Here is a 42,079-nt window from a genome sequence, read left to right on the forward strand (position 1 = left end):
GAGCCGACCAAGGTTCAGAACGACATCTACAAACTCCTGAAGGTTCACCCCGCAAAGGAATACCCCCGCGTTGGAAACTTTTAGGGGGCACGATGTGTGGTAAGAAAATTTACCCGGGAACTCAGGCTTATGGCTTGGAGAAACCGAATCCGGCCAGGATCTTCTGGCCTTCCTCGCTCAGCACGAAGTCGACAAATTTGGCACCGTCAGCGGCGTTCTTGCCGGTCTTGGCTACAGCGATGGGGTAGGAGACGGGCTCGTGGCCGCCCACGTTGGCGATGATCTTCACCTTTTCACCGGCCTTCAGGGCATCGGTGCGGTACACAAAGCCAGCGTCCACTTCGCCGCGGGACACGTAGTCAAGGGCCTGGCGCACGGAGGCGGAGTTGATGTACTTGGGAGCAAGCTTGTCCCAGAGCTTGGCATTGGTCAGGGCATCGCGGGTGTAGCGGCCTGCGGGCACGGAGTCGGGGTTGCCGATGGCAATGCGCTTCACCTTGGCGGAATCAAGGGACTTCACGTCCTTGATCTTGAGCTTGCTGTCGGAAGGAACGATGAGCACGAGGTCGTTGAGGGCAAAGTTCTTGCGGGTGGCAGGATCAATGAGGTTGTCCTTCTGGGCCTTGTCCATGGTCGCCTGGTCAGCGCTTGCGAACACGTCCACAGGAGCTCCTTCCTGCATCTGCTTGAGCAGCGGATTGGAGGCTGCGTAGTTGGTGAGGACATTGACGCCGGGATTCTTCTTCACGAAGGCGGCCTTGACAGCCTCGAAGGCGTTGGTAAGACTCGCTGCGCCGGACACGTAGAGATCGGCAGCATTGGCCGTTCCTGCGAAGCACAGGCCGGCTGCCAGGGTCAGACCAAGAAGGGATTTCTTGAGATTCATGACAAAACTCCTGTTGTGGGATGTTGTCGCCCGTGCCCACAAGACGCGGCACAGGCATCGGGTTGAACAATTTTGGCGCAAGGGCCGGGACTATACGAGGCAAAAAAGTTCCGGTATAGAGCACAGCGCCTCCAATAGCCCGGGACTTGGGGGACAGGGGCATTGATTTCACTTTCCAGGGATATTTTGGGATGAAGCAACTTACCAGCAAGGAACTGCATCAGCTCACAGAAGCATGGCTCTCATGGACCAGATCCGCTCCCAACGACTCGCAGCTGCGCAGCCGCGAGCGGCTTTTGCTCGTCTTCCTCCTCATCCGCCACGGCGCCCTGCGCCTTGGCGAGGCTCTGGAGATCAACGACCTCAAGGATTTCGACTATCCCACCTGCACCATACGCATAGGAGGAAGCCGAGGACGCGAGGTCCAGATTCCGGAAAAGGCCATGGAGGCCATACACGAACTGGTTGATTCCCCGCGCATGCTGCGCCTGCGCGGCAGCATCACCCATATGGACCAGGGCTATGTGAGAAAGCGCTTCTACGCCATAGCCCCCTTGTGCGGGCTCGATCCTGCCAGCGTCGGGCCACAGATCGTGCGTCAGTCCAGGGCATCGGAACTCTTGCAGGCAAATATCCCCCTCAATATAGTCCAGAAATTTCTCGGCCAGCGATCCCCTGTGCAGGCCGCAAGCTTCATCAGCTTCACGGACGATGACGCAAGGCGCATCGTCCACAACCACCTGCGCCAGGAGGCCCTGAAGCGCTCCTCGGCCCGCAATGCCTTCACGGGAACTGTCACGCGCCTTGTCGTGGACACTGTCACGGCCTTCGTGGAACTCACCACCCTGCAGGGCATTCGTGTCCATTCCCTCATCACTGTGGAGAGTGTGCAGCGTCTTGGCCTGCATGAGGGGCAGGTCCTGAACGCCACAGTCAAGGCTCCGTTCATCATGATTGCTCCCCAAAACGGGCAGGAAAAGGAAACCATGTCCGGCTGCAACCGCTTTGTCGGCACAATCAGCAGCATCAACAGGGGCGTTGTCGAGAGCAGCGTGGTTGTTGACGTGGCCGAGAAGACTACACTGTGCTCGGTACTGAGCACAGACGAGCTGGAAGAATACGGATTTGCGAAGGGAAGCCTGGCCTGTGTGTCCTTCAGCCCCTTCACGGTGGTGCTGGGGCTTCCCGAAGAATAGGGGCTAGGCACAGGCCCCCTGTCCTTCCTCCTGGTGAATGTCCTGCACAAGATTAAGCAGGGCCTTCTTGCTGGATTCGCCGCTGTCCTTGTATACGGACCAGTCCTCGCAGCGGCAGACGTGGCCTCCGGAAAAGACAACGAGCATGTCCGCGAAGGCCTCAACGTCGTCCGGATCGTGGGAAATGATGGTCACAGGAATCTGCCAGTCCTTGAGAAGAGTGCGAATTTCGCTGCGCATGCGCACACGCAAAAGAGGATCCAGAGCAGAGAAGGGCTCATCCAGCAAGAGGATGCGGGGCTCTGCTGCCAATGCCCTTGCCAGGGCCACGCGCTGGCGCTGGCCTCCTGACATTTCTCCGGGCAGCCTGTCCCAGAGCTTGTCCACCTCGAAACGCTCCAAAAGCTCGTGGGCGCGCTTTCTGGCTTTGGGTGTGAGCCTCCCAAGGGGGCCGGAAAGGGCAAAGCCCACGTTGTCCAGGGCGCTCAAATGGGGAAAGAGGGCATAGTCTTGCAAGAGGTAGCCCACATGGCGCGTCCTGGCCGGACGGTTGATGCGGGATCTGGAATCGAAGAGCACGTCCCCGTCCACCTCGATGTAGCCGCTGTCTGGGCGTATCAATCCTGCTATCATCTGCAGGGTAAGGGTTTTGCCGGAACCGGACGCGCCAAAGAAGACCATGTTCGAGGCTGTGGATTCCACGTCCGCCACAAGAGCAAAGTCTCCATGGTTTCCGTGCAGTTTTTTGCGCACATGCAGAGAAATCACTTGCTTGCCTCCGTCTGAGCTTTTTTCGCCTTGGAGCGTGACCTTTTTTCGCCTCCTATGCGTGCGGACAAAAAGGAGTCCGCAGCAACCAGGATGGACAGGCAGATAAAGGACGTGAGCAGCACAAGCGAGAGAGCCTTGGGATCGTCGCCTGCCTGGAAGGCGTCGTAGATGGCGAGTGCCAGGGTCTGGGTGCGGCCGGGAATGTTGCCGGCTATCATGAGGGTCGCACCGAATTCGCCCATGCCCCTGGCAAAGGCCAGCATGGAGCCGGCCAGAATGCCACGCCAGGCAAGCGGCAGGGTGACAAGGAAAAAGATCTTGGCTTCGCTCGCCCCCAACGTCCTTGCAGCGTCCTCGTAGCGTGGGTCAACGGACTCGAGAGCTGCGCGCGCGGACTTGTAGATAAGCGGAAAGACCACGACTGTGGCAGCGATCACAGCACCCTGCCAGGTGAAGATGACCTCGATGTTCATGTCGGCCAGCCATTCGCCGAGAATGCCCCTGCGGCCGACAACCAATATGAGGTAGTAGCCAAGAACAGTGGGGGGCAAAATCATGGGCAGGGTACACAACGCATCGAGAACCTTTGAAAAAAAGGATTTTCGACGCATCTGAAATCTTGCCACAGCCAGGCCCGAAATCAGGGCAACAAGTGTCGCAAGCCCTGCCACCTTCAGGGAAAGGTAGATGGGAAACCAGGGCGGCACGGGAAGATCCCAGAACATAGGCAATACTCTCTCATAAAAAGGCAAAGAAAATCGTGCCAAGTATAGCACGCGACATTCAACGCGCAAGACAAACACGCTTTTGCGCAAAATGAAGCCTCTTGTCTCTTCACAATCTCCCGGCCCTTGCTCTCCTGTCAGGGCCTTTTCTGGCCCCCCTTTCCCTGCAGCCTTTTCGGGACATCGCAAGTACAGTCTGAAAATACGGGAACTTGCCTTTCGGAAGAAGCAGTGGCCTTCTTTTTTGCAACTTCGTGACTTTTTTCCCAAGCTTGTGCCACTTTGGGGAAAGTTCACCCAAAAACCGTGTCATTTTTGCCTTTCTCTGCATCTCCTGCTTATGAAAGATCTGGATTCACTGCCCTCTCGCGCAAGACCATGGCCGCTGCTTTTCTGATGTCCGGAGGTATTGTGGGGTCTCTTTTTTCTGTCCCGCTCATCATCTTTCCTTCTGAGGCAATCTCTCTGCGGAGCTTTTTGAGGATGCTTCCTTCCACTTGCATGGGTCTTTCCTTGTCCGCAACGAGAGAAACAGGGATAACAGAACAGATGGACAGAAGGTTCTTCTTTCGCCCTTCCTTGGCTCCCTGACACGATTTTGTCAAAAAGAGAGGGACGGCCAGGGCATTGTGTTGCCTGCTGCCGTCCCTTGTATGTGACTTTCTTCCGTTTTTTCGGATGCCGAAATCATTTGCCTTCTTCGCTGCCCAAGACCTCGAAGCTGTCTCCCGGGCGCACCACACCGCCGCTCAAGATGCGGCAGAAGATGCCTTTCTTGGGCATGATGCAGGTACCCACCAGATTTCTGATTTCGCAGCCCTGGTGACAGGTCTTGCCAATCTGGGTGAGCTCCAGAAGAATGTCCTTTCCTATGCGGAAGCGTGTCCCTATGGGGTAGCTTGAAAGTTCCACGCCTTCGGTCGTGATGTTCTCGGCAAAGTCGCCTGGCTTCACGTCCGCGCCAAGCGTTCTCATGAAATCTATGTCTTCCTGGCCCAGCAGGCTTAGCTGCCTGTGTGTACCGTCCGCATGGGAGTCGCCCTCGATGCCGTGATTGGCTATGAGAGTGACCTCTGGACAGCTGTGCTTGCGCGTGCCCTTTTTCTCGCTGATATTGACTGCAACAACCCGCATGATGTGACCCCTTGGGTGGATTTGTTCGGATTTCGGGAAAGGGTCTTGCAACCACTCCCCCTGCTGTGTCCTTTCCTTCCAATAACACCTTTTTTCTTCCCGGAACAGGGGAAAACGGGAAAATTTTGTTCCAAAGCCCCTATCACCTTGCGCTCGCTCCCCTCGCTGTCTCAATTTTCCCGGCTCTTCACCGGCACCTTCTTCTGAGATATACTTGTCGAGGCAACAGGCAATACCGGGACTTTGGCTCCTTCGACCCGATACTCCCTATCCTCGTGGCTTCCCTGTCCAGAAATAGTCACGAAAAAGGATATGTTCATTTTTTCCGCCCCTCTGGCTTTGGGCGCACATTTTTTGAGGTAGTCATGGACAAGGAAGACAAGGCATTACTTGGCAAATACACCCCCGAAGAATATCTGGAAAAGGTACTGGCCTTTCACGGGCACGCTGCCCCTGGCGTCCTTCTGGGCGGCTTTCTGGTGAATGCGGCGAGAATGGGACTTCCCGAAGACTGCATCTTTGACGCACTGTGCGAATCCGCCCAGTGCCTGCCAGACGCGATCCAGATACTGACACCCTGCACTGTAGGAAACAGCTGGCTTAAAATACACGACGCTGGTGTTTTTGCCATTGTTTTGTACGACAAGTATACGGGAGAAGGTGTCAGAGCCTATCTTGATACGGACAAGCTTGCGGCCTTTCCTGCGACCCATGAATGGTTTTTCAAGCTCAAGCCCAAGAAGGAACAGGACAGCGAGGCATTGCGTGCCGAGATTCTGGCCCATGGAGCAGACATGATATCCACAAGACCTGTGCAGATGAAGCAGGAGATGCTTGTGCGCAAGAGCAAGGGCGCTATTGCCGTCTGCCCGGGATGCCACGAAGCCTATCCCGCAAGTCAAGGCACTGTCTGTCCCCTGTGCGCAGAAGGCAGAAGCTACGACTACAAATAGGGCGACAGGCTTCTGCCCCTTTTTTGCCGAAAGCCGGATTTTTCCGAACGTTTGAATTTCCCTTATCGGGGCTGCGAACTCCTTCGAAAACCACAGGGGAAAAACATGCTCTTTGTCAATCTGACTGCCTGCCCGGCAGGATCCACGCTGCCTCTTGCCACAGCCCGGCCCCAGGGTGTGAGCTGCCATACCCTTTCTGGCAAGGGCAGGGCCTGCGCTCCTGCAGACCTTCCCAAACTGCCCGTAGGCACAAGCCTTGCCGACGAGGCAGGGACAGCCCATCTTGTGGTTACAGGCCACGTGCTCCTGCCTTCCCCAGACGGGCCCCACGCGCTTTTCTGCCCCCTGCTCACGGCCCTCGTTGACTTTCCGGCAGGAGAAATCGCTCTTCTTCCGGAAAAACGAGGCACAAGCCTTGCCTGGATAACTCTCTCGGACTCCACCCACGCTGGCACGCGCGAGGACGCAAGCGGCCCTGTTTTGGCCAGCAAGGTGCGCGACTTTCTCGATATCGACTATGCGCAAGGCTATCTTCTGCCGGACAACGCCAGCGATCTGCGTGCCCTTCTCACCCACCTTGCCCTTGTGGAAGGCTACGATCTCATCCTGACCACAGGAGGTACGGGCGTTGCCCCCACAGACGTGACCCCGGAAGCCACGGCGCGTGTCCTAGACTACGAACTTCCGGGCTTTGCCCAGGCCATGACCATGGCAAGCCTTGCCAAGACCCCCATGGGCGCCATCAGCCGCGCAAGGGCAGGCGTGATAGGCCGAAGCCTTGTGGTCAACCTGCCTGGTTCTCCAAAGGCCGTACAGGAAAACCTGGAGGCTGTGCTGCCTTGCTTCAAGCACACCATTGAGAAGCTGCACGGGGACAGTACGCCCTGCGGATCCGGCTCGTAGGGCATAAGGAAAGCTCTTGCCAGTCCGTCGCGAAGAGGCCTTCCGGGCGGGTTTGCGCCGCAGATTTGCCCAAAAAAAACTTGACTCCGCTTGGCAGTCAAGCGAAAATGTCACTTTCATTGCAAGCGATCGCTGCATGTTCCGGCTTCCTGCCGCTTTCCCCCAAGAGCAGCCTCGCCTCTCGCACAGACATTTTCCAAAAGCAACGTATGGTGCGCCGGATTGTGCCGGCAGCCCTGTTGCCTTTTTTTGTGAGGCCCTCCCCCGGGGCTTTTCCCATACAGGCTGATTCTCATGACTCACATTCAGACACTGGCCATTCACGCTGGCTACAGCCCAAAGAATGGCGAACCGTCCGTGCTCCCCATAGCCCAGTCCACCACCTTCCGCTACACATCCACGGACGCTGTGGCCAGACTCTTTGACCTCCAGGAGGCAGGCTTCTTCTACACCCGCCTCGCCAATCCCACCACAGACGCAGTGGAGAAGAAGATTGCCGCTCTTGAGGGCGGCGTGGGCGCCATCGCCACCTCTTCCGGCCAGGCAGCGCTCTTCACAGCCGTGGTCACCATCTGTCAGGCCGGCGACCACATTGTGGCGAGTTCGACCATCTACGGGGGCAGCTTCAACCTGCTTGGCTCTTCTCTGAAACGTCTTGGCATAGACGTGACCTTTGTGGACCAGAGACAGAGCAACGAGGAGCTGGCAAAAGCCTTCCGACCCAACACAAAGCTTGTCCTTGGCGAGACCATTGCCAATCCTGCCCTGACCGTGCTCGACATCGAGCGCTTTGCCAGCCTTGCCCACAATCACAATGTGCCCCTTTTGGTGGACAACACCTTCGCGACCCCGTATCTGTGCCGTCCCTTCGACTTTGGCGCGGACATCGTGATCCATTCCACCACCAAATACATGGACGGCCACGCAGTCCAGCTTGGCGGCGTGCTCGTGGACAGCGGCAAATTCGACTGGGCCAGCGGCAAATTCCCCGAATTTACCGAACCAGATCCCACCTATCACGGTACTGTCTACACAAGGGATTTCGGAAACATGGCCTTTATCGTCAAGGCTCGCGTGCAGGTCATCCGCGACTTTGGCTGTGTGCAGACCCCCCAGGGCGCCTTCTACACGGACCTTGGCCTGCAGACCCTGCCCCAGCGTATGGACTGCCACTGCCGCAATGCCGAGAAGGTCGCGGCCTTCCTGGAAGGGCACGCCAAGGTGAGCCATGTAAACTACCCCGGCCTTGCCACAAGCCCGGATCACCATCTTGCGCAAAAGTATCTGCCCAAAGGCTGCGCTGGCGTCATTTCCTTTACCCTGGCAGGCGGACGCGAGGCAGGAGCCCGCTTCATAGACAGCCTGAAGCTCGGTACCCTGGAAGTGCATGTGGCAGACATCCGCACCTGTGTCCTGCATCCGGCCTCTTCCACCCATCGCCAGCTCAATGACGAACAGCTTGTCGAATGCGGCATCGACCCGGGCCTTGTGCGCCTTTCTGTTGGCCTCGAACACGTGGACGACATTCTGGAAGACCTCGCCCAGGCTCTGGACAAGGCCTGATCAAAAAATTCACCCAAAACCAACACCCATGCAAGAGAGCTCACTTGTCATCACCGGAATGGGAGCCGTGACTCCCATCGGCACAGGCACGGACGCCTACTGGAACAGCCTTGTTTCCGGGATCTGCGGCATCGACACTATCACCCGCTTCCCTGTGGACGATCTGCCTGTGCACATAGCTGCGGAAGTCAAGGACTTCGACGCTCAAAAGCTCATCCCCCACTCTCTCGAGCGCAACATGGCCCTCTTCGCAAAGTACGGCTATGTGGCTGCCAGGGAGGCTCTCAAGGACGCCTGTCTCGAGGAGGTGGACGATCCCGCCAGAGTGGGCATTGTCATGGGCACTGCCATGGACGGCATGAGCACTCTTGCCGCCACTCAGGCCCAGCTCTCCACAGGCTCCCTGCACAAGGTGGGGCCGCGCCTTGTGCCCATGGTCCTCGGCAACATGACCGCAGGCATTCTGGCCATAGACCGCGGCTTCCACGGCCCGAGCATCACCGTAAACACGGCCTGTTCCTCTGGCGGAGACGCCATCATGACAGCAGCGATGCTGCTCAATTTTGGCGAGGCGGACGCCATCTTGGTCGTGGGCGGAGAATCCATCCTCTCGCCTGTGCTCATCTCGAGTCTTGCAGCAGCCAAGGCGCTCTCAAGGCGCAACGACGATCCAAAGGCAGCTTCCAGACCCTTTGACAGGGACAGGGACGGCTTTGTCATCGGCGAAGGAGGGGGTGCCCTTGTGATCGAGACAGAGCGGCACGCGAAAGCGCGTGGCGTGACCTCCTACGCAACACTTGCGGGCTTTGCCAACACCCAGGACGGCTACCATATCACTGCCCCGGATCCCCATGGTGCTGGCGCTGCCAAATGCATGCACCTTGCCCTGGAACGGGCAGGCCTTGCTCCATCCGACATAGGCTACCTCAATGCCCATGGTACATCCACGCCCATGGGCGACAAGGTGGAGACACTGGCCATAGACGCTGTCTTTGGGAAAAGCCCGGACCACCTCATGGTCAGTTCCACCAAGGGAGCCACAGGGCACATGATGGGCGCAGGCGGCATCACGGAGATCATAGCCTGCATCAAGGCCCTGCAGACGGGAATACTTCCCCCAAACATCAACTACCACATACCCGATCCCGACTGTGCGCTGAACATTGTGGCGAACACGGCCTGCAGGGCAGACATCCACGCGGCAATGTCCAATTCGCTCGGCTTCGGCGGGCAAAATTCCAGCATCATCCTCACCCGGGAAAGTGGCAACAGGAGATAGCCCTTGCAGCATTCATACGACGTCGAGGCTTTCAGGCAAAACTTTGAACACCAGTACCTCTGGCTGAACGGCTTCATGCGCAATGTTTTGCGCAGGGCCGACAAGCCGGCGCTCTACTGTCCCCTGACCTCGCGCATGTGGACCTACAGGAGCCTGAACGAGGACGCGAACCGTCTGGCCCACGCCCTGCAAAAAGCCGGCGTTGGCCAGGGCGACGTGGTCATGTACGCCCTGCTCAACTCCGCGGAATTCGTCTTTACCTATGTCGCCTGCCACAAGGTGCGCGCTGTGGGCGCGCCCTTGAACTACAGACTCTCCCCAGGCGAGCTTGCCCTGCTCCTTGACGCTTCTGCCCCCAAGGTTTTTGTCTACGACCAGGACTTTGCGCCCCTCATAGCCGAGGCATTGAAGCTTGTGAAAAAAAGGCCCGCGACCGTGGTCATGGCGGATCTGGAAAACAGCGGGACCGCGCCCGAGGGCATCACAACCTTCAGGGATTTCGTGAAGGGCATGCCGGACACAAATCCGCCCCTGCCGGAAAGTGCGGACATCTACGACGAGACCACACGCCTTTTCACCTCTGGCACGACCAATCTGCCCAAGGCTGTGCCCATCAACGATCTCAACGAGACCCTGTCTGCACACGACATTCTCATGCATTTTCCCCTGAATGCCACGGATGTCACCATGAACCTCACCCCGTGGTTTCACCGCGGGGGACTGCACGCAGGCGGTCCGACCCCTGTTCTCTACTGCGGCGCTGCCATGGTCATATTGCGGGACTTTGCCCCGCGCCTTGCAGTGCAGTACATCAGCCGCTACGGTATCACCTATCTCATTGGCGTACCTACGGTCATCAATATGGTTGCCCGCCTGCAGGAAACGGCCCCCACGGACATGTCCTGCCTGCGCGGCATAGTGCTCATGGGATCGCCTTTGGACAGCGAGCCCTGCCAGCGTTACATGCGCCTTCTGACCCCCCACATCAACAACGGCTACGGCACCACGGAAACCCTGTGGAACACCTTCCTGCGCCCCTACGATCTGCCGGAACACGCGGGCTCTGCAGGAACGCCCTGCACGGACGACGACGTGCGCGTGCTCACCTTGAGCACCGAAGGGCAGACGGATCCCGAGGACATGGCTCCCATGGACGGCACGACTGTGGGCGAGGTGGCGATCTTAAGCCTTGCCAAATCCACCTGCTGCTACTTTGCGAACGAGGAGCTCACGAAGAAGAAGTTCAAAAACGGCTGGCTGTACACTGGCGATCTGGCTACCTGGGACGAGCACGGCTACATTACCATTGTGGGCCGCAAGGACGACATGATCGTCTCTGCAGGCGAAAACATCTACCCGACCCAGGTGGAAGCCATTTTGAACGAGCATCCCAAGGTTGCAGAAAGCCTTGTTCTGGGTATTCCGGACCCGAAGCGCGGCCAGATTGTGGTAGCGCTCATCAAGGCAAGCGATCCATCCCTGGACGAGAGGGAAATGAAGCAGTACTGCCTTGAGCACCCCATGCTCTCCCCCTACAAGCGTCCACGCATGTACAAGTTTGTGGATGAACTGCCCCACAACGCCACAGGCAAGCTCTTGCACAAGATGCCCGAGGGCATCACCTTCTAACACTGTCTCTTTTTTCGCCCTTTTTAGCCTTTCCGGAATCTTCAACTCCGCACAATCCAATTTTCGGGGCCGCCCGCCACGGGCTGGCCCCGCAGTTCCCCCTCTTGGGAGCCTTTCAAAGTCTCCTTCCCATCACCTCCCCTACTCTCTTTCGCAATGCCTTGCCCAGCAGGGCTTTTGACTGCCCTGCACGCCGTAGTCCGAAATTTCGGACATACGGATACTCCAGGGAGTCAGCCATGAGCACACAAGATTTTTCCAGGGAACGCTTCTCCTTCACCTCGGACGCCCTGTCCCGGGATCATGCTCTGCTGGTCCTGCGCTTTCATGGCACAGAGGGCCTAAGCTCGCTCTATTCCTTCAACATATCCCTGGCCACACAGCTGGACAGCCTTCCCCTTGAGGACATGCTGGCTTCAAGGGCCAGATTTGTCATCAAAAAGGGAGACTCTGGCAGGGACGCTGTTTTCAGCGGCTACATTGGCAGCATTGCACAGACCTCGCGCTACAACGACTGGACATTCTACGAGGTTACCCTGCATCCCGGGCTGTGGTACGCGACCAAAACCGTACAGAACAACTTCTTTATCGACAAAAATGTACGCGAAATCCTTGAACAGTGCCTGGGAAAGCTGGAACGCTGCTGCCCGAAGTACGAATTCCGTCTGGCCCAAGAGTATCTTAAGCAGGATTTTTCCATGCAGAACAACGAGACGCTCTACGACTACATGGCATGGAAAATGGAGCGGGACGGCCTCTACTACTTTTTCGAAGAAGCGAACGACGGCGAGCGTCTTGTCATCACGGATTCTAGGCTTACGCACGTGAATGTGGAGGGAGTAAATCCCCTGCGCTATTCTCCGGGATCGGGCCTTGAAAACGCGCACAGGGAAGAGGTCATTCCCTCGTTTTCCCTGGCCTGCACGCCGCTGCCCAAACGGGTCATCCTGCGCGAGTACGACTGGCTCAATCCCAACAGGCCCGTAGTCGGCAAAAGCATTGTGTCCGAAAACGGCATGGGCGACGTCTACTATTATGGCGAGGGTTTCACGAGCACAGAGGAAGGCAATCGTCTGGCAAACCTTCGGGCAGAGAGCCTGCGCTGCCAAAGCCGCGTCTTTCAGGGCACAAGTGCCAACCCGCACCTGCGCCCGGGATTCTGCTTCAACCTTGAAGGACACTACGACACATCATTCAACAGGGAATATCTTTTGACAGAGGTACGCCACGAAGGAAGCCAGGAGGCCTGGCTCTCCCAGGCCATTGGCGTTCCCATAGACAACGCGGATCGTCTCTACTACAGAAATTCCTTTTCCTGCGTAGCCTCCAACGTGCAGTTTCGTCCCCAGTGCAGGACCGAGCGCAAGAAGGTCGCGGGCATGCTCACGGCCTTTATCGATTCGTCCTCGGATTCGGCAGTGGCCGAGGTCAATGCAAGGGGCTGCTACAAGGTGGTCTTTCCGCAGGACATTTCCGAAAACGCTCCAGGCAAGTCCTCCTGCTGGGTCAGACGCATGCAGCCCCATGTGGGCAAGGGGCACGGCTTCTCCTTCCCGCTTACGCCAGGCGTCGAGGTACTCATAGCCTTTGTAGACGGAAATCCGGACAGGCCCGTCATAGCCGGTGCCATGAGCAATCCCGAGAGCGGTTTTATGGAAAACCCCTCTTCGGCGCAGGCTGCGGCCATACAAACACCCGGAGGAAACGGTCTTGCATTCAACGACATGGGGACAAAACAGGGCCTTGTTCTTGGCACAGGCGGCAGATCCGGGCTCATGATGTCCTCGGGAAGCACGGACGCCCTGTTGGAGTTCTCGGACAATGCCTTCGAGTCCTTCACCACCTCCTCCCTTATTGAAGCTGGCATATCCCACAATCTGGAAGCCGGTTTCCGCCAGGTGATCAAGGCGGACCACGGCGTCTTCAGCAACCTCAGATCCAATTGCCTGCGCGGATGCATGCAGGCTGCCAGTGGGCTCGAATGGGGCGAAAAGTATGTGGAACCAGAAGAGGAAGAAGGGAAGGAAGAGAAGGAAGAGCAAAAGACTTCAAATATTCTCGATGGCCTCTCCTATTCAGCCACTGTGCTCAAGACCCTGGCTCAGACCGTATTTACCTATGATATGGCCAAGGAAATTTCAGAATCCCAGTATTCGGCAGTGCTTTCTTCGGACGACGAGGCATCGGAACTTCAACTCAATACCAGAGTCAGCGGAACCGATGTAGCCAAGTACATGGGATTCTGGCTATTCCAGGTTTTCCCAAAGTTTGCCTTTGACTCTGCGTCCCTGGGCGTGGGCGTGGATGGAGAAGAAGATGTCAACAAGAAGCGTTCAATGGGACGCAGTTACACGGCAGCCACTGCCGAGGCGCTGGCAGCTGAAGTGACTGCCCTGATTCTTCTGCTCAAAGCCCTGAGAGGGGAGCGTCCCAAGGGCATGCTCATACAAAGCGAGAATGGGCCGATTGTCAGCGCGGCAAAGGAACAGGGCATCCATCTGGCAGGCAAGGGCATGACCTTTGCGGCATTTGACATGATACACAAAAAGGCGTCCGAGCCTGCGGCAATGCTTGCCAATATGGTCAAGGAGAACGAGATTTCCCTGAGAGCAAAGACAATTAATGAACTCTCCACAGAAAACACCAATATTTTGTCCATTAACAAAATAACTGCCAGTTCCCCCAAGATCGTGCTGTCGAGCACAGCCGAGCATGACAGTGTTACAGAGATTCAGCGGTTTATCGCAATATATCCAAATTTAGCCAAGAGTGTTGAAAACTACTTCCAGAACGCCGGTTCTGGAGCAAGCATTTCCATGGAGAGAACGCCCCAGGACAGCAAGCTTTCCATTGAAAACAAAAACGGCCCCATGACCCTGGACAACGAGGGTACATTGACCCTCAAGAACAAGGGCACGACACTCATGGAAAACGAGGCTGAGCAAAACAGTTCCCTCATTGTTCGCTACAAGGCATCAGCAGGTGGCAAACAGTTTTCCCTGTCCATGGATGACAAAGAATGCAAGCTTGGGGATGAACAAAGTCAGGGGCTCCTACTTGGCAAGGACGGAAGCCTGGAACTCAAAAACTCGCAACAGTCTTTGAGTATGCAAGCAGGCAAGCCCATGACGGCCAAGGCAAACGAAATCTCTCTCCATGGCAACTCCTCCGTGACCGTTCAGGGCACAAACATCAAGATTTCTGCCAATTCTGACGTCACCATCAGTGCCGGATCCGGAAAGGTCAAGTGTACTCCAGCATTGGTACAGGTTGGTTGATGCAAATGCTGACCAGAAACAGGGAGGATGGCACTTTCTGCACAAATACAGAAAGACTGCGCTAGGATTTGTTGATGAAGAACTACTATTTGGAAGAACTGTCCTACTTGCGTGAGCTTGGGGCAGAATACGCAAAAGAGCATCCTGCCATAGCTCCCCTGCTTGCCTCGCGCAGCACGGATCCAGACGTGGAACGCCTGCTCGAGGCCACGGCCTTTCTCTGCGGTCTTGTCAACGAGCGCCTGGACCAGAATTTTCCGGAAATCGTGCAGGGCCTGCTCGATATCACGGCCCCCCACATGCTCAAACCCGTTCCCTCGCAAACGCTCATTCAGTTCTTTCCCCAGGGTCAGGTCAGGGGAGTACAGCGCCTTCATCCAGGCAATCAGCTGGACAGCGTGGAAGTGGCGGGCACACGCTGCACCTACACCCCCTGCCATGCCCTGGACATCTACCCCGTCACGGGCACTTCCACACGGATCCTTGAGCAAAGGACAGGAGAAGCCATTGTAGAGACCACCATCCAGGCCTGCGCAGGCCTTGGAAACTGGTGGCCCGGGGAATTCACCATCCATGTGCACGACACGTTCGGCTCAGCCTGTCAGTGGCTCTACCTTCTGGCAACGCGCTGCACACGGATAGAGATTGAGGCAGAAAGCGAGAGGCTTGTGCTTGGCCCCTCCGCCCTTTCCTGCGAGCTGCCGGCCTGGACCCTGTTCTCCGAAGATTCGCCCCTGCCAAGCGCCACAAGGCTTCGCAACTACTTTGTCCTGCCGGAACAGTATCTTTTCCTGCGCCTTGCTGGCACAGCAACCCTCGCCAGGGCTGCGGCAGCCACACGCGTTATCGTACGCTTTTTTATGCGCGCAGGCGACATCCCCCGCCATATCTCGCCCAATCTCCTGCAGCTCAATGTGGTTTGCGCAACCAACCTTCTCCCCTGCTCAAGCGATCCCTTCATCCTGCGCCAGGACAGGCAGGAATACCGCCTCTCCCCCCAAAAGGACAGCGCACGGCAGCTTGAAATCCATACCATACGCAAGCTCACAGGCATACGGCGTGGCCAGGAGCACCATGTGTACGAGCCCTACACGAGCTTTAGGGAGGATGCATCGGCAGGAACTTATACGGTGCGCAGAAAAAGATCGCAGATAAACGGCCGCATGGAACACTATGTGTCCCTGCTCTACAATGGCGGCCAGGGTCCTGCAGATGGCGAAACCCTGGTGAGCGAGCTTTTGTGCTTCCACCACACACTCCCCCTGCAGCTCCACGAGGGCGACATCCGCGTTCCCACGGACACAAGTCCTGCCATGGTCACCTTCAAAAATATCCTGCCCCCCTCGCCAGCCATGCCGGCCCCGGACGACACAAGCCTCAAGTGGCGCCTGTTTTCCTGCCTGCACGCCAATATGCTCCCCCTTGCCAACACCAAGGCCCTGAAGGAATATCTCACCCTGTGGCTTCCGGCTGCAGACCCGGATCCCACCCGTCTGACCCTGAACAGGGAGCGCATAGAGGCCATACAGGACTTTTCCTGCGAAAACGAGGAATATCTGTCGCGCGGACGCCTTGTGCATGGGCAGCGCCTTTGCCTGAAACTTTCCGGAGAGTGCTTTGCCAGGGCAGGAGAGCGCTTTCTTTTCGGCCTTGTGCTGGACGAAGTTCTTGCCCAGTACGCGACCATCAATACCTACACGCGCCTTGAAGTAACGGATCTGACAAGCGGAGAGACACTCTCATGGAAGCCAAGACTGGGCAGCCGCCGGCTCATGTGATTGAAAACCTGCTCGCAAGGCCGAGGTCCTTCAGCTTTATCCAGGCCGTGCGCCTTTTATGCAACTACCACGCTGGAGAATGGAAGAGCGCCGAGGACTTTTTGCGCCACGGGCTGTCCATTTCTCCGGATCTGTCCCTGGCGCACCCAGGCACGGACATAGCATCGCTCAAGTGTATTGAGCCAGCACAAGAATCCGAAAAGACGGACGCCACTGGACCTGTGCGCTACGCCATGACCGTGACCTTCCTCTCCCTCTACGGTGCGTCGAGCCCCCTGCCCACCTTCTACACGGAAGAGCTCATCGAGGAAGCCAGGGAAGACCGCGACGAGAGCAGGCGCTTTCTCGACATCTTCAATCAGGCGCTCTATGTCCTCTACTACCGCGCCTTCAACGCCTACAAGCTTGGGCAGCGCACCCTGGAGGAAGGGGACAAGGACCTGGCTCTTTTGCAAAGAGCCCTGCTCGGCTTTGGTCTTTCCGGCCTTGAGAAGGAGGCAGGAGCAGGCTACGCGGATCTTTCCTGCATCCCGATCTTTCTTAGGCATACGCGCTCGGCCCACGGCCTTGCCCTCACTCTGAAAATACTGCTTGGGGCGGGCAGGTTTGACATCGAACAGTGCCTGCCAAGAACTGTGTCCATACCTGGCTGGCAACGCCCCCGCCTTGGCTTCATGCTCCTTGGCGAGGACGTCATTGGTACAAGCGTAGTCGATCTTGAAGGCGCATTTCGCGTCCATGTGCGTGATCTTGAGGAAGGAGACGTTGCGGACTTTCTTCCCGGAGGCAAAAAACTTGCCCAAATGGGAGCCATCATTCGCCGCTATCTGCACAGTACCCTGGCCTGGGATATTGTGCTGCACCTGAAGGCCGGCACCTACAAAACCGCAAGCCTTGGCGGCTGTCGCCTGGGAGCCACGGGCTTTTTGTGCGAACTGGAAGGCTCCCGCATGCGCAGCTTTCGCTTCACCCCTTCCCGGGGAAGGCCATGAGACCCAAAAAGCCCCTGGCTTTTGCCTTTTTTGTTGCATTTGCAATATGTTCGCCACTTTTTTTCCTCTGGCGTCCGGGATAAAAAAAGGCTACAAAAACGAGTGTTCCACATTCGGGAACAATCCCGCATGCCTTCCCTGCCGACCCCTTCCTGGCTTGCGCTTCCCCCTCCCATTGCTCATGTCAGTGGCCGGCCAGACTTTCATTCCCAGGCAATCATCCCAAATCGAGGAGATATATCATGTCCAAAGAAGGTTCCGTAGCCCCGAAGGAGCGCGTCAACATTGTCTACAGGCCTGCCACGGGCAATGTACAGGAAGACGTTGAGCTGCCATTGAAGCTCATGGTGGTTGGCGATTTCACGCAGAGAACGGACGATCGCCCCATAGAGGATCGCGCACCGGTTTCCGTAGACAAGGACAATTTCAACGACGTCATGAAGGCCCAGGGCCTGCATCTGTCCGTAAACGTTCCCAATCGCTTGAGCGAGGAAGAGGACGCGCGGATGGCGGTCAATCTCAAGTTCGAGAAGATGAGCGACTTTTCCCCGGACGCAGTGGCAGCACAGGTTCCGGAACTGGCCAAACTGCTCGAATTGCGCGAGGCCCTGAAGGCCCTCAAGGGACCCTTGGCGAACATTCCGGATTTCCGCCGCAAGCTGCAGGAGCTGGTCACGGACGACGAGGCCAGAAAGACCCTGCTTGAAGTACTCGAAATCAGCGACAAGGATGAGCAGTAATGAGCGAACAACTGAAGGAACAGACGGAAAAACTGGCCACAGCAGAGCAAAAAAGCCTTCTGGACGAGATAGTCGAAATCACGAGGCTGAAACCCGGAGACGAGGGCTTCAGCGCTACAAAGACAGGCCTCAAGGCCTTTTTGAAGGAGCTGGTTGGCACAGGATCCCAGCCCAAGGTCTCGCCCACCCTTGTGGACAATATGCTGGCGGACATTGACAGACAGCTCTCGCTCCAGGTCAACGCCATCATGCACTCCGCCCCCTTCCAGGAGATGGAGCGTTCCTGGCGCGGGCTCAAATACCTTGTGGACAACACGGACTTTCGCCAGAACATCAAGATAGAGTTTGTCAACGCCTCCAAGCAGGACCTTTTGGACGACTTCGAGGACGCACCGGAAATCACCCGCTCTGGCCTCTACAAGCATATCTACACAGCGGAGTACGGCCAGTTTGGCGGTCAGCCCGTAGGCGCTGTCATTGGCAACTACGACTTTGGCCCAGGCAACCAGGACATGACCCTTCTGCAGAACATGGCAAGTGTCTGCGCCATGTCCCATGCTCCCTTCATCAGCGCTGCAGGCAAGGACTTCTTCGGTATCGAGCGCTGGGAGGAGCTGCCCAATCTCAAGGATCTCAAATCCCTCTTCGAGATGCCGCAGTATACAAAGTGGCGCTCCTTCAGGGAAAGCGAAAATGCCCGCTACGTAGGACTGACGCTTCCCCGCTTCCTCCTTCGCGTGCCCTACGGTGCGGACACCATGCCGGCCAAGACCTTCAGCTTCGAGGAAGAGGCTGTCAACAGCGAGGACTTTTGCTGGGGCAATACGGCCTTTGCCCTTGCGGGAAGGCTCACGGACAGTTTTGCCAAATACCGCTGGTGCGCCAACATCATAGGTCCCCAGGGCGGCGGGGCTGTGGAAAACCTGCCTGTCTACAACTTCGAGGCCATGGGCCAGCTGCAGACCAAGATCCCCACGGAAGTGCTCATTTCCGAAAGGCGCGAGTTCGAGCTCTCAGAGGAAGGCTTCATAGCACTCACCATGCGCAAGGGTGCAGACAACGCGGCCTTCTTCTCCGCCAATTCCTGCCAGAAGCCAAAGGTTTTCCCCAACACTCCGGAAGGCAGGGAGGCAGAGCTCAACTACAGGCTCTCAACCCAGCTGCCCTATATGATGATCATGAACCGGCTTGCCCACTACATCAAGGTAATCCAGAGGGAAAACATAGGCACATGGAAGGAGCGCGAGGATCTCGACACCGAACTCAACAAGTGGATAAGCCAGTACGTGACGGAAATGGACAACCCGGACGCTGTCACGCGCAGCAAGAGGCCGCTTCGCATGGCAAAAATCGTCGTAAACGATGTTGCCGGGGATCCGGGCTGGTACAGCGTGGACATCTTTGCCAGACCCCATTTCAAGTACATGGGTTCCAACTTCACCCTTTCCCTGGTGGGCAAGCTTGACAAGAGCTAGGCCATTTGCAGGGATACAACTGCAATTCCCCCAACAAACATGTGTTTTCGACTGTACAAAGATCAAATATGACAGTCAGCTTTGACAAGGAGTCACTATGGCACTTACATCGTACATGAAGATTGAAGGACAGAGCCAGGGCGAGATGAAGGGCGATTGCCCCCAGGGTGGCGACAAGAAGGACACCATTATTGTCTTCGCTGTTGACCATGAAATAGAGATCCCCAAGGACACCCATACTGGTCTTCCCACCGGACAGCGCATCCACCATCCCCTGACAGTGACAAAGCACGTCGATCAGTCAAGCCCCAAGATCTACAAGGCCTGCTGCACAGGCGAGCAGTGCACAGTGACCCTGGATCACTACCGTATTGGTCCGGTTGGCGTGGAGGAGAAGTATTTCACCATCAAGCTCGAGGACGCCATAGTCGTATCCGTGCGCAAGAAGACCCCCATGACCTTCCTGCCCGAAAACAAGCCCTATGCGGATATGGAAGAGGTTTCCTTCACCTATTCCAAGATCACCTGGACCTATAACGACGGCAATATCGAATACGTGGACGATTGGAAGAAGTAGGATTCCCTATTTCGGACACAAGCAGGACGTATAAGGCAGGCCCTTGTGCAACCACTGCACAGGGGCCTTACCCAAAAGCAGAATCGGGCCAAAAAGGGACGCTTCAAGAGCAGGGAGACGCAGTATGTTGGGCGTTGACATGAGGGGACTTATAGACAGATGCGGCAGCGTGTGCACGCGTGCCCTGCACAGGGCAGCGGAGCTGAGCGTAGGCCACACCCACTATGAGGTGACCTTTGAGCATTTTCTCATCTCCCTTCTGGAGGACGCGACCTCGGACGCAAGCCTTGTGCTTGCGCGCTCCAAGGTGGACAGCGGCGCCCTGAAGGAGGAGATAGCAAGAACACTCTCCCATTTGCGTTCGGGCAACACGGGCCGCCCTGTCTTTTCGCCCACCCTGCAGGACGCTCTCGAGGCTGGCTGGCTTTGCTCATCGATTGACCTCAAAAGCCGGACCCTGCGCTCCGGTGGCGTCCTTCTGGCCTTTCTCATGCGCCCGCGCCTCTACTCCCAGGGCGACTACCACCTCCTTGTGCGCTCCCTGGACCCGGCAGCCATTGTGCGGGACTTCGCCAGTTTGAGCGCTGGCTCTGCCGAGGAAGAGGCCCTTGTGGCGGACTCCGAACATGCGGAAAAAGGGGACGGGGAAGCAGCCAGGCAGGGCTTTATTGCCCGCTTTTGCGAGGATTTTACAGCCAAGGCCAGGGAAGGTCGTGTGGATCCTGTCTTTGGCAGGGATCAGGAAATACGCCAGATGGTGGACATCCTGGCAAGGCGCCGCAAGAACAACCCCATCCTGGTAGGCGAGCCGGGTGTCGGCAAGACCGCCGTCATGGAGGGGCTGGCCTTGCGCATACACGAGGGGGATGTTCCGGAAACGCTGCGCGACACGACCTTGCTTGGCCTGGACATAGGGCTTCTCGAGGCAGGAGCCTCGGTCAAGGGCGAGTTCGAGCGCAGGCTCAAGGGCGTTCTTGAGGAAATAAAGGCCTCGGCAAAGCCCATCATACTGTTCATAGACGAGGCACATCTGCTTGTGGGCGCAGGGGGCAGCGCCGGGGGCTCGGATGCGGCCAATCTCATGAAGCCTGCCCTTGCCCGTGGCGAAATTCGCACCTGCGCTGCCACGACCTGGAAGGAGTACAAGAAGTACTTTGAAAAGGACGCGGCTCTCGCAAGGCGCTTCCAGCTTGTGCGTCTGGACGAGCCCTCAGTGGAAACGACAACCCTTATCTTGAGGGGGCTCAAGGAAAGCTACGAAAAGGCCCACAAGGTACTTGTGCGCGACGAAGCATTAGAGTGCGCAGCGGACTTTTCCGCGCGCTACATTACGGGTCGCTTCTTGCCGGACAAGGCTGTAGATCTTCTGGACACGGCCTGCGCCAGGGTGCGCGTGAGTCTTGCTGCCAAGCCTGCTCCCCTGGAAGATAGTGAGCGCAAGGTGCAGGCCCTTGAGCGCGAGCTTTCTGCCCTGAAAAGAGACCAGGACGAGGGCATAGCCGTGGATGCGGTACGCCTTGAAAAAATCGAGGCCGGCATAGAGGAAAACAGAACAGCGGCGCGCGCTCTTGAAAAACGCTGGCAGGAAGAAAAGGGGCTTGCCATGGCTGTTGTCGCTGCGCGCGAAAAGCTTTCCAAGGCAAGGGCTGCGCAAAACACAAACGTGTCCAGCCCCACTGAAGACAGCGCAGAGCCCCAGGAAGAGATACTCGATCCCGAGACGGCACTGGCAAGGCTGCAGGAGGCCAGGGAAGCCCTTTGCGCGCGCCAGGGCAACGATCCGCTTGTGAGCGTGGAGGTCACAGCGGACGTTGTGGCAAAGGTTGTCTCGGACTGGACAGGCATTCCGGCTGGCAGGGTGGCCAGGGATCAGGCAGCCCAGGTCGCAAGCCTGCACGAAACGCTCTCCGCTTCCATACGCGGTCAGGATGCGGCTCTTTCGGCCATTTGCGAGGGCATACAGGCAAGCCGTGCCGGCCTCAATTCCCCAACCCAGCCCATGGGAGTCTTCTTGCTTGTGGGCCCCTCGGGTGTGGGCAAGACGGAAACGGGCCTTGCGCTTGCGGACGCGCTCTTTGGCAACAGGGAGAGCGTCATCACCATCAACATGAGCGAATTTCAGGAGCGGCATACGGTCTCGCGCCTTGTGGGCTCCCCTCCAGGCTATGTGGGCTTTGGCGAGGGCGGACTCCTCACGGAAGCAGTGCGCAGGCGCCCCTACTCCGTTGTCCTCCTGGACGAGGTGGAAAAGGCACATCCGGACGTCATGCAGCTTTTCTACCAGGTCTTCGACAAGGGCGTTCTGAACGATGGCGAAGGCACACAGGTGAGCTTTCGCAACACAGTCATACTGCTCACCTCCAATCTTGGCACGGACATCACCCAACACCTATGCGCGGACTCAAGGTCTCTGCCAGATCAGGAAAGCCTCATACACGCGCTCAGACCAACGCTTTCAAAACACTTCCAGCCTGCCTTGCTTGCGCGCATGCGTATCGTTCCCTACACAAGCCTGCACGAGGACGTTTTGCAGGATATTGCAGGCCTCAAGCTTGCGACCCTTGCCTCGCGCGTGGCTGCCAACAACGGCATGGTCTGCACCTTTGACGCGAGTGTTGCTGCCTGGCTTGCTGCCCGCTGCACGCAAACCGATACAGGCGCGCGCAACATAGACTATGTTCTGGCAGGAACTGTGCTGCCTACGCTTGCCAAGAACATCCTGCGGCACATGGCGGACGACTGTCCCCCGGACAACGTGCATCTGAGCGTCGAGGAAGGCGAACTTGTGCTGGATTTCTTTGAGGCAGGTGCTACGCCCAAAGTCGAAAGTGACGCCTGCCAGGATACTGACAGCGCCAAGGCTTGCGCTGCGCTTGAAAAGTCCTGATGGAAACCTCACTCTTTCCACATCTGGCCCTGACGTCCATTGCCCAACCTCTCCCTGCGCAGGACGGGTCGGCCCTCTTTCAGTGCCTCACAGTGTACCTTGGCTTTTCCCTTCTTGAGAAGGGCAGTGTTGTGCCTGTGGAAGAGGCCCTGCAGGCAGCTGGCTCTGCCTTATGCGAGGGAAGCGTCCTTGATCTCGGACTTCCCAAACAGGGGGCAGAGTGGCTGTGCGCAGGGTGTGCCATGGCAAAGGACAGGGAAGCTGCGCGCTCCCTTGTGGCGAGCATACGTGTAGGGAGCCTTGAGCGCTCCTTCCTTGTCCTTGGGGACAGGGTTGACGATGGCCTGAGAGGCCTCAATCCTCAACCCTTCGAGCGCATGCCCCTGGACTGGAAGCACACCTATGGTGGCCCGGGGTTTGCGGAAAATCCCAAAGGGGTGGGCGCTTTGGAAACAAGGGGCCTGCGTCCCCTTCCCAATGTCCTTGCCCTGTCCAATGCGGGAGAAGCCGAGAATTTTCGACCAGCCTGCCCCATGCCGCAGGATATGGCGGCAAGGTCAATCCCCAAGGGAACCTTTGACGCACAGTGGCTTGCACGCCATTGGCCTGCTCCGCCTGTGGATTTCGACTGGTCCTGGTACAACCTTGCGCAAAGGGAGCAAATCCAGAAAAGCCCCTTTGAGGGCCTTGAGGAAATACGCGTGCTTGGCATGCACGAAAAAGGCGAGCTTCACTCTTCCCTGCCGGGATTGCGCGTGCGCCTTTTTGCCCAATACGCGGACAAGGGAAACGGATCGTCCAGAAAGCCCGGATGGTACGAGTTTGCCGCAGCCGCAGACACGGTCTGGCTTTTCCCGAACAAGGCGCTTGGCCTGCAGCTTTGGCACGCCCTTGTGCCAACGCTTGACGAAAGGGGCTCGGACATACAAAAAATCCTTGTCTGCCACGAAAGGGTCAACGGTCCAAGAAACGACCTTCATACACTCCTGGCCATGAAGGCCGAGCTCGACGCGACAGAGGCGAACGCGGCAGAGGAAGCCATGGGGGCTGCAGCCCCCGAAGCCTCCCTGGCAACGCCCGCGTTCGCAGCCCCACAGGCTCCGGATACCCCGAATGCCCCGGGAAAATTTCCGGAAGGCGGGACAAATCCTGTGCCCGATTCCGGGCAAGTTGCCAATGCTCCCGCACCTTCCCTGGAAGAGGCTGTGAATACGGCGAAAAAAAAGGCCAGCGAGGATTTGCCTGAGCTGCTTTTGACCATTAATCCCATACTCGAGCGTCAGGGAATGCGCCCATTGAGCGTCGAGGAGGTGGAGCGCGAAATAGCCCGCCAGGCAGGCGCCATGAAAGAAATCGGAGGCGAACTGCAAAAGGCTGACATGGCTGCGGACACGGCCAGCGACGCTTTTCTTGACCCGGGTGTGCTGCGCAAGGCAGGCCTTCCTGCGGACTACGGGGAGCGCCTTGAAAGGGTTCTTGCCATGACCCCGCCAAGGTTGGAGGACTATGCGAGCATGGAGGCCTATGACGCTGCCCTTGCAAGCTTCGGGGACCAATTTGCCTCGCTTGTCAATGCACCTTCCAGCGTGCGCGACAACCTTGTGCGCCAGCTTAAAATCGCAGCCCAGGGAAAGATTGCGCCAACGTTTTCTGACGGCCCGGACCTTGAAAAGGCACTGCACATGGCTGGCCTTAAAGGGGACGGCAAGGGTCTCGAAAAGGCCCTCTCCCCGCTTGACTCCGGCTTTTTGGGGGACGCGGCCATACTCTCGGTGTGCCAGAATGTTGCCCTGGCCCTGGGCATTGACCCAGGCCTTGTAACGGGACAGATGACTGGTCTTCTGGCAAGGGCAAGGCAGGGTGTCTACCAGGATCCAGCCCTGCAGGACGCTTTGCAAAAGCTCTTGCGGACAGGTGGGACGAACGAGGACACAATCAGTGCCCTGTTGGCCAGGGTCGCGGACATGCCGAAAGACAAAAGCCTGGATCTCGCGGGCCTTGCAAAAGAGTGCGGCGTATCGGGCGCGCTTTGTTCCGACATACAGGCCCTTGATCCCCTTCCCGCTGTTCCTCTGCCAAAGCCTGCCGACAGCATTCCTGATGAGGCAGACACAGGGGATGAGGCTGGGCAGGCGGAAGCCGAAGCTGTTCCAGATCCTCAGGAAGATCCTGCGCAAGCACCAAAGGGTGAGGATAACCAGGCAGATCATCCGGGCATAACGGACTTTTCAGGACAAAATCTTTCCGGAACAAGCCTTGCGGGGCTGAATCTGGCAGCCGCCCTGTTCGATGGGGCCAACCTTTCCCATTGTGATTTTTCCGGCTGCAACCTCGAGGGCGCGGACTTTTCGAACGCGGATCTTTCCCACGCCACTTTTTCCGGGGCATGCCTTGACAGGGCCGAGCTCAATGGCTGCCGCCTCAAAGGCACAAATCTCTCGGGCGCAAGGGCAAGGGACGCGGATTTTTCCGGCTGCGTCTTCGAGGAAACTGTTCTTTCGGGCCTTGATGCAAGCGAGGCAAATTTCACAAACATCAGGGCAAGGGGAGCCGACTTTTCCGGATGCCGTCTCTCACGGGCCTATTTCGCAGAGGCAGACCTTGCTGGTGCACACATGGACCGCGCGCTTCTTGAAGGGACAACCTTCGAGACATGCACCCTTCAGGGATGCTCCCTTGCCAATGCGCGCATGAATGGCGCGCGCATCTATTTTAGCAGCCTCGATGACGCTGCCTTTTCAGGGGCAAGCCTTGTGGACAGCAACTGGCTTGAATGCAGGGGCAGGGGCATTGACGCGTACGGGGCACATCTTGAAAAGGCCCTGTTCGAGACCTGTGTCTTTCATAAGGCTAACCTTGCAGCCATGACAGCCCACGAGTGCCGCTTTCTTTCCTGCGACCTTTTCGGCAGCGATCTGCGAGGGGTCGATCTTTTGTTCGGTGCCTTGCGGGACTGCCGTGTGGGCAATTGCGACGTGCGGGGGGCCAACCTCTTTGGCGCTGATCTGATGAACCTGGCAGTCAATGAGCGGACCAGACTTCAGGGCGCCAATGTGGCTCGGACCTCGCTTGCAAGGGGTGCCGTATGACAGCCAGCATGACAGACACGGATTCCCTTTCCGGCAATCCGCAAAACACGGACAATGCAGGCAACACGCAGGACCTTGTCCAGAGGCTCAAAAATGCCCAGGGAAAGCGTTTCGAAAACCTGTCCCTTAAGGGGCTTGACCTTGCAGGGGCCCAGATTTCCGACTGCGTCTTTCAGGACTGCAACCTTCAGGACTGCAACCTTTCCGACGCCCAGCTTGTGCGCTGCACCCTTTCTTCCTGCACGCTTGCCGACACAAACCTTGAAAACGCTTCCTTCGAGGAAGTGACCTTTGCCCACTGTCATCTTGCAAACCTGAACCTTGAGGGGGCCCTTGTTGGCAAATGCCGCTTTGAGGAGGGAAACCTTCTTGAAGGACTTTTGCTCAAAAAGGCCATAGTCGAGCGCTGCGAGGGGCTTTCCCAAACAAGAATACGCGCATCAAACCTCGCCTCCTGCCTCTTTCTTGCCTGCGATGTTTCCGGCTGGAAGATTGAGGAGTGCAAAGGGGATTTGTGCATCTTCAGGGAATGCCAGGCAGACGGCCTGACTCTTGTACAATGCTGCCTTCCCCAGCTCATCTGCCTTGATATCAGCCTCAAAAAGGCAGTTTTTGAGGAGTGCGAGCTTTGCCACGCGGGCTTTTCAGGCTCGGATTTGTCCGGCGCAAGCATTGTCTCCTGCGACTGCCAGGGGCTTTTTGCCCAAAACGCCAACCTCAAGGGAGCCCTGTTCGAAAAGACCAGGCTTGAAAAATCCGTCTTTTCCAAAGCAAACCTTGCCCTTGCTTCCCTTGAAGGGGCAGATCTTTCCATGAGCGACTTTTCCCACGCCTGCCTTGATGGCGCAAATCTGGCTTGCGCGAACCTGACCCAGGCCAATTTCCACGCAGTCTCCCTGCAGGGCACTGTGCTTGACGGAGCACTTCTTGACAATATCCGCTCCACGGATCGGGAACTTCTTGCAGCGGAAAGCTTTGTCCCCGGACATATGCCCCTGTAGCGGATGTATCCTGCCCCTCACGAGTACAATAATGAAAAATACAGCAAACAATCAGGCAAGGCTTCCAGACGATGCTCCCTTCATGGGGCAGTGTCAGCTGCACGAAGCCAGTGTCTTTTCCGTCCTTGGGGACAGTTTTCTTGTGAACGGCCCCCTTGGCCTTGTGAAGGCCAAAAGAGCCTCTTCCTGCCTTGTTGCTCCCGACAGGGGCGATTTGGTCCTTCTCTGCCAGACACAAGCGTCCTCCTACATCCTCGCAGTCCTTGAACTTTGCAATGAGAAGGCCGACATTGTCCTTCCCAAGGAAAGTACATTCAAGGGCCAGGACATTTGTCTTGAGGCGGACAGGGACATTCTTTTCAAGGGATGCGGTGTTCGCACTGAGGCGAGGCACATGGAAGTGCAGGCAAGCCTTGTGCGCCTGTGCGGACTGCGCCTTGAAAAGGCCTTTCGCAGCGTGCAAACCAGAGCCTCAAGCCTTGTGGCAATGGCCGGCCGCGCCTTCGGCTTTTTCGGGCGCAGGCTTGAAAAGGTGGACGGTGTGTGCGAAACCGAGGCCCAGCGGATGCGCGTAAGCACAAGCGAGCTCATGCGCGTGCGCACCCGCTCCCTGGACATGCGCTCGAAAGACAGCGTCATCCTGGACGGACGCAACATCAGGATCGGCTAGTCCGAATAAATGCAAAAGCCCTTGGGGGAGACATGTTTGCCTTGACAAATCAGGGTGGCAACCTCACAGCCCTCGCACCGGATGTCTGCAAGGTCCCAAGCCCTGCGGGACCTGTGCCAACACCCTTTCCCAACATGGCCGTCTGTTCCATGGTCAACCCTTCATCGGCCTGCACCAAGGTCATGGTGAGCGGAGGGCTTGCCCTCACGGTGAAATCAAAGACCATGCTCTCCAACGGCGACGAGGCTGGTACCCTCATGGGCGTTGTCTCCAACAAGATTATGGGCGAGGTGGCCTTTGTGCAGGGCTCCATGAAGGTCCGCCTCGAGGGCAAGGCAGCCGTGCGCAACGCGGATCCGACCACCCACAATGCCAACAATACCACAGGCATTGCAGCAAGCCCCACCCAAACAAAGGTCATGGTCTCCTAGGCATGTCCCCGCATTCATCCCAAACCTCCAGCGCAAGCCCAAAGGCGCATATCGTCCCTTTTCTCCTTCTCTTGGCCCTCCTCTGCCTTTGCACGCTTTGTGGCTGCTCGTCCAAAAAGGATCCCTACGCCATGCCAAAGCCCATGCCGGCAGAAAGTCCGGAAAAGGTCGTCTGGAACGAAGAGCCAGGCGCTATCACGGTGATTCTTGACGCGCAAAGCGATGCAAACCTCATCGACGGTGAGGGGCACGCCACAAGCCTGTGCGTCATGCAGGTGCCGGACGGGGAAAAGATTCGCGCCCTTGGCGCAGACGAGCAGGGGTTGCGCTCGCTTCTTTTGTGCAAGCCTGCACCCCCGGACATCATTACTGCGACCCAGCTCTTTGTGCAGCCAGGAGAGTACCGCGTCTTTCCCCTGGACCGCGCGGCAAACGCGAAGCACATTGCCGTGGCAGCGGGCTTCAACACCCTTTCAACTTCCGGCTGCCTGGCTGTTGTCCCCATCCCCGTACACGAGGACAGCGAGCGATCCTATCTTTTCTTTTCCCACCCGGTCTTTACGGCAGCAGACATGAATCTTGCCATAGACATAGGCCAGGCCAGCATCAACGTGCGAGGAGTCGAGCGTGACAACTGAACCGCGTCTTTTCTGGGAACACGGAACCCTCTTGCAGCCGCAGCACTTCCAGCTTCTGGAAATGTCCAGGGCTACGGACTGCACGCTTCTCGCCTCCCTTTCCTCGCCCTACCCCTGGGGGGTGCGCGAACTTCAAATCGACGAGGATGCTCTGGCTCTCGGGATCGTCAGCCTGAAGGCTCTTGATGTGATCTTCCCGGATCTCACCCACGCTGTTCTCGGACAAAACGCCCTCATCGCCCCCCAAAACTGCGCTGAGTTTTGGCCCAACCGCGAGGAAGCGCTTATGGTCTGTCTGGGTCTTCCGGCACTCTCCCACGCAAGTCCCAATGTGACCGAACTTGCGCGCCTTGAGGGTGAGGAGCTTGCAAGGGCCTCCACCCGCTTTGTGGCAAGCCATGACCCCGAACAAAGACAGGATCTTCTGGCAGGGGGTGCCCCCGCGGACGTGCGCTTCATGCTGCTCAACCTGAAACTTGTCTTCAGGCAGGAAGGTTCGGAAAGGGCCCCGGGTGGAGATCTTGCACTTCTCCCCCTGGCACGGCTGCACTCGAATGCCGGCACCATTGTCCTGGACAAGGGCTATGTCCCTCCTTGCGTCGACATTAGGGCAAGCAAGATTTTGCAGGAGTACGTAAAAGGTGTGCGCAACACCCTTGCCTCAAGGCTTCAGCAGTTTGAGGACTACAAGCTCTCGGCAAGGGAAACCTCGGGCAGAAGCGGGCGTCTTCCGCTCACAATCCAGTCCCTTGCCCTGCACACCATGCTGCAGGTCCTTGCCCGCCACCTTCCCCTCTTTGAACATGTGTGCGAGACAGGCTTCGGCCACCCCTGGACTGTCTACGCCATGATGCGCTCCCTTGTTGGCGAACTCTCCCTCTTTAGCCCAAACGTCAATGTCCTTGGAAAGTCCAGGGACGGGACAAATTGCCTTCCAGCCTACGATCACCTGGATCCGGCAGGAGCCTTGGGCAGGGCAAAGGCCCTTGTGTCCGAACTTGCGGCCCACCTTGCCACAGGCCCGGCCCACGTTCTTTCCTTCGAGCGCAAGGCTGACTTCTGGACGCTCTTTTTGCCAGAATACGCCCGCTCGGACTACGACTTCTGGCTGCAGGTGCGCAGTGAGGACGTCTCCTTCCTTGCAGGCCTTGCTTCCAGCGGCCTGCGCTTTGCAAGTGAGGATCAGATAGCTGCTCTTTTAAGCCGCTCCCTGCCAGGCGTTCCCCTCACCGAGGAGATGCAGCCCCAGGGCCTGCCGCGCCGCGAGGACACGCGCTATCTTCTGCTAGGCACTGCCTCCCCCTTGTGGTCTGCCATCCAGCAGGGCGGAAAGGCTGCCCTCTTTTTGCCAAACGCGCCAGAAGACACGAGAGTGCACCTTGTGCTCATGTCCCCCAGCGCCCGCCCTGGACAATAGCCCCTTTTTCGTCCGAACACGCCCATCCAGAGCATTCTCTTCCGCCTTCAGGATACCGTCATGCCGCACACGTCCCCATTTTCATCCGCCATGCCCCATGCAGGGCAGCCGCAAGGTCCTTTGGCAAGGGATCTTTTCGCGCAGCTTCGCAGACGCTTTGAACCAATGCTCTCGCTGGCAGTAGCGCACGCATCCGCAGATGGCGAAAGGGACTATGAAAAGCTTTCCGGTATCATGGCCCAATTGTGCGACAAGGAAGAGCGCGAGCCATCCGTCCTTGCCCAAAACCAGCTTGAGGCCTGCCGTCTTGCGGCCTATGCCCTGGTTGACGAGATATTGCTTGGCCTTCCGCAAAGCGGCTGGTTTGCCCACGGCCTTCAGCTGCAGCGCCTTGGCAGGACGGATGGGGGAAACGCCTTCTACGCGGCCCTTTTTGCCATGCTCACTGAGGCCCTTGAGACGGAAAGCAGGGACGCGGACATTTTGCTTATGCACCCTGTGTACAAAAACCCGGATAGGTCCCATGCCCCTGCAGGACTGACAGGCCTTGCAGGCCATGCTGTGCATGACACGCGCGACATAGCCCATGCCATGGCCAACCTTGCCGATACCTGTAACGCAGATTCCCACAATCCGGCACTCGCGGCAGCGTCCTTCATGGCGCTGTGCCTGCTCTACGGTTTTCGCGGCTGCCTGTACGCCGAAGAGCGCGCAAGGGAGCTGGAGGACATGCTCTCCTCTGCAGCAAGGCTTTGTGCAAGGTTTTTTCCCAGGAATGAGGCCAGCATTCAGGATATCCCCCAAAGGGCACCTCTCCCAAAAAGCCTTTTTGCCAGACTCAAGGCCAGGCTTGGGCGTCCCGGGCCCATCTTCCTTGTGCTCTTCCCCATCCTTGTCACGGCGCTGTGGTACCTTGTCTGTGCAAGCTGTATCAACAGTCTGGATCTTCCCTGGATAACGCGCTCCTGACAGGGGAGTCCCAAAATCCGTACAACAGGAACTGCACGCAACTCAAGGGACACACACATTTTCCGCATATAAGGAGGAGGCGCTTATCTCCCTGTACTTTTCCAGGGGATGCGCCCATATAATGATGACGGCTCTCAAGGCTCTTCTCACCGGCATTCTCTGCCTCTTGCTGCTTGCCCTGCTCGCGGGGATAGTCTTTTTGGCGTCCCTTTTCCTGGGCTTCGAGCTCAAAAGCCTCATTATGCCCCTTGTCGTACTGGCAGCCCTTGTGGTGCTCTTTTTTGCTGGCAGAAGGCTTTGGCTCTATCTTGCAGGAAGACGCTTTCGCAAGACGGTCCTTGCCACGGACACAAGAAAGGTTGCGTCACAAGTTGTCGACGAGGCAAACGCCAACGCCATGGAAGAGGCCTGCAGGGCAGGCCTTGCCCATATGGATGCGATGAGTCTTGGCCGCAATCCCCTGGTGTTTGTCCTGGGATCTGCGCAGGGCAATGCTCATGGGCTTGCAAGTGCCCTTGCCACGGAAGCCCCGCAAGGTGTCGCAGGCCCTAGCCCAATGCTTGCCTGGCACTTTTCCGACACCTTAAGCCTCATTGTGCCGGATCCAGCGCATCTTTCCCTGAAGGATGGCACATTTCGCCAAGGCTTTGAGCGCACCCTGGATCTTCTCAAAGGCCACAATCCCGCAGAACCAGTATCCGCCATTCTTGTTGTTCTCTCGGTGAGGGAACTGGCAGGTATCGACCAAGACGACATGGGAGCTGGCATGGCTTCGGGCCTCGCAGACAGGGAGCTTACGGAAAGGGCCCGGATATTGCGTGCACGCTCAGAGGACATCCTGCGCGCCCACAGGGCCCGCATGCCATTGCATGTGGTAGTCACCGGCATCGAGGAGATGGAAAGCGTAGGAGAGCTTTTGCAAACACTCTCCCCTCTCTCGCGCGAGGTTCTGGCTGGCAGGGACTTTGCAGGGGACACATCTCCAAACGACTGCGCGCACGCTGCCCTTTGCGCATGCTCTAAAACCCTTTCGGGTCTGGTTCTTGCCGAGGCCTGCCAGGGAAGGGCTCCCAGGGGCAAAATGCTCGATGCTTCACGCGACATATTTGCCCTGGAATCCGGACTTGCCCTCTTTTTGAGGGCCCTGCTCCTGCCAGTGGTTGAGGGAAAGACACCCTTCTTGCGCAGCATACGCTTTGCAAGCCTTGGCGAAGCTCACGAAAAGCCCCAAAAAGTCAGGGAAGCAGCCACTCCCCTGGCTGCCCTTGCCAGGGACATTTCCGCGCAGCCCGGCACTCAAGCCCCCAAAGCCCTTGTGCCGTCCTTTGTGCAGGGGCTTGGCGCTGTCATTGCCCGGGATCGCAGCCTCTATGTGAGCCTTGAGGAAGGAAGCGCCCACGACAGGCCAAGGGCCCTTGCCTATGGCGCATGCTGTCTGGCGCTCCTCGGAATCTGCGCCCTTGCAGCCCATGCAACGCTGCACACAACACAGGGCCTCAACGAGGCAAAAAGGCTGTGGCTAGAGGCGCAGGACAACACGGCACCCATGGCACGCCTGCAGGACGAGGCACAGGCCATACGCTTCCTGCAGGGAAGGCATTCTCCCCTGCCAGGCCTTGGCCTGGACACAACAGACAATGAGGTAACCAGGGCAGGGCGCGTGTTTGCCACGAATTTCGAGCCCATTCAGGAAAGGGTCCTTCAGGAGTGTCAGAGCCTTGGTCTGGGCAACGAGGCGCAGGGCTTTGCAGCCATGCAGCGCGTGCTCTGGCTGAACCACGTGATAGACGCGCGCCTTAAGGGACAGGAACCCTCCCTGCCCTTCCCCCTGGAAGGCGAGAGCGTCACTTCCGGGACAAGCCTTTGGACACCGGATTTCGGCAATCTCTTTGCAGTTCACACATCCCTTGCCTCTCAAACCGAGCTCGAAAACCTGCAGGGACGCCTTGCCGCCCTGTCCGGCCTTTTGGTCGGCCGCGACGCACAGGCCATTTTCCATCGCCTGTGCGCCCTGGAAAACGCCAGGGCTCCGCGCGGCGAATTCCCCACTTCACGCTACTGGCCGGGATCCCCAAGGGGCAGCGCGGGCTTCTCCTCTGTACCGGCCATCTATACACCCCAGGGTTACGCATCGTTGCACGACAATCTGGAGGCCCTGAGCCGCGAAGCAGGAACAAGGCTTGACGAGCAGCCCTTCTGGAAGCGCTATCTGCAGGACTACGCAGACGTCTGGGCCCAGTTCATCAAAAAAACGGACAACGCCTGGCTTGTGACGGACAATGTGGAAAGCCTTGTGCGCATGAGCGCCCAGGGCGAGGGCAAGAAGGATCCCTATTTCAGACTGATAGCGGACATTTCCCTGCAGCTCGAACCGCTCTTTGCGGAAAACGCGGCTCCCCCTTGGGCAGACGATCTGCGCCTTGTGCGCGACATGCTCCTTGTCTGCGAGGCAAGGGGAAGCCAGGACGCAAGATCCCTTGCCTCTGTCCTGTGGGATGCGACAAGCCTGGAGCGGCGCGATCTGCGCATTTTGCAGGAGGAAATTCGCGAGCGCAGACAGGTAGGCTTCCTTGTGGACGGCGTCAATGCCTTCGAGGCCTATCTCGCTGCCCTTGAAGAGCTTAGGGGCACCCTGGCGGACCAGGAAGGAAGCCTTGCCCTGGCAGCCATAGACTTCGGGGGCAGGGAGTACGGGGATCCGGCAAAGACGGCCTTTGCCCGCGCAAGAACTGCTCTTGGGGAACTGAGAAAGACCCTTGGCCTGAAGGCACAGGAGCGGGGTAGCCGGGAAAAAAGCCCTGCCTTCATGCTTGTGTCAGGCCCCCTGCGCTTTTTGGAGCAGGCCATCACCTATTCGGCTGCAAGCTCCCTGCAGCGCCTGTGGGAGAGCGAGGTCCTGCCCCAGGCAGCCCTTTTGCCTGCCGAAGAGGCAGTGGAGGGACTTTTCGGAGAAAAGGGCCTTGTCACGGCCTTTGCCACCCAGCATCTGGCGCCCTTTGTCAGCCGCAGCGTAGGCGCCTACAGGGCCAGGACCAGAGGCCTTGTGACCTTTCCCTTTGCAGACGCATTCCTGAACTTCATGCAGGAGGGCAAGAGCGCCCAGGCCAATCCCCTGCGCGAAAGCTACAGCGTTGCCATCAAGACCTCGGCTGCGACCATCAACCCAGACGCTGCCGAAAGGCTTGAGTACTACGAAGTCTCCCTCACCTGCCGCAAGGGCAGGCAGAGTGTGCGCAACGCAAACTACCCCAACGATGCCGTCTTCGAATTCGAGCCGCAAAACTGCGGGGAGGGCAGGATATCCTTCAGCTTCCCCTCCTTGAAGCTTGAGTATGCCTACAGTGATTTCAGGGCCCTGCTTGAGGATTTCTCCCTTGGCGAACGTGTCTTCAGTCCCAATGATTTTCCGGAACAGGCCGATCGCATGGAGCGTTTGCGCATACACAATGTGCGCGTACGCCTTCTCGCGGACGATGCACCGAAGGTGCTCTCGGCCTTCACAGGCGAGCTTGTGGTGCCCACGCGCATTGTGAGCACCTGGTAGCCTGCATGTCCTGCCTGCAATCCTGGATTCCAGCCGAGCGACATCGAAGAGCAATGTCGCAAAGATACACGGGCAGAGAAGAAGGCAGGCCCGGGCGATAGTCACAGATCTTTCCCTGAGCGAAATTCAATTCCTTGCATAGTTCCCTGTCCGTACCTCATAGTACATTGGAGTGCCCGTTGATCAGCAAACGCCTTACATCCTACATGACCCAAATCCTTCTGGTATGGTGCACTCTCTTTGCGGTTCTTGCCATCATCACTGTGCAGGGGCTCGACTGGGAGGCAAAGGTTCCGATTCCAAGTAAGGAAATCCCTGTGCAGACTGCAGCCGTGCCCCCTCCACTTCCCCCAAAGGTCCAGGCAAAACCAGCTCCTGCACCATACTCCCTTCTGCCCGTGGGCAAGGAACAGGGACAGGGGAGCCTTGGAAATTTTTCGTTTTCCTGGAACAGGGAAAAGGCGCAGCTTTTTCTTGCCATACCCTATACGGGCACATTGGGCGCCTACACGACCTTTCGCTTCGATCGCGTAAAGGCCCTTGTCTTTGATCTGCACGGCCAGTGGCAGGCCCAAGCAACGACCATGGTCGTACCCGCAAAGGACTGCCCTGTGCGCAGGATTCAGCTTGGGCAACACGGGAGCTTTGCCCGCTTCTCCCTTGTCGGAAACTACGAGACTGAAAGCGAGGTCCGCTACACAAAAGACCAGCTGACCATAGTCCTGAGCGGGGTGCGCGCAAAGGCCGATACTTCCGGGACAAGAGCCGGGAAATAGCTTTCCATGGAACGCACACGCCTTCTCGAACGCATCCGCAGCATGGCCCGCAAACCCTCGGAGAACAGGGATCTGGGGGGAACGGACATGGAGGCCTTGCAAAACTCCATTCTCGGGCACCTTGTGCGCCTTTTGAACACAAGGCAGGGGTCGAGCATCATTGCCCAGGACTACGGCATGCCCGATCTCACCTACTTGTGCAGCACGGACAACGTAGGCAACATCGCCAAAATCGAATCCATTCTCACCAGTGTCATCCAGCGCTACGAACCAAGGCTTTCCGATGTCAGGGTGCGCTTTTGCAGGGACAAAAACGAACCCTTCACGCTGTGCTTTGCCCTCACTGCCACACTCACAGGCAGACAGAATGACACCATGTATTTCCAGACTGTTCTCACTCCAAACGGGCGCATCAATGTGCGCAGATACAGGGAAGACGAGAGCGAAGAGAACGGAAATTCGGTCCCGGAAAAGACAGGTTTGGGCAGACCATAGCAACTGAACAGGCAATACGGATATAGAGCAGGGAGCAGACAGTGAAACTCACACGAGCAAAAAAAGACGAAGAAGCTTTTTCCGCAAAGGTCCTGGTGTACCGCGTAGACGGTGCTCTGGACGGCCTTGAGGCAACAAACTTTCTTTCCTCGGTCACAAGCGACATGGATGCGGAAGAGCCCAATCACATTGTCCTTGTCTGCGACGACATGCCCTATCTCACAAGCTCCGGCCTTCGCTCCATCATGACAATCGGCAAGAGGCTCATGGGCAAGGGGGGCAGGCTTGTCCTTGCAGGGCTTTGCGGCCTTGCGGAACAGATTGTCGCAACCTCCGGCTTTTCCACCATATTCCCGGTTGTGGCAGATCTTTCAGAGGCAAGAAGGACGCTGGGAGGCCAGCCTTGAAAACCTGCGAATACCCGGCCATACAGGAGAACCTGCGTCCCGTGCTCTCCCTGCTTTCCGAGGAGATGATAGCCTGCGGCACACAAACGACAGTGCGCCAGAAGATTTTCATCATTCTGGAAGAACTCTTCTTCAATGCTGTCGAGCACGCCTATGCAAACGCCCCTGCGCCTGGCCCTGTGCGCGTGACCCTTGTGGCTGACATGGATGCTGCAGACCTGGTTGTGGAAGACAGAGGGACTCCCTTCAATCCTCTGGAGGTGGACGATACGGACAGACTCAAAAATCTGGCAACCCTGACCGAGGGACACGCTGGCATCTTCCTTGTGAAGACACTCGCCACATCCCTTGACTACAGCTACGAAAACGGCTGGAACAGGATACGGGTTCTGGTCAGCGACTGACCCTTGCCCGAAGCAAAACCAGTCACACAGATTTTCACTGCCATGAGCCTGCGCCTTCGTCTCACCATCATAGTCGTTGCCGCTGTCAGTCTTTCCATGTGCCTTGTGCTCTGGCTGTCCTGGGAGCGCATCGGCCAGGAAATGACCGAACAGAGAAAAAGGGATCTGGCCTCCATGCTGCAGGCAGAGGAATCTCTCCTTGAAGAGGGCGTCAAAAACTACCTTGCCTACAGGATGCGCCTGACAGGGGAGCGCCGCTCCCAGATGCAAAACATTGCCGCAACCATCAGGGGGCTTTCCTTGCACTCAAAGGATGCAAGCCCGAGCGATGGAATGCTCAGGGCCCATTTTTTTGCGGAAATAGCCAGACGAACGCCCTTTGCCCTTGCCATTGTCCTTCCCCACAAGCTGCAGGGACAGGATGCGCCCTTCATCCTTGGCGGTACAAAACTTCCGGCACAGGGCTTGGCACTCCTTGTACAGAACGTTTCCGCAAACGGGGATTTTCTTGTGGCAGACGAAGAAACACTGCCCGGCCTTGACGGACCAAATCTTCTCCTTTTTGCCCTGCCCCTCGAAAACCCTGCTTTTCCAAAACCTGCCACGCATGCTGGCTGCACAGGCCCTTTGCTCCTTGTCGCCCTGCCCCTCTCCGATCTTGCCATGGCATCCGAGTCCTTCAAGGCAAACCTGCTTTTGCGCGTCTACACCCGCTACCTCGAAGACGAGCTGGTTCAGACCGTCATCTGGGACACGGACGGACGTGTTCTTGCCTGTACAAGCCACGATCTGCCAGCCATATCCGGAGATGCGGTAGCGGATTTTGCGCAAAAGGCCAATGGTACAAGCCCGTCTGTCAGCACAATTGTGGAACAAAACGACAGGGACTATCTGGTTGTTGGCAAGTACTTCAAGAGTGTTGGCTGGACGCTTGGCATGCAGATTGACATGGAGACCATCACGGGTCCTGTCACAAGGGCATTCACAAGCCTTGGCTGGCTGACCCTGGCCTTTTTGCTTGCTGCCCTCATCTTGAGTGTGCTTGCCATGCAAAAGACCCTGCGCCCCCTTTTGCAGCTCACAGTGAAGACCAGGAAGCTTGCCCATCTGGACATGAGCGGCAAGGGTGCCCTGGAGGAACTGGAAAGGACAGCCACAAGCCACCTCCCCCTAAGGCGCCACGACGAGCTCGGGGAGCTTGCCAGAGCCTACGCCTCCATGGGGCATGCTCTGGTGCACAATATCAGGGATCTCATGCGGGAGACTGCGGCAAGGGAGCGCATGGCAGGCGAAATCGCGGCAGCTGCCAGCATTCAGAAGGACATGCTGCCAGGAAAGGACCTGGTCCGTTCCCTGACAGGAGGACATGCTGCCGCCTTCCTGCGCCCGGCAAGGGAAGTGGGCGGGGATCTCTACGACGTCCTTGCCCTGGACGACGAGCGCGTAGCCTTTGTGATCGGCGACGTCTCGGGCAAGGGAGTGGCTGCTGCACTCTTCATGGCCAAGGTGGTGACCCATGTGCGCTTTTGTGTGCGCGAATGTCCGGATCCGGCAAGGGCCATAACAAAAGTCAACACCCTTCTTGAGCACAATAATGAAGCCAACATGTTTGTCACCCTGTTCATAGGCGTACTTGACACTGCAACAGGGCACCTTGCCTACGCCAACGGAGGGCACTGCGCGCCACTTTGCGTACGTAAAAATGGCAGTATCACACCTCTGGCGGGGCTCAGCGGTCCAGTGGTCGGAGTTGTGCCCAACCTTGTCTACCAGGGATTTTCCCAAGATCTGGACAAGGGGGACAGGGTGTATGTGTATACGGACGGTGTCACCGAGGCGAGGGACAGGGACGGCAACTTCTTTGGCGAGGCAAGGCTTTACAATAGCATCGCAAAGGCTTCCCAAAGCGCTCCCGACGCATCCCTTGCACTGCTTGTCGGGGATGTCGAGAGCTTTGTCAAAGATGCTGGTCAGGCAGACGATATCACCATCCTCTGCCTTGAACAGGGGGAGCTGGGCCAAGACACGCATTGTTGCGGGGAGGAAAGGGCATGATTCGACTTTGTGTTGCCATCCTGGCTCTTCTCTCTCTTCTTTGGATAGCTCCCAATCCCGTGCACGCAGAGCACCCTGACCGGAGCATGGCTCAGCAAGGGCCCTTGCGGCTCCTCTGCTGGGAGGCAGGCCCCCACGCAGACCATCAGCTCATTTTGCAGGGCCTTGCAGAGGGGCTTAAAGAACTCGGGCTCATCCAGACAAGTCCTGTTCCCGAACCCGTGGACAACAGCACGGCACCCCTGTGGCAATGGCTTGCAAAAAATGCCAGGGGAAGGGTCGTCTTTCTCGAGGACGGATTCTATTCCGCTGGCTGGAACGAGAATCTTCGCAACAAGGTCAGGGAAAGCATAGCCACAAGAGGCAAGGTTTTGCGGGACTTTGATCTTGTCCTTGCCTTCGACACCTGGACTGCTGTCGACGCGAGTGTCATGGATCCGGATTTTCCCGTGCTTGTGTCCTCGGTCACTGCCTTTGCCAACACTGAGCTTGCCAAAAGCCTTGGCAAGGGCACAGGCAACAAAGTCTGTGTTGTCCACGAACAAGACAGACTCTACAGACTGGCAACGCTCTTTCACAGCCTCTTTGGCTTTGAAAGGCTCGGGGTTGTTTGGGACAACGGAAAAAACGGCCGCGACATGGCTGGCCTTAACGAGCTTGACAGGGCAGCCAGGGACCAGAATTTTACGCTTGTCTCTTGCGCGGAGTCCCTGTGGGGCGAAAAGCCCGATGTTCTGGAAAAACATCTTCTTGCCTGCAACAGGAAGCTCGCAAAAGAGGGCGTGGACGCTGTCTTCCTCACCCTTGCCCCTGAGCCTGCCAGTCACTTGGACGCTGCAAACGCCCTTTCGCCCCTGACCAAGGCAGGCATCCCCACCTTTTCCCTTGCCGGGGGCAGGGAGCTCAAGGCAGGTGCACTCCTTGGCACAGGAAAGCGCATGCAGCTTGCTCTCGGAAGATACCTTGCCCGCATTGTGGCGGACATAATCGGGGGTATTCGTCTGCCCAAGGACCTTGTCCACGTCTCGCCCCTTGTCCTTTCCCTCAACATGCAGTCAGCCCTTGTCCTTGGCTGGGATCCCCCCCTAAAGGTTCTTGCCATAACGGACGAATATGTGGATATGGACGGCGAGTGGCGGGAAAACGGTTTGCTTCCCTGACCAAGCCCCAAAGCCCTGCAGGACAGGTTAAGGAAATTTCCGGCACGCGGTACAATTGCACGGGGGACATATGGACACGCAGGCACTTCTCATACCCCTTCCGGGCGACAATCCCGGAGGCAGTGATGCGCGCTACGAGACAGAATACACGCGCATGCTCGAGGAAGTGGAAAAACTGACCTCTATTTCCCATTCCCAGGAATGCCGCTGGGATGTGGTGGAAGAGCAGGCAACACTTGTTTTGCAAAACAGGGCCAAGGACTTTCAGGCCGCAAGCTACCTAGGCTATGCGCTTTTCAGAAGACACGGCCTTGAAGGCATAGCAGACGGTACAGAGATTCTGGCAGGGCTTGTGGAGCGTTTCTGGGATACGGGATTTCCCATCCTTCGCCGCGTGCGCGGCCGCGTCAACGCCCTCTCCTGGTGGCGCGAGCGCATGGAGCTTGCCCTGGACGGCCTTGTGGCGGACACGGAGGCAAGGTTTGACCCGGATCTTCTCGACCGCCTGACTTTGGCCTTGCAAAGGCTCGATGCGGGAATAGCAGAACATCTACCGGACCAGCCCTCCCTGCGCAACCTCATGGACAGGGTGCAGCGCCTTCAACCCAAGCCCAGGGAAAATCCCCCAACAGGGACTCTCCAGCAAGCCGAACAAAAGACGGAAGATACTGCAGCACTGGCACAAGGCACTGTCCTGCTTTCCGAACAACCGGACGTGGAACAGGCTGGACAGGAAAGCCGGCCCCTGGCACAGCAAGCAGCAACGGCTACTGTGCAAGCGCAAGCCCCCAAAGCTCCTTTTGTTCAGACAGTGGCAGTACCTGCCCCTTGTGACAACGCTGCCGAAAACCGCAAGAACTTTCTGCGCTACGCAGCAGAGTTCGCACTCGCGGAAAAAAATGCAAACCCGCTCTCTCCCCTTGGCTGGCAGGCCACCTGCCTGGCCCGTCTTGGGCAGATGGAGGCACTCCCTCCGCAAGATGCGGGAAAAACCGCCCTGCCCCCGCCCCCGGAAAGCGAAATGGCTGCCGTGGAAAGACTTGTCCAGAAAGGCATGGCAGCAGAGGCCCTGAGTGCAGCGGACAATCTCTGGGGAGCGCATCTCTTCTGGCTGGACGGGCCACGCATCATCACCTGGGCCCTGCAGGCCCTGGGAAGCAGCGCGCATGAGGTGACAGCCCTTGAGACCCTGCTTCTTGTACGGCGCCTTGAAGGCATAGAGTGCATGAGTTTCAGCGACGGGACACCCTTTGCAAACGAGGCGACACTCTCCTGGCTTGCCTCAGTAGCCGGGACAGACGAACAGTCCGAAACTGTCCGCAATTCTGGACAGGGAAACGGCCTCAACGCAGATGCCGATCCCCTTCTCCGTGCCCGTTCCCTTTTCGACGAGGGGAGGCACACCGAGGCTCTGGATGCGCTCGACAGGGCTCTTTCCTGCGCAAGGGACAAAAAGACCTTTCTGTCCTTGCGTCTGGAACAGGCAAGGCTGCTTCTCCGCCTTGAGCAAAGCCAAGCTGCCCTTACCATTGCCGAGGATCTGCGCAGACTTGCCAGGGAAATGCGGGCCGAAATCTGGGCCAGTGACATCATGCTGGACATATTGCGCCTTAATGTACAGTGCCTTGGAGATATGCCGGACAGCAGCCAGAAAGTTAGGGAACTGCTTGCGGAAATGGCCCTCATAAGGCCCTCCTCTATCCTGTAGACAGACAAAAAAGCCCTGCAATTTCATACAGAAAGTCTTCTTTGTCTACACCTGTGGAGACCATTTTCCGCTCTTTTGGCTATTGACACGAAAGGACGTTTTTGGAAAATTCTGAAGGAACCACAAGCCTTCGGAAGAATGCCTTTTGCAGGATGCTTTTCCTCAAGGCTGCAACACTTTGGCAACGCATTGCCTTGGGCAACCACACCTCAAAGGCCCGGCAAAGTGTTCTTCATTCACAGAGTGTATGTCCGCGCATGTCTTGCGCACATGCCGCAAGCTCCACGAGGCCCACACGAAATGAGTCACAACAGAATCCCCATCTTTCCCGGTACAGTCAGGCGCCGCATGCTCGGCTGACTCTGGGTACACATATCCCAAACCGGTGTTTTCTCTCTGGACAAGGCTTGCGCTCAAGGGTGCTGGCCCTTCTTTTATCGAGCGCGCCGTAAAACCTCTCCCTTCAGGGGGAGGATATAAGGCGCCCCTAGCTTGGCAAGTTTGCCTTTAGTTGGGAGTTCTTTGGGATTCGATATACTGCTTAAGGAC

General features: G+C 57.6%; 33 protein-coding genes. 28 read left to right on the top strand and 5 right to left on the bottom strand.

The genetic code is table 11. The annotated features are described in order from the left end of the window. Nucleotides 1–127: 127 nt before the first annotated feature. A complete protein-coding gene (gene modA, locus B5F76_RS10525; RefSeq protein WP_087354314.1) occupies nt 128–886 on the bottom strand; it encodes a molybdate ABC transporter substrate-binding protein in 759 nt (252 codons plus the stop codon). Between the two features lie 191 nt (nt 887–1,077). Here modA and B5F76_RS10530 point away from each other — a divergent pair, with 191 nt between their 5' ends. Continuing rightward, nucleotides 1,078–2,082: a TOBE domain-containing protein gene (locus tag B5F76_RS10530; RefSeq protein ID WP_087354316.1), complete on the top strand. Its 1,005-nt coding sequence runs from the start codon at nt 1,078–1,080 to the stop codon at nt 2,080–2,082. Nucleotides 2,083–2,085: 3 nt separating this feature from the next. Here B5F76_RS10530 and B5F76_RS10535 read toward each other — a convergent pair whose 3' ends face one another. From B5F76_RS10535 to B5F76_RS10555, 4 genes are all read right to left on the bottom strand, one after another. Further along, nucleotides 2,086–2,850 carry an ATP-binding cassette domain-containing protein gene (locus B5F76_RS10535; RefSeq protein ID WP_239407030.1) on the bottom strand — a complete coding sequence of 255 codons (765 nt, stop codon included), beginning with the start codon at nt 2,848–2,850 and terminating at the stop codon, nt 2,086–2,088. After that, entirely contained in the window at nt 2,847–3,578 is a 732-nt protein-coding gene (gene modB, locus B5F76_RS10540; RefSeq protein ID WP_087354318.1) for a molybdate ABC transporter permease subunit, read from the bottom strand. Before modB ends, B5F76_RS10535 begins: the two co-directional genes overlap by 4 nt. 338 nt (nt 3,579–3,916) lie before the next feature. Beyond that, nucleotides 3,917–4,081: a hypothetical protein gene (locus B5F76_RS14925; RefSeq protein WP_162608807.1), complete on the bottom strand. Its 165-nt coding sequence runs from the start codon at nt 4,079–4,081 to the stop codon at nt 3,917–3,919. A gap of 184 nt (nt 4,082–4,265) precedes the next feature. Then, nucleotides 4,266–4,712 (bottom strand): MOSC domain-containing protein, encoded by a 447-nt coding sequence (locus B5F76_RS10555; protein WP_087354324.1) that lies wholly within the window; start codon nt 4,710–4,712, stop codon nt 4,266–4,268. Between the two features lie 365 nt (nt 4,713–5,077). On the opposite strand from B5F76_RS10555, the gene B5F76_RS10560 reads away from it, so the two are divergent. The 27 genes from B5F76_RS10560 to B5F76_RS10695 all read left to right on the top strand — a co-directional run bounded on the left by B5F76_RS10560 (nt 5,078) and on the right by B5F76_RS10695 (nt 41,530). Continuing rightward, nucleotides 5,078–5,665 carry an FmdE family protein gene (locus B5F76_RS10560; RefSeq protein ID WP_087354326.1) on the top strand — a complete coding sequence of 196 codons (588 nt, stop codon included), beginning with the start codon at nt 5,078–5,080 and terminating at the stop codon, nt 5,663–5,665. Nucleotides 5,666–5,770: 105 nt separating this feature from the next. Beyond that, nucleotides 5,771–6,568: a MogA/MoaB family molybdenum cofactor biosynthesis protein gene (locus B5F76_RS10565; protein WP_087354328.1), complete on the top strand. Its 798-nt coding sequence runs from the start codon at nt 5,771–5,773 to the stop codon at nt 6,566–6,568. Between the two features lie 294 nt (nt 6,569–6,862). After that, the gene (locus tag B5F76_RS10575; protein ID WP_087354333.1) at nt 6,863–8,131 is read left to right on the top strand and encodes an O-acetylhomoserine aminocarboxypropyltransferase/cysteine synthase family protein; all 1,269 of its coding nucleotides are present in this window, start codon (nt 6,863–6,865) and stop codon (nt 8,129–8,131) included. A 28-nt stretch (nt 8,132–8,159) separates the two neighbouring features. Continuing rightward, on the top strand, nt 8,160–9,410 hold the full coding sequence (locus tag B5F76_RS10580) for a beta-ketoacyl-[acyl-carrier-protein] synthase family protein (protein WP_087354335.1): 1,251 nt from the start codon (nt 8,160–8,162) through the stop codon (nt 9,408–9,410). 3 nt (nt 9,411–9,413) lie between these two features. Continuing rightward, nucleotides 9,414–11,039: a class I adenylate-forming enzyme family protein gene (locus B5F76_RS10585; protein WP_087354337.1), complete on the top strand. Its 1,626-nt coding sequence runs from the start codon at nt 9,414–9,416 to the stop codon at nt 11,037–11,039. 239 nt (nt 11,040–11,278) lie between these two features. Beyond that, entirely contained in the window at nt 11,279–14,317 is a 3,039-nt protein-coding gene (locus B5F76_RS10590; protein ID WP_087354339.1) for a type VI secretion system Vgr family protein, read from the top strand. Between the two features lie 74 nt (nt 14,318–14,391). Beyond that, on the top strand, nt 14,392–16,095 hold the full coding sequence (gene tssF, locus B5F76_RS10595) for a type VI secretion system baseplate subunit TssF (protein ID WP_087354341.1): 1,704 nt from the start codon (nt 14,392–14,394) through the stop codon (nt 16,093–16,095). Then, complete coding sequence (tssG, locus tag B5F76_RS10600; protein WP_087354343.1) at nt 16,059–17,087, top strand: type VI secretion system baseplate subunit TssG; 1,029 nt, start codon at nt 16,059–16,061, stop codon at nt 17,085–17,087. Before tssF ends, tssG begins: the two co-directional genes overlap by 37 nt. 242 nt (nt 17,088–17,329) lie before the next feature. Beyond that, nucleotides 17,330–17,827 (top strand): type VI secretion system contractile sheath small subunit, encoded by a 498-nt coding sequence (gene tssB / locus B5F76_RS10605; RefSeq protein WP_087354344.1) that lies wholly within the window; start codon nt 17,330–17,332, stop codon nt 17,825–17,827. Continuing rightward, nucleotides 17,827–19,302 carry a type VI secretion system contractile sheath large subunit gene (gene tssC, locus B5F76_RS10610; RefSeq protein WP_087354346.1) on the top strand — a complete coding sequence of 492 codons (1,476 nt, stop codon included), beginning with the start codon at nt 17,827–17,829 and terminating at the stop codon, nt 19,300–19,302. Before tssB ends, tssC begins: the two co-directional genes overlap by 1 nt. A gap of 97 nt (nt 19,303–19,399) precedes the next feature. Beyond that, the gene (locus B5F76_RS10615; protein ID WP_087354348.1) at nt 19,400–19,879 is read left to right on the top strand and encodes an Hcp family type VI secretion system effector; all 480 of its coding nucleotides are present in this window, start codon (nt 19,400–19,402) and stop codon (nt 19,877–19,879) included. A 124-nt stretch (nt 19,880–20,003) separates the two neighbouring features. Beyond that, nucleotides 20,004–22,766, top strand: coding sequence for a type VI secretion system ATPase TssH (gene tssH / locus B5F76_RS10620; protein WP_087354351.1), 2,763 nt, complete (start codon nt 20,004–20,006; stop codon nt 22,764–22,766). Continuing rightward, entirely contained in the window at nt 22,766–25,855 is a 3,090-nt protein-coding gene (locus tag B5F76_RS10625; protein WP_087354353.1) for a DUF2169 family type VI secretion system accessory protein, read from the top strand. The genes tssH and B5F76_RS10625 overlap by 1 nt, the downstream gene beginning before the upstream one ends. Next, a complete protein-coding gene (locus B5F76_RS10630; RefSeq protein WP_087354354.1) occupies nt 25,852–26,856 on the top strand; it encodes a pentapeptide repeat-containing protein in 1,005 nt (334 codons plus the stop codon). The genes B5F76_RS10625 and B5F76_RS10630 overlap by 4 nt, the downstream gene beginning before the upstream one ends. Nucleotides 26,857–26,887: 31 nt before the next feature. Continuing rightward, complete coding sequence (locus B5F76_RS10635; RefSeq protein ID WP_087354356.1) at nt 26,888–27,526, top strand: DUF3540 domain-containing protein; 639 nt, start codon at nt 26,888–26,890, stop codon at nt 27,524–27,526. A 32-nt stretch (nt 27,527–27,558) separates the two neighbouring features. Beyond that, nucleotides 27,559–27,957, top strand: a complete 399-nt coding sequence (locus tag B5F76_RS10640; protein WP_087354358.1) for a DUF4150 domain-containing protein — start codon at nt 27,559–27,561, stop codon at nt 27,955–27,957. Nucleotides 27,958–28,028: 71 nt separating this feature from the next. Continuing rightward, complete coding sequence (locus B5F76_RS10645) at nt 28,029–28,595, top strand: type VI secretion lipoprotein TssJ (protein WP_162608808.1); 567 nt, start codon at nt 28,029–28,031, stop codon at nt 28,593–28,595. Next, nucleotides 28,585–30,012 (top strand): type VI secretion system baseplate subunit TssK, encoded by a 1,428-nt coding sequence (tssK, locus tag B5F76_RS10650; protein ID WP_087354362.1) that lies wholly within the window; start codon nt 28,585–28,587, stop codon nt 30,010–30,012. Before B5F76_RS10645 ends, tssK begins: the two co-directional genes overlap by 11 nt. A gap of 60 nt (nt 30,013–30,072) precedes the next feature. Next, entirely contained in the window at nt 30,073–30,981 is a 909-nt protein-coding gene (locus tag B5F76_RS10655; RefSeq protein ID WP_087354364.1) for a DotU family type IV/VI secretion system protein, read from the top strand. A gap of 121 nt (nt 30,982–31,102) precedes the next feature. Then, nucleotides 31,103–34,525, top strand: coding sequence for a type VI secretion protein IcmF/TssM N-terminal domain-containing protein (locus tag B5F76_RS10660; protein WP_087354366.1), 3,423 nt, complete (start codon nt 31,103–31,105; stop codon nt 34,523–34,525). A 179-nt stretch (nt 34,526–34,704) separates the two neighbouring features. Then, the gene (locus B5F76_RS10665) at nt 34,705–35,301 is read left to right on the top strand and encodes a hypothetical protein (protein WP_087354368.1); all 597 of its coding nucleotides are present in this window, start codon (nt 34,705–34,707) and stop codon (nt 35,299–35,301) included. A gap of 6 nt (nt 35,302–35,307) precedes the next feature. After that, complete coding sequence (tssE, locus tag B5F76_RS10670) at nt 35,308–35,796, top strand: type VI secretion system baseplate subunit TssE (RefSeq protein ID WP_087354370.1); 489 nt, start codon at nt 35,308–35,310, stop codon at nt 35,794–35,796. 41 nt (nt 35,797–35,837) lie between these two features. Beyond that, nucleotides 35,838–36,203 (top strand): STAS domain-containing protein, encoded by a 366-nt coding sequence (locus tag B5F76_RS10675; protein WP_087354372.1) that lies wholly within the window; start codon nt 35,838–35,840, stop codon nt 36,201–36,203. Next, nucleotides 36,200–36,607: an ATP-binding protein gene (locus tag B5F76_RS10680; protein ID WP_162608809.1), complete on the top strand. Its 408-nt coding sequence runs from the start codon at nt 36,200–36,202 to the stop codon at nt 36,605–36,607. The genes B5F76_RS10675 and B5F76_RS10680 overlap by 4 nt, the downstream gene beginning before the upstream one ends. Nucleotides 36,608–36,649: 42 nt before the next feature. Then, nucleotides 36,650–38,662 carry a PP2C family protein-serine/threonine phosphatase gene (locus tag B5F76_RS10685; protein WP_162608810.1) on the top strand — a complete coding sequence of 671 codons (2,013 nt, stop codon included), beginning with the start codon at nt 36,650–36,652 and terminating at the stop codon, nt 38,660–38,662. After that, a complete protein-coding gene (locus B5F76_RS10690; RefSeq protein ID WP_087354378.1) occupies nt 38,659–39,822 on the top strand; it encodes a hypothetical protein in 1,164 nt (387 codons plus the stop codon). The genes B5F76_RS10685 and B5F76_RS10690 overlap by 4 nt, the downstream gene beginning before the upstream one ends. 70 nt (nt 39,823–39,892) lie before the next feature. After that, complete coding sequence (locus B5F76_RS10695) at nt 39,893–41,530, top strand: TssA family type VI secretion system protein (RefSeq protein WP_087354379.1); 1,638 nt, start codon at nt 39,893–39,895, stop codon at nt 41,528–41,530. Nucleotides 41,531–42,079: the final 549 nt, after the last annotated feature.

Source organism: Desulfovibrio sp. An276, from assembly GCF_002159665.1.
GTDB lineage: Bacteria > Desulfobacterota > Desulfovibrionia > Desulfovibrionales > Desulfovibrionaceae > Desulfovibrio > Desulfovibrio faecigallinarum.

What these genes read in the sequence shown, in the direction of transcription:
- B5F76_RS10660 (WP_087354366.1), top strand. Translation starts at nt 31,103, where the DNA reads ATGATGACGGCTCTCAAGGCTCTTCTCACCGGCATTCTCTGCCTCTTG.
- B5F76_RS10615 (WP_087354348.1), top strand. Translation starts at nt 19,400, where the DNA reads ATGGCACTTACATCGTACATGAAGATTGAAGGACAGAGCCAGGGCGAG.
- tssE (WP_087354370.1), top strand. Translation starts at nt 35,308, where the DNA reads ATGGAACGCACACGCCTTCTCGAACGCATCCGCAGCATGGCCCGCAAA.
- B5F76_RS10685 (WP_162608810.1), top strand. Translation starts at nt 36,650, where the DNA reads ATGAGCCTGCGCCTTCGTCTCACCATCATAGTCGTTGCCGCTGTCAGT.
- tssG (WP_087354343.1), top strand. Translation starts at nt 16,059, where the DNA reads ATGGAAGCCAAGACTGGGCAGCCGCCGGCTCATGTGATTGAAAACCTG.
- modA (WP_087354314.1), bottom strand. Translation starts at nt 886, where the DNA reads ATGAATCTCAAGAAATCCCTTCTTGGTCTGACCCTGGCAGCCGGCCTG.
- B5F76_RS10630 (WP_087354354.1), top strand. Translation starts at nt 25,852, where the DNA reads ATGACAGCCAGCATGACAGACACGGATTCCCTTTCCGGCAATCCGCAA.
- B5F76_RS10575 (WP_087354333.1), top strand. Translation starts at nt 6,863, where the DNA reads ATGACTCACATTCAGACACTGGCCATTCACGCTGGCTACAGCCCAAAG.
- B5F76_RS10625 (WP_087354353.1), top strand. Translation starts at nt 22,766, where the DNA reads ATGGAAACCTCACTCTTTCCACATCTGGCCCTGACGTCCATTGCCCAA.
- B5F76_RS10580 (WP_087354335.1), top strand. Translation starts at nt 8,160, where the DNA reads ATGCAAGAGAGCTCACTTGTCATCACCGGAATGGGAGCCGTGACTCCC.
- B5F76_RS10695 (WP_087354379.1), top strand. Translation starts at nt 39,893, where the DNA reads ATGGACACGCAGGCACTTCTCATACCCCTTCCGGGCGACAATCCCGGA.
- B5F76_RS10690 (WP_087354378.1), top strand. Translation starts at nt 38,659, where the DNA reads ATGATTCGACTTTGTGTTGCCATCCTGGCTCTTCTCTCTCTTCTTTGG.
- B5F76_RS14925 (WP_162608807.1), bottom strand. Translation starts at nt 4,081, where the DNA reads ATGCAAGTGGAAGGAAGCATCCTCAAAAAGCTCCGCAGAGAGATTGCC.
- modB (WP_087354318.1), bottom strand. Translation starts at nt 3,578, where the DNA reads ATGTTCTGGGATCTTCCCGTGCCGCCCTGGTTTCCCATCTACCTTTCC.
- B5F76_RS10565 (WP_087354328.1), top strand. Translation starts at nt 5,771, where the DNA reads ATGCTCTTTGTCAATCTGACTGCCTGCCCGGCAGGATCCACGCTGCCT.
- tssF (WP_087354341.1), top strand. Translation starts at nt 14,392, where the DNA reads ATGAAGAACTACTATTTGGAAGAACTGTCCTACTTGCGTGAGCTTGGG.
- B5F76_RS10655 (WP_087354364.1), top strand. Translation starts at nt 30,073, where the DNA reads ATGCCGCACACGTCCCCATTTTCATCCGCCATGCCCCATGCAGGGCAG.
- B5F76_RS10555 (WP_087354324.1), bottom strand. Translation starts at nt 4,712, where the DNA reads ATGCGGGTTGTTGCAGTCAATATCAGCGAGAAAAAGGGCACGCGCAAG.
- tssC (WP_087354346.1), top strand. Translation starts at nt 17,827, where the DNA reads ATGAGCGAACAACTGAAGGAACAGACGGAAAAACTGGCCACAGCAGAG.
- B5F76_RS10635 (WP_087354356.1), top strand. Translation starts at nt 26,888, where the DNA reads ATGAAAAATACAGCAAACAATCAGGCAAGGCTTCCAGACGATGCTCCC.
- tssH (WP_087354351.1), top strand. Translation starts at nt 20,004, where the DNA reads ATGTTGGGCGTTGACATGAGGGGACTTATAGACAGATGCGGCAGCGTG.
- B5F76_RS10530 (WP_087354316.1), top strand. Translation starts at nt 1,078, where the DNA reads ATGAAGCAACTTACCAGCAAGGAACTGCATCAGCTCACAGAAGCATGG.
- B5F76_RS10590 (WP_087354339.1), top strand. Translation starts at nt 11,279, where the DNA reads ATGAGCACACAAGATTTTTCCAGGGAACGCTTCTCCTTCACCTCGGAC.
- B5F76_RS10560 (WP_087354326.1), top strand. Translation starts at nt 5,078, where the DNA reads ATGGACAAGGAAGACAAGGCATTACTTGGCAAATACACCCCCGAAGAA.
- B5F76_RS10640 (WP_087354358.1), top strand. Translation starts at nt 27,559, where the DNA reads ATGTTTGCCTTGACAAATCAGGGTGGCAACCTCACAGCCCTCGCACCG.
- tssB (WP_087354344.1), top strand. Translation starts at nt 17,330, where the DNA reads ATGTCCAAAGAAGGTTCCGTAGCCCCGAAGGAGCGCGTCAACATTGTC.